The organism is Paenibacillus sp. J22R67 (assembly GCF_059692175.1).
This window is the reverse complement of sequence record NZ_JCAUAX010000006.1, coordinates 1-57671: the sequence shown is the minus strand read 5'-3', so window position 1 is coordinate 57671 and position 57671 is coordinate 1. Positions and strand designations below refer to the sequence as shown.

47 protein-coding genes (1 of these 47 running past the window's edge) are annotated in these 57671 nt (G+C 48.0%); 14 read left to right on the top strand and 33 right to left on the bottom strand.

Annotated elements, in window-relative coordinates; translation table 11 throughout:
* From AC58VC_RS22325 to AC58VC_RS22295, 7 genes are all read left to right on the top strand, one after another.
* Positions 1-373 carry the 3' portion of an ArsR/SmtB family transcription factor gene (locus tag AC58VC_RS22325; RefSeq protein ID WP_497371467.1) on the top strand. 533 nt of this gene lie to the left of the window's left edge, so the window shows 373 of its 906 coding nt (coding positions 534-906); its start codon lies off the left edge, out of view; it ends in the stop codon at positions 371-373.
* A gap of 125 nt (positions 374-498) precedes the next feature.
* Entirely contained in the window at positions 499-741 is a 243-nt protein-coding gene (locus tag AC58VC_RS22320) for a hypothetical protein (protein WP_497371465.1), read from the top strand.
* Positions 742-877: 136 nt separating this feature from the next.
* On the top strand, positions 878-2077 hold the full coding sequence (locus AC58VC_RS22315; protein WP_497371463.1) for an MFS transporter: 1200 nt from the start codon (positions 878-880) through the stop codon (positions 2075-2077).
* Positions 2078-2120: 43 nt separating this feature from the next.
* Positions 2121-2801, top strand: a complete 681-nt coding sequence (locus AC58VC_RS22310) for a TIGR00266 family protein (RefSeq protein ID WP_497371461.1) — start codon at positions 2121-2123, stop codon at positions 2799-2801.
* Positions 2802-2984: 183 nt separating this feature from the next.
* Positions 2985-3734, top strand: a complete 750-nt coding sequence (locus tag AC58VC_RS22305; RefSeq protein ID WP_497371459.1) for an IclR family transcriptional regulator — start codon at positions 2985-2987, stop codon at positions 3732-3734.
* Between the two features lie 16 nt (positions 3735-3750).
* Positions 3751-4524: an SDR family NAD(P)-dependent oxidoreductase gene (locus tag AC58VC_RS22300; RefSeq protein ID WP_497371457.1), complete on the top strand. Its 774-nt coding sequence runs from the start codon at positions 3751-3753 to the stop codon at positions 4522-4524.
* Positions 4525-4572: 48 nt separating this feature from the next.
* Entirely contained in the window at positions 4573-5472 is a 900-nt protein-coding gene (locus AC58VC_RS22295) for a fumarylacetoacetate hydrolase family protein (protein WP_497371455.1), read from the top strand.
* Positions 5473-5553: 81 nt separating this feature from the next.
* Here the strand turns inward: AC58VC_RS22295 and AC58VC_RS22290 are convergent, their stop codons facing one another.
* The 16 genes from AC58VC_RS22290 to coxB all read right to left on the bottom strand — a co-directional run bounded on the left by AC58VC_RS22290 (position 5554) and on the right by coxB (position 29897).
* Positions 5554-12534 carry a discoidin domain-containing protein gene (locus AC58VC_RS22290; protein WP_497371453.1) on the bottom strand — a complete coding sequence of 2327 codons (6981 nt, stop codon included), beginning with the start codon at positions 12532-12534 and terminating at the stop codon, positions 5554-5556.
* A gap of 158 nt (positions 12535-12692) precedes the next feature.
* On the bottom strand, positions 12693-14000 hold the full coding sequence (locus AC58VC_RS22285; RefSeq protein ID WP_497371451.1) for an ABC transporter substrate-binding protein: 1308 nt from the start codon (positions 13998-14000) through the stop codon (positions 12693-12695).
* Positions 14001-14116: 116 nt separating this feature from the next.
* Positions 14117-15757: a response regulator transcription factor gene (locus AC58VC_RS22280; protein WP_497371449.1), complete on the bottom strand. Its 1641-nt coding sequence runs from the start codon at positions 15755-15757 to the stop codon at positions 14117-14119.
* A gap of 38 nt (positions 15758-15795) precedes the next feature.
* A complete protein-coding gene (locus AC58VC_RS22275) occupies positions 15796-16047 on the bottom strand; it encodes a hypothetical protein (protein WP_497371447.1) in 252 nt (83 codons plus the stop codon).
* Positions 16048-16159: 112 nt separating this feature from the next.
* Entirely contained in the window at positions 16160-17947 is a 1788-nt protein-coding gene (locus tag AC58VC_RS22270) for a sensor histidine kinase (protein ID WP_497371445.1), read from the bottom strand.
* 257 nt (positions 17948-18204) lie between these two features.
* Positions 18205-20223 (bottom strand): beta-galactosidase, encoded by a 2019-nt coding sequence (locus AC58VC_RS22265; RefSeq protein WP_497371443.1) that lies wholly within the window; start codon positions 20221-20223, stop codon positions 18205-18207.
* Positions 20224-20259: 36 nt separating this feature from the next.
* Positions 20260-21141 (bottom strand): carbohydrate ABC transporter permease, encoded by an 882-nt coding sequence (locus AC58VC_RS22260; RefSeq protein WP_497371441.1) that lies wholly within the window; start codon positions 21139-21141, stop codon positions 20260-20262.
* Positions 21138-22022, bottom strand: a complete 885-nt coding sequence (locus tag AC58VC_RS22255; protein ID WP_497371439.1) for a carbohydrate ABC transporter permease — start codon at positions 22020-22022, stop codon at positions 21138-21140. The genes AC58VC_RS22260 and AC58VC_RS22255 overlap by 4 nt, the downstream gene beginning before the upstream one ends.
* Positions 22023-22235: 213 nt before the next feature.
* Entirely contained in the window at positions 22236-23519 is a 1284-nt protein-coding gene (locus AC58VC_RS22250) for an ABC transporter permease (RefSeq protein WP_497371437.1), read from the bottom strand.
* Positions 23512-24417: an ABC transporter ATP-binding protein gene (locus AC58VC_RS22245; RefSeq protein ID WP_497371435.1), complete on the bottom strand. Its 906-nt coding sequence runs from the start codon at positions 24415-24417 to the stop codon at positions 23512-23514. The genes AC58VC_RS22250 and AC58VC_RS22245 overlap by 8 nt, the downstream gene beginning before the upstream one ends.
* 208 nt (positions 24418-24625) lie before the next feature.
* Positions 24626-25081 carry a DUF420 domain-containing protein gene (locus AC58VC_RS22240; protein ID WP_497371433.1) on the bottom strand — a complete coding sequence of 152 codons (456 nt, stop codon included), beginning with the start codon at positions 25079-25081 and terminating at the stop codon, positions 24626-24628.
* An 18-nt stretch (positions 25082-25099) separates the two neighbouring features.
* Positions 25100-25957: a cytochrome c oxidase assembly protein gene (locus AC58VC_RS22235; protein ID WP_497371431.1), complete on the bottom strand. Its 858-nt coding sequence runs from the start codon at positions 25955-25957 to the stop codon at positions 25100-25102.
* Positions 25958-26051: 94 nt separating this feature from the next.
* A complete protein-coding gene (locus AC58VC_RS22230; protein WP_497371429.1) occupies positions 26052-26369 on the bottom strand; it encodes a cytochrome C oxidase subunit IV family protein in 318 nt (105 codons plus the stop codon).
* A 1-nt stretch (position 26370) separates the two neighbouring features.
* On the bottom strand, positions 26371-26985 hold the full coding sequence (locus tag AC58VC_RS22225) for a cytochrome (ubi)quinol oxidase subunit III (RefSeq protein ID WP_127453747.1): 615 nt from the start codon (positions 26983-26985) through the stop codon (positions 26371-26373).
* Positions 26982-28853: a cytochrome c oxidase subunit I gene (gene ctaD, locus AC58VC_RS22220; protein ID WP_497371427.1), complete on the bottom strand. Its 1872-nt coding sequence runs from the start codon at positions 28851-28853 to the stop codon at positions 26982-26984. The genes AC58VC_RS22225 and ctaD overlap by 4 nt, the downstream gene beginning before the upstream one ends.
* Before the next feature lie 27 nt (positions 28854-28880).
* Positions 28881-29897 (bottom strand): cytochrome c oxidase subunit II, encoded by a 1017-nt coding sequence (coxB, locus tag AC58VC_RS22215; protein WP_497371425.1) that lies wholly within the window; start codon positions 29895-29897, stop codon positions 28881-28883.
* A gap of 279 nt (positions 29898-30176) precedes the next feature.
* Between coxB and AC58VC_RS22210 the strand changes: the two genes are divergently transcribed.
* The 4 genes from AC58VC_RS22210 (at position 30177) to AC58VC_RS22195 (ending at position 34971) form a co-directional block, all read left to right on the top strand.
* On the top strand, positions 30177-30863 hold the full coding sequence (locus tag AC58VC_RS22210) for a hypothetical protein (protein ID WP_161407977.1): 687 nt from the start codon (positions 30177-30179) through the stop codon (positions 30861-30863).
* 168 nt (positions 30864-31031) lie between these two features.
* A complete protein-coding gene (locus tag AC58VC_RS22205; RefSeq protein WP_497371423.1) occupies positions 31032-32987 on the top strand; it encodes a DEAD/DEAH box helicase in 1956 nt (651 codons plus the stop codon).
* A gap of 160 nt (positions 32988-33147) precedes the next feature.
* A complete protein-coding gene (locus AC58VC_RS22200; RefSeq protein ID WP_497371421.1) occupies positions 33148-33735 on the top strand; it encodes a guanylate kinase in 588 nt (195 codons plus the stop codon).
* An 81-nt stretch (positions 33736-33816) separates the two neighbouring features.
* Positions 33817-34971 carry a conserved virulence factor C family protein gene (locus AC58VC_RS22195; protein WP_497371419.1) on the top strand — a complete coding sequence of 385 codons (1155 nt, stop codon included), beginning with the start codon at positions 33817-33819 and terminating at the stop codon, positions 34969-34971.
* A 307-nt stretch (positions 34972-35278) separates the two neighbouring features.
* On the opposite strand, the gene AC58VC_RS22190 is transcribed toward AC58VC_RS22195, so the two are convergent.
* Positions 35279-36526 carry a M48 family metallopeptidase gene (locus AC58VC_RS22190; protein WP_497371417.1) on the bottom strand — a complete coding sequence of 416 codons (1248 nt, stop codon included), beginning with the start codon at positions 36524-36526 and terminating at the stop codon, positions 35279-35281.
* Entirely contained in the window at positions 36523-37029 is a 507-nt protein-coding gene (locus AC58VC_RS22185; protein WP_497371415.1) for a hypothetical protein, read from the bottom strand. The genes AC58VC_RS22190 and AC58VC_RS22185 overlap by 4 nt, the downstream gene beginning before the upstream one ends.
* 291 nt (positions 37030-37320) lie before the next feature.
* On the opposite strand from AC58VC_RS22185, the gene AC58VC_RS22180 reads away from it, so the two are divergent.
* A complete protein-coding gene (locus AC58VC_RS22180; protein ID WP_497371413.1) occupies positions 37321-38076 on the top strand; it encodes a C39 family peptidase in 756 nt (251 codons plus the stop codon).
* An 80-nt stretch (positions 38077-38156) separates the two neighbouring features.
* Here AC58VC_RS22180 and infC read toward each other — a convergent pair whose 3' ends face one another.
* Positions 38157-38642 (bottom strand): translation initiation factor IF-3, encoded by a 486-nt coding sequence (gene infC / locus AC58VC_RS22175; protein ID WP_497371411.1) that lies wholly within the window; start codon positions 38640-38642, stop codon positions 38157-38159.
* Positions 38643-38727: 85 nt separating this feature from the next.
* Here infC and yxiS point away from each other — a divergent pair, with 85 nt between their 5' ends.
* A complete protein-coding gene (yxiS, locus tag AC58VC_RS22170; protein ID WP_161407985.1) occupies positions 38728-39036 on the top strand; it encodes a protein YxiS in 309 nt (102 codons plus the stop codon).
* A 14-nt stretch (positions 39037-39050) separates the two neighbouring features.
* Here yxiS and AC58VC_RS22165 read toward each other — a convergent pair whose 3' ends face one another.
* The 9 genes from AC58VC_RS22165 to AC58VC_RS22125 form a co-directional block, all read right to left on the bottom strand.
* Positions 39051-40073: an LLM class flavin-dependent oxidoreductase gene (locus AC58VC_RS22165; protein ID WP_497371409.1), complete on the bottom strand. Its 1023-nt coding sequence runs from the start codon at positions 40071-40073 to the stop codon at positions 39051-39053.
* 197 nt (positions 40074-40270) lie between these two features.
* Positions 40271-40975 (bottom strand): phosphatase PAP2 family protein, encoded by a 705-nt coding sequence (locus tag AC58VC_RS22160; protein ID WP_497371407.1) that lies wholly within the window; start codon positions 40973-40975, stop codon positions 40271-40273.
* A 42-nt stretch (positions 40976-41017) separates the two neighbouring features.
* Complete coding sequence (locus AC58VC_RS22155) at positions 41018-41683, bottom strand: TVP38/TMEM64 family protein (protein WP_497371405.1); 666 nt, start codon at positions 41681-41683, stop codon at positions 41018-41020.
* Between the two features lie 684 nt (positions 41684-42367).
* On the bottom strand, positions 42368-43531 hold the full coding sequence (locus tag AC58VC_RS22150) for a YecA/YgfB family protein (protein WP_497371403.1): 1164 nt from the start codon (positions 43529-43531) through the stop codon (positions 42368-42370).
* Between the two features lie 181 nt (positions 43532-43712).
* Positions 43713-44681, bottom strand: a complete 969-nt coding sequence (hutG, locus tag AC58VC_RS22145) for a formimidoylglutamase (RefSeq protein WP_497371401.1) — start codon at positions 44679-44681, stop codon at positions 43713-43715.
* Complete coding sequence (hutI, locus tag AC58VC_RS22140) at positions 44678-45982, bottom strand: imidazolonepropionase (RefSeq protein WP_497371400.1); 1305 nt, start codon at positions 45980-45982, stop codon at positions 44678-44680. Before hutI ends, hutG begins: the two co-directional genes overlap by 4 nt.
* A gap of 15 nt (positions 45983-45997) precedes the next feature.
* On the bottom strand, positions 45998-47671 hold the full coding sequence (hutU, locus tag AC58VC_RS22135; RefSeq protein WP_497371398.1) for a urocanate hydratase: 1674 nt from the start codon (positions 47669-47671) through the stop codon (positions 45998-46000).
* 19 nt (positions 47672-47690) lie between these two features.
* A complete protein-coding gene (gene hutH / locus AC58VC_RS22130; protein ID WP_497372124.1) occupies positions 47691-49262 on the bottom strand; it encodes a histidine ammonia-lyase in 1572 nt (523 codons plus the stop codon).
* A gap of 324 nt (positions 49263-49586) precedes the next feature.
* The gene (locus tag AC58VC_RS22125) at positions 49587-50438 is read right to left on the bottom strand and encodes a sugar phosphate isomerase/epimerase family protein (RefSeq protein ID WP_497371396.1); all 852 of its coding nucleotides are present in this window, start codon (positions 50436-50438) and stop codon (positions 49587-49589) included.
* A gap of 158 nt (positions 50439-50596) precedes the next feature.
* Between AC58VC_RS22125 and AC58VC_RS22120 the strand changes: the two genes are divergently transcribed.
* Positions 50597-51448, top strand: a complete 852-nt coding sequence (locus AC58VC_RS22120; protein ID WP_497371394.1) for a helix-turn-helix domain-containing protein — start codon at positions 50597-50599, stop codon at positions 51446-51448.
* Positions 51449-51754: 306 nt separating this feature from the next.
* On the opposite strand, the gene AC58VC_RS22115 is transcribed toward AC58VC_RS22120, so the two are convergent.
* The 5 genes from AC58VC_RS22115 to thiD form a co-directional block, all read right to left on the bottom strand.
* Positions 51755-52870 (bottom strand): aminopeptidase, encoded by a 1116-nt coding sequence (locus AC58VC_RS22115; protein ID WP_497371392.1) that lies wholly within the window; start codon positions 52868-52870, stop codon positions 51755-51757.
* A 21-nt stretch (positions 52871-52891) separates the two neighbouring features.
* On the bottom strand, positions 52892-53494 hold the full coding sequence (locus AC58VC_RS22110; RefSeq protein WP_497371390.1) for an ArsR/SmtB family transcription factor: 603 nt from the start codon (positions 53492-53494) through the stop codon (positions 52892-52894).
* Positions 53495-53782: 288 nt separating this feature from the next.
* Entirely contained in the window at positions 53783-55570 is a 1788-nt protein-coding gene (gene thiC / locus AC58VC_RS22105) for a phosphomethylpyrimidine synthase ThiC (RefSeq protein ID WP_497371388.1), read from the bottom strand.
* Between the two features lie 14 nt (positions 55571-55584).
* Entirely contained in the window at positions 55585-56238 is a 654-nt protein-coding gene (gene thiE / locus AC58VC_RS22100; RefSeq protein WP_497371386.1) for a thiamine phosphate synthase, read from the bottom strand.
* Positions 56235-57107, bottom strand: a complete 873-nt coding sequence (gene thiD / locus AC58VC_RS22095; RefSeq protein WP_497371384.1) for a bifunctional hydroxymethylpyrimidine kinase/phosphomethylpyrimidine kinase — start codon at positions 57105-57107, stop codon at positions 56235-56237. Before thiD ends, thiE begins: the two co-directional genes overlap by 4 nt.
* Positions 57108-57671 lie beyond the last annotated feature (564 nt).

Below are 57671 nucleotides of genomic sequence, written 5' to 3'. Positions count from 1 at the left end.
CTCGGAAGCGCCAGGTATTGCCGAGAATTGGCCTTCGGACATTCATTTCTATGTCAACGACACCCTGCTCGGCTATTGGACAAGTCCCGGCGATTCGGGACAGGGCCGCGGGCACTACACGCCCAGTTGGTGGCCGGACTCCATCAACCAATACGGTTGGTTGAAGGTGATCCGCATCACCGAACAGGGCACTTTCCTTGACGGGCAGCGGCTCTCGGGCGTCACCATCAAGGACATCCGCATGTCGCGCAACGAGTGGCTACTACGGATTGAAGTGCCGGAGCATGCGGCGCATGTCGGCGGGCTTACCTTATACGGTGAAGGCTTCGGTAACTACAACCGGGATATTATTTTCCGCACCTACAGGCGGTAGGTGATGGTAGGTGATGGTAGGTGATGGTAGATGATGGTAGATGCTAGTCAGGTAAACCTCATGGCATATATGCAGTTCTCTGGCAATACAGTAAGGTAAATGACTGCGAGGGAGTTGATCTTTCGATGCCAGAGCAACAAAATGCGCCAGTACTGAGTGTCAAGGATTGGATGATTACCATACTGCTGATGGCAATACCCATTGTGAATATCGTCTTGTTATTCGTGTGGGCTTTCCGTACAAACGAGAACCCGACGAAGTCGAACTATGCTAAAGCCAGCTTAATTTGGGCAGCTATCGGTCTCGTGCTCTATCTCATTTTCGTCGTCATCCTATTCGGGACGGTCATGTCCAGTTTAAATACATAGCATCCCCTGTCTTCCAGCTATCCCTTAGTAAGCGGTCTATCCGCTTAGGGGTGGCTTTTTTATTTCCCATCCTGCTATAAATGGCATCGAAGTGAAGTATGCTATACTGGAAAAAAAAAGATAAGGAGCCTCTCTGATGCCTGCACCCTTACATTGGAAAAAGTCACTATGGATATTATGGGGGGCTAACTTTTCCATCATGTGCGGAATGAACCTTATTCTTCCGTTTCTGCCCCTATACATTGGACAACTTGGGGTTCACGAGGTTGGCGATGTCGTGCGCTGGACAGGGTGGATCGTTGCCGCCCAGTTTATCACCTCTTTTCTTACGCAGCCTCTCTGGGGAGCCATCGCAGATCGCCGTGGCCGCAAAATCATGCTGCTGCGTGCCGGCTTCGGCATGGCTATTGTGACTGCCTTGATGGGGATTGTCACGGAGCCCTGGCAGCTGCTTGCGCTTCGGCTGTTGAACGGATTCTTCTCCGGCTTCATCTCCATGGCAGTCTCCTTGCAAGCTTCAGTGACACCCCCGGAGCACTCCGGGAAGTCGCTCGGCACCCTGCAAACAGGATCAATCGCTGGATCGCTGATCGGCCCTTTGATCGGAGGGTTGCTTGCTGGTATGATCGGTTATAGCCACATCTTCTTTGTTACGGGCGGTCTTATGCTCTGCGCCAGTCTCATCGTGATGATTTTCATTCAAGAGGAGCGCAAAGCCCCTGTTCAGAAAAAAGCACGCAAGCGTACAGAATGGCGCCTTTTTCGGCCTCTGCTGCCTGTCTTTGCCGCTTCACTCATTACGCAAGTCGGGATGATGAGCATCGAGCCCATTGTGACGGTCTATGCCAAGACGATTTACTTCGGCAATCATTTGGAGCTGTTTGCTGGTTTAATCGTGGCGATTACCGGTATCGCCAACTTGTTCGGCGCGCCATCCTTAGGCAGACTCGGCGACCGTATCGGCCAACGCAAAACACTTGTCATCGCCTTGTCGATGGCGGCACTCGCCTTCATTCCGCAGGCCTTCGCCACCAGCATTACGGTGCTGCTGGTCGGAAGATTCCTGCTGGGGCTATTCATCGGAGGCATGATTCCTTCCTTGAACGTACTGGTCTTGAAGCTCGCCCCCACTGAAATTCAAGGAACGGCCTACGGCTTTAACACGTCTTCGCTGTTTCTCGGCAATCTGATTGGCCCTTTGCTCGGCAGTCATTTTGCAGCAGCATATGGGTTTAAATCGGTCTTCTATATCACCATGGCTATCCTGCTGCTCTGTGCTTTGTTCGTTTACTTGAATCGCAGCCTGGAGACCTCGCGCCAGTCGAATTCGGCTTAACCTTTTGCTTATTCAAATTGAACTTATTCATGGAGGATGATTTATGAAACACGAGATTTTATATAAAGGCGCATTTCCAATGCTGCGCGTGGAGCTTGAAGCTGGAGAAAACATTAAGGCAGAATCAGGAGCTATGGTCTCGATGTCGCCTAACATTGAGCTCAAAGGGACCGTAGATGGCGGTATTATGAAAGGACTTGGCCGTATGCTGAGCGGCGAGAAGTTCTTCTTCCAGGAATTAACCCCAACGCGTGGCGGTGGCGAGGTTCTACTCGCCCCCGCGGTAATTGGTGATATTGAAGCTGTTGAGCTCGACGGATCGTACAAGCTCTATGTGCAAAAGGACGGCTTTCTTGCTGGAACATCCGGCATACAAGTGAATACGAAAATGCAAAACCTGATGAGCGGATTCATGTCCGGCGAAGGATTCTTCATCGTTGAAATTAGTGGTAGAGGCACGGTTTTCCTCTCCTCCTACGGGGCTATTCATGCCATTAACCTTGCACCTGGGCAAGAGGTTGTCATTGATAACGGGCATCTGGTCGCATGGCCGGATTATACACAATACACGATTGAGAAAGCGGCCAAAGGCTGGCTCTCCAGCTTCACAAGCGGTGAAGGTGTCGTATGCCGATTCCGCGGCGAAGGTGTCGTACTTATTCAAACGAGAAATCCGCAAAGCTTTGGCGGATGGATGAAGCAATTCATACCGGGCGCTAGATAGCGCGCTGGGTAGATTTAACTGTGAAAGTTCAAAGAGACTATCCCTCCGTCATTTATATGACTTGGGATAGTCTCTTTTTCTTTCCTTTTACCCTCTCGTTTTTCCCACTGCCCTATGCTATGATAGTTCTAACTGGTAAACTAAGTTTTGTATATTAAACCAAATGAGCTGGGAGGCCAACGATTGGACGATAAATACCGCGTTCCAGCCATTGAACGTGCTCATCTTATTCTCAAGGAAATCTCGCTGCAACCCGGTCAACTGAAACTCATCGATCTATCTCGCTCGCTTAGCATCAACAAAAGCTCGATGTACTCGCTGCTTTTAACGCTGGAGAACTTGGGCTGGATCGAGAAGGATACCGGCGAAACGTACCGCCTTGGACGCGAGCTTTCGCGCTTGGGCCATGCGGCTGTCCAGCATCGAGACTTGAACGAGTCCTTCCACAAGGAAGCCTCTCAAACCAAGCTGAAGCTGGGTGAATCGCTGCAATTAGCCCAATTAGATGGCAATGAAGTGCTCTATCTCGCCAAAGAGGAAGCGCTTACGCCAGTTCGGCTCGCCTCTGGGCCCGGCATGCGCCTGCCTGCACATGCCACTGCACTCGGCAAGGTCATGCTGGCTGATCTTAGCGATGAGGAACTTGATAGACTCTACCGCGCAGATCAAGAACCTTTTTCACAATTAACAGCGCATTCCATCGTCTCGTTCAAAGACCTCAAAAAAGACTTGGAACAAATCCGCAAAAAAGGCTTCGCGCTCGATTTGGAAGAAGCCGTTATTGGATTCAACTGCGCCGCCGCTCCAATCCGCAATTCGCATGGGAAGGTCATCGCCGCTGTCAGCTGCTCGATGATGTTGCCTCAGTGGCAGCAAAAGAAGCAGATCTGTATAGAAGAAGTTTGTAAGCTTGCTCATCAACTATCCGACTAGTAAAGGAGAATTGAACATGCGGTTACACAACAAAGTCATTCTCATCACAGGCGCAGCTTCAGGTATTGGCAAAAGTACGGCTCTCTTATTCGGGCGGGAAGGCGCCCAGGTCATCGTAAACGATCTCGACGAAGCCAAAGGGATCGAGACGGTGAATGAAATTATCGAGGGCGGTGGAGCAGCCCGCTTCATTCAAGCGGATGTTACGCACTCTGACTCCGTCAAAGCGATGGTTGAACAAATCATTCAGGCTTACGGCCGGATTGATGTGCTTTTCAACAACGCAGGCATTAGTGGTGTCGGCGCGCTTCATGAGCTGGAACCTGAAGCTTGGGACCGCATCGTGAGCATTAACGTGAAGGGCGTCTTCCTCCCTTCGAAGCATGTCCTCCCCTATATGATGGAACGCAAATCCGGCTCGATCATTAACATGTCATCCTGTATTGCCGAAATCGGGCTAGCCCGCCGTGCTTCTTATGCCGCAACGAAAGGCGCCGTCCTTGCGCTGACCAAATCCATGCAGGTGGACTATGCCTCTTACGGTATCCGGGTGAACGCCTTGCTGCCGGGAACGATCATGACTCCGTTTGTTGAAAATTACATTCACACCTCTTATGACGATCCAGAAGCTGCTATCGCCTCTCTAAAAACGAGACAGCTCAGCAACGAAATGGGCCGTCCCGAAGATGTAGCTGCTGCTGCCTTGTTTCTTGCTTCTGATGATTCCAAGTTCATGATGGGCTCACCGTTATACATTGACGGCGGGGTAACTTTTGGCAAGAATGCTTAGCCTGTTCCTTATAAACTCTTCATATCTCATTATTCAGGAGGTTTTCACATGAAACTGCTTACATTTAGCCAAAACAATGCTTACCAGCTAGGTATTCAAACCGATTCCGGTGTACTCGATGTCGCGCAAGCTATTCAGCAGCTATCACCGGCATTCGCTGTTCCGACCACGGTTACCGAAGCTATCCAAGGCGGGGCAGCAGCTACAGAAGCTCTGCACCAGCTCGTCCACCTCGCGCTTGAAAGCAAAGATCGCCAAACCTTGATACATAATGAGGAGACTTTGAACTATGGACCCTGCGTCACAGAACCCGGCAAAATTATTTGCGTCGGGCTTAACTACCGCAAGCATGCGGAAGAGACGAATGCGGCGATCCCGCAGTACCCGATCCTTTTCAACAAATTTAATAATACGCTGACAGGACATGGCCATGATATCGCCCTCCCCCGTGTCACCAAGGAAGTCGACTATGAGGCCGAGCTTGTTATCGTAATTGGCAAACAGGCTAAATACATCTCCAAAGAACAAGCTTTGGATCACGTCTACGGATACTGCTGTGTCAATGATCTCTCTGCACGCGACCTGCAAATGCGTACTGCGCAATGGCTGCTGGGTAAATCGTGCGACGATTTCAGCCCGCTTGGCCCTTATCTGGTTACTGCGGACGAAGTCGGCAACCCGAATGATTTGAAGATCAGCACCACGGTCAACGGCAAGGTGCGTCAAAACTCGAATACAGCGGATATGATTTTCCACTGTGACGAGGTCGTCAGCTATATTTCTCAGCATATGACCTTATATCCGGGGGATATTATTCTCACAGGAACGCCAGAAGGTGTTGTGCTTGGTGATCCGGTTGATAAGCGCGTCTACTTGAAGGATGGCGACGTTGTCACCATTTCTATCGAAAAACTTGGAAGCTTGACGAATCGTATGGTTAGCGAGTAAACATCTCAAGAGAAAAAGGGTTGAGGATATATATCCTCAACCCTTTTTCCTTTGTTCTAACTGTGTGCCGCTCGCACAGCATTAGTTAATCAATTTCAAATATTGCAAAGCGTGTTTGATAATTACGGCAGCCTCAGCGCGCGTGGCTACATCTTGCGGAGCAAAGGTTGTTTCTGTTTTCCCATGTACCAATCCTTTGTCAGCGGCTTCTGCTACCGCATTGCGAGCATAATCCGACAACTGGTCTTGATCTGCGAATTGAACAGTTGCATGTGCATCCGTTTTCGCTGCTCCCTGAACGAGCGCAACAGCTTTCATCATCATGACAACCATTTGCTCTCTCGCAATCAGTTGATCAGGGTTGAATATGCCTTCGCCTACACCTTGGACCAAGCCGTATTTAGCGGCTGTATTCACTTCTGACGCGTACCACTGGGTAGCAGCAACATCTGTAAAGACGGATGGCGTTGTCTCTGTCGGTAACCCCAGTCCTCTTACGAGAAGTGCTGCAAACTGAGCCCGAGTCACTTGCATCTCCGGTGTATACGTGCGATCCGTTGTTCCATTGATAATCATTTTGGAAGCCAGCATTTCAACATCTTTTTGAGCCCAGTGTCCCGTCATGTCGTCAAATGTTTTCTTGTTTTGAACGATAGTGTACATACTGTTCGTATTACGGATGATGGTCACGACTGTCTTCCCGTCTTTCACAGTGAATACAGATGGAACAAATTGCAGTTCACCAGTAATCGGATCATAAACGACAGCCGTTGCTGCCGAAGGATTCGTGATGACGCCATCTACATTCATTGCGCGTGTAACAAAGTTTCTGCCAAAGTAATGAATCTCTTCTTCTTTATCCTTCGATTTCAGAATGACTTTGTAGTCGACAATTTCGCTTACTCGGTCTAATCCTTTGTCTTGGATGGATTGTTCAAACTGCTTTTCTTGCTGTGTTTTCGCTTTATCCATGCGGATGATGAGCGTTGCGCCTTTATCTGTACCCGCTGCGCCAGCTTGCTCTAGAATAGAAAGCGGTAGTTCATACGTTCCTAAATGACTGTTTACGGTCAAAATAGTGCCCGGATTTTCTTTGAGACTGTTGTACAAAATATCCAGAGGCAACTCTACGGCATTCGATGCATGCTCGCCTGGAATGTCAATCGTAAGAACAGGATGATCCGTTGCCGCTGTGTCGTAAAGATCTGCTAATTTCTGAACCAGTCGTTCACGATCGATGACGGCGGTTACCGCTGTATCCCCACCCTCTGCAGGGACAATCTTAAGTTCCGAATCTTTTGGTACATAACGAGTTGGATCATCTTTTGTCGGTGTAGGATTGACAGAGCCACCGCCACCGCCAGGTCCTGGAATGATAATGGTCGTTTGACCGCTTAAGGTAATAACCATTTCCCCATGAACCTCGGAACCATCCGCTGCTGTTGCAACTACCTTAACGACTCCATCTTTCACAGCGGTCAGCACACCGGATACGTTAATTGTCGCTTTATCCGTTGCTGTTGCGCCGTCTGCTTCATACACTGCCCATGTTACTGACTTATTCGTAGCATTGGCAGGAAGTACCGCTGCTTGTAATTGAAGGCTTCCGTTCTTCGCGGTAATTGTTGAAGCGTTGTCTGTGCTTGTGATCGTGATGGTATTTACACTCACCTGTTGGATCTTAGAAGCCTCAAACGCTTGCAGCACAGCGTTCAAATCAGCAGTTGCTTGCTCGAACTCCAGCTTGGTTGCAGAACCACTGTCTATTACTTGCTGTGCTTGATTTATGGCTGCCAACAATACCAATTTCGAGCCTGCCGGATAATTGCCGACTGCTGTTCCTTCTACAGCCAAATCATATTTAACTTGGACATTTGCAATAAGTGCGATAAGTTCCGCTTTGTAAGCATTATCTGTTACGGTTACATTCGCAACCGCAGGAATTACAGTTCCATCTACAGCTCCGCTCACGCTAAAGCTGCCAGCTACCTTATACAGGGAAGGATCAATCGCATCCCATTGAACAGATTTTTCTCCAGTTGTGTCATCGTTATAGACAACAACCACATTTGAAGGCAGAACCGGTGCCACATAGGTAGCCGTAGCTACATTTACTGGCAGTACATCATTAATCACTTTAGCAATTTCATCCCACTTCGCATACAGCGTAATATCGTTTGCCGGGAGCGTATTCACGCCGAAATCCCATGCTGTCGTCAACGCTTCCTCTTGATACCAACCGGCAAAAGTAAACCCGTTCTTCACCGGAGCCTCAGGCGCTGCAATCTTCGAACCTTGTACAGCTCCGTACACGGAACGAACCTCACTGCCACCGTTGCTGTTGAAGCTCACGGTCGTACCTGTTTTGAAGACGGAGAAATTCCACTCGTAGGACCATCTTGCGCCAATCGTTCGGTTCTCGCTATTCAGATCGATCGGAAGCCATACATATCTGGAATCCTTCAGATCGTTAGGGAACCAGCGATCAGCCATAAAAATGAATTTATTCGGCACAAGATCGCCATTGCCATCCCGATAAGGCAGGACATACGTGCTTTGGCTTTCATGTGTCGTGTGTTTCCAGTCATCCACAAACGGATCGCCTTTATGTTCCCATGGGCCGAAAATGCCATTTGTCGATACATGATATTCCGCTTGGTTCGGTGCCCATCCAGTCAGTCCGGAAGTAATCATGTAATAGACACCATCCTGCTTGAACATCGTCGGCGCTTCTCTGTTCCACGAGAAGGCTCTCACATAATGGACACCTTCCACTGACTCGCCGTTCGCATTCGTGGCTGGACCCGTATAGTCATCATTCAGCATCGTGATGACAGTCGTGTGGTTCCCTTCGGATGCATAAATCAGATAAGCCTTGTCATGCGTCGCATCATTGCCGTCATCGTCTACATACAGCGTCTTGTCGCGCAGCATGCCTTCGCCTTCACCGCCACCCCATCCACTATTCGGCAATCGGAACGTGCCGAGATACTTGAATGGACCCGCTGGGGAATCGCTGATCGCAACGCCGCCTTCCGCTGTCCAATACTGACCGGCGATCGGCCCGTCTTGATGCCACCACATCACATATTTATCCGTTTTCTTGTTGTAGACGACCTTCGGACGTTCAACAACTTTATCCCAGTTAAATTCTTTAAACATCGCTTGCTTCTCTGCACTCGTTTTGTCCGCGTACAATGCATTAAGCTCAACTATGCGTTCAGGCGAATTATGTTTGCTTAATGAATTGGACGGCGATTTCATCGAACCTGTGTAATCGCCTTTTCGATCCGTGATATTGACAACTCGATTCGGATCGAATGGAACTCCACTGTTCTTGTAAGTCTCAGAATTCTCATCCAAGTACATTGGCAGATTACCGCCTGGCAATACATCTTCGCCAAGTTGCGGGTTGTTAAATACCGGCAATACAATCCCTTCATTTTTCCAATTGTACAGATCTTTAGAAGAATACGCGTGAACGCCTGTTACTGGTACATAACCAGAGCCAACATTATTTTCCGTTTTGTCTTCGCCATACCAGTAGTACGTTTTGTTTTTCTCGTTGTACAGAATTCCTCCGCCATGAGCCTGAATTGGAATACCGTCTCCATCCAGCCACACTTCACCGCTTTTAATAGAATCAGTTTTACCTATGGTCTGATATACATTGTATAAGTCCTGCAGAATTCCAGTGTAGTAAGGAATGCTTTCCTCCGTTAAGTCGCTGACTGTACCGATTGATGCAATTTTATTATCAATCGTCGCTGCTACTTTCGGGCTAATGCTGGACGCCGTGCGCAATTGCGTAATGGCGTTTTCCAAGCTTAACGTATCGAAGCCAATGGATTGTTTCTGGCTGACTGCTATCTCTGCGGCAGTTAGCGTATCACCGTCGCCGCCTGTAGAAATAGCCTGAATCGCTACATATCTGGCTTTATGCGATTTGAATGTTGCCGATTGCGCGCTGGAGCTGGATGTGTCCCAAACGCCATTCGCTGCAAAAGTGAAATTCTGATCCAAATAAGCTTGCGTCCCATCCGCCGGTTTATTTATTAAATCCGTGTCGCTATAGTAAACCTTAAATTGCCCAATTCTTCCGTTCGCCTTGTCCTGCCTTGGCGTAACCATCACTTTTCCAACGTCCGGTCTGTTCTGGCCCAGATCTACAATGATGTAATCACCAGATCTGTATGTTCTTCCATTCGATTCCCAATTGGATTCATAAAACGTTGAATTGTTGTTATCCAGCAGGAGACTGGAAGGAGTTGACGCATAGGCTTCCGGAGCGTAGAAGAGACTAATTCCATTAGCCTGCTGCTCATTGCTTTGGATTTGGACGATTTCGGCTGTGAGTTTGTTTGCCAGCTTCACCATCTCTTCTTCGGTTGCCGTACTGCTGTTCAGCAGTTCTGTACCTTGCGTGCGCAGTGTTTTCAAGTCATCCAAATAAGCAGGATCACTCGAAAAACCGTTGATGAACGTAGTCGCAGCAGCCATCGCATTGTTGAGTTTGGACGTATCCAGCGTAAATCCAGCCTTGTTGAAAAGATTGATTTCAGCCGCAGATGCGTACTGCTTACCTTCATCGCTTTTCGAAGCAAGCGCTGTGAATTTCACATAGGAAGCGCCGTGTGCGTGAAAGGTTGCTGACTTCTCCAGCCTGTCCGCATCCCATGTTCCTTCGGCAACTTTTGTGAAAGCGGTACCATCTGGACTCACGGATATTTCAAATTTAGTCACAACACCGTTCCAATCCGCATCCTGCCTAGGCACATAACTCAGTTTGTAAACACCGTCATACGCCTTGTTAAGATTGTAGGTTATGGACTGTGGAAGCGGTGCATAGGAACCGTCATAGGCCGTATGCCATTTCGTGCCCGTGTCGCCATCCAATGTCATCGCTTCTCCTTCACCGGAGGCGGAGCTGGTTGAAGATACCGTCATTTGGCTTTGCGGGATGATTCCGGACGAATTAGATTGCTGATCGTACTCAGCGGTAATTTTGCCTGCGATGTTTGTGATAGCTTCTTGTGTTACATACGCAGTATCCCGAACTGCCTTGCCCTCGTTAACTAACGATTGCAATGCCGTCAAGCTAGCGTCAGTAGCTATCAATGCCTCTGCGTTGGCAATTGTCTGATTCAGCGTATCCTTATCTACGGTAAAACCTGGCTTTCTCATAATGTTGATCTCGGCAGCCGATGCATACTGTGCTCCCGAGCCGTTCGTTTGGTCCACTTTTAGCCTTACATAGTGAGCGGTGGTTGACGAGAATGTTGCCGTTTTCTCGGTTTTGTCGTTATTCCATGTGCCTTGCGCAACAGGATTGAAAACGGTACCATCACTGCTCGTTTCAACGGTATACTTCGTAATAATGCCATTCCAGTCTGCATCCTGCCTTGGTAAATAGCTCAACTTGTAGACATCGTTATAAGATTCCCCAAGGTTATAAGTGAGGGTATGCGGACCTCCATCGTAAGGATCCCAAGACGAATGCCATTTGCTTGAAGCATTCCCATCTAGTGTATTCTCAGGTCCTTCGCCTGATTGAGCGCTGCTAGCCGTTGCACTCATCTGACTCTGAGGAATAACAGTATTACTCGTATAGGATGCTCCGTCAATCACAAACGTTGTAATTGATTTCGGGCTAACTGTCGTAGTTAATGTTTTATTCACGATCGGAACATTTGCATGCTGCTCTACATTTTCCGCAGCAGATGAAACATATGGCGTTGCAGTCCCAGTGACAGCATCAAACTGTGACATGTCTAATGAGATATCTTGGCTCGTCGTGTTTGCATTTTTATATACAACATAGATTTTATTATTGGAAGGATCATAAGCAGCTAACGTGTTGTCATTGTTATCAGCAAAGAATCTCGAACCTTGCGGGATAAATTTGCTGAATTGCGCCATCGCATAATATTTTTTCCCGTAGTACCAATCTTGTGTATCAAAATCTGCGTGAATGAGACCCCAGTTCTGGTCTTCTCTTTGCATGTTTTTCTCGCCCTCAATTGCCTGCCACAGTACCCAAGCCTTAGGTTCAAGCCAAGTAATATCCGTCATAATTCTTTCTGCCAATGCCAGTGCCGGCTCGAAATCATCATGATTATGGGCTATGCCGCCCGGACCAAGATCCACCTCGGACATCCATAGCGGCTTGCCGGCAGCTTTAGCGGCATCCCTGACAGCAGTACGGTTATTCCCGCTGTAGGTGTGGGTATTCATTTGTCCTACATTCGCTTTAGTTGCTGCATCATACGAGTTCCAGTCGGTCATGAACGTATCGACACTGGTTTCGTCCATTGCCGAAATCTTCACGCTTTGAAGCCCTTTTTCATCGAGCTTGGCACGCGCCGCATTAATCATTTTGGCTTGGGAACCTGTATCCCAGTGAGAACCTTCTTGTCCCCCGCCAAATCCCCAATAATTCGTATTCGGTTCATTAATCGGGGACAGTGTGTTGAATTTAATCCCCTCAGAATCGAAATGTTTGACAACTGTCGCTAAATAATCAGCAAAATTGTCATACTCTGTCGATTTCAAATTATCTTTCCAAGCATCCCAATTCCCAGTTGTACTTCCACTAACTGTCATGTAGTACGGAGCAGAATTGGAGAACGCTTCCAATTTATCGGCCCCTCTTGCTACGGCTGCTCCAAGCCACCAACGTTGATTCGCGTCCTGCGACCAATCGTACACGCCAGCGGATGGCGAGAATCCAGGCACTTCACCACCTTGACGCATTGTATCGTAAGCAGGATTTTCACCACCGCCAATGTTGTATCTGGCAATATTGAAATTCAATCCTTGCGGTGAATAGAGTGCATCAGCCAAAGCGTTTTTGGTTGCATCATTCCAACCACCAGTTATATGACCAAACCAAGCTAACGCTGTTCCCCATCCGTCCCACGCTTGTTGCATGTTGCTCGGATCTAAACTGATTGATGTTGTGGCGGCACTCGCCTTTTGAGGAGTCAACCCGTATAATGCAGGTGAAACCAATGAAAAAGCAAGGCAGGAAGCAAATATTTGTCGTCCAACTTTTGTAGTCATCAAAATAACCTCCTTCTAAGATGGCATAGCTACCTAAACCATATTTCGGAAACGCTTTCCAAAATATCTCAAGAAAGTGGAAGCCGATTTGCACCAACTTCCCAAAGATAGAGAGAGAAGATGCCTCCGCATCCCTCTCCCATTTTCATCCCTACTACTTACTTGCTAGCTCTTGCTTTCGCCCACTTGTCATTCAGATCGTTAGCAATCTTATCAAGCGACGTTCCGCCCATCATCTCTTGACCTAGCTTTTTCCAATCTAATTGGATGGAGTTTACATATTTATTGAAGTTTTCGCCGCCTGGACGGTAGTTGAACTCTTCAACTTTGTTTGTTTTGTAGAAGTCGTTCAAGAAAGGAACATCTGCTTTAATACCCTCCATGACGGAGTTGGCTTGCTTCTTGTTCACATAGAAGGTGTAGGCATCCGAGCTGAACATCCACTCTTGGAATTTCTTTGCTGCTTCTACGTTTTTGGATTTGTTGTTAATCCCGAAGAAGTTATCCGTGAACGTCATCACTTTCAGCGGCTCGCTTTCGGAATGACGAGTTGGTAGAGGGAATGCTGCGATATCGTCGATGTTTCCGACTTTAGATTTGTATTGCGGCAAGTACCACAGTCCCGCGGCAATAACAGCTGCCTTTTTCGCTTCAAATAATCCTGTTGCTTGGTCATTGCTTAATCCTAGTGGATCTGCGCCCATTACCTTGGCATCATACAAAGCTTGGATATCGCTGTAAGATTTGTAGAATGGTGTACCTTTGTCGAAAGGCTTGTCCATTCCAGCGATTTTGTCGTAGTAATTCTCGTCACCGGATGCTAGCAGCGGCATAAATTCATTAAACGGATAGTTCGGCCAGGAGTCCTTGCCGCCCATTGCATAAGGCTGGTATTTACCGCCCTTCTTAATCTCCGTTAATACGCTTACAAACTGCTCCCACGTAGTTGGAACGCTTAAACCTAATTCTTTAAATACACTCGGATGGTAATAAACAAGTTCAGGGAAAGAGATAACTGGCAAGGCTAGAACTTTGCCATCAACAGCAAATTGTTTCGCTTTTGTATTCTTAGCCGTAACACTCAAACCATCAAGCGGCAGTAGTTCCGCTTTGAAATCATTGATGAAGTTAGGCTTCAATTCGATAATATCCGGCAGCTCGTTAGCGGCTAATCTTACTTTCATCGCTTGCAGATAGTCGCCATCACTTTTGAAAGTTTCGACTTCCATCTTCACGTTCGGCATAACCGTTGAAAACTCTTTCACTTTTTTAGTCCAGCTATCCAGGAACTCGCTGTCGCTATCCCACATCGCAAGTTTCAATGTAACCGCATTCTCTTTCGTGCTGTTTGCTGCAGTAGGAGCAGCTGAAGAACTGTTGTCCGTAGTTGCTGTATTCGCGCCGCAACCTGCTAATCCAAACATCAAGGCAATTGAAAGTACAGATGTTACTAATTTTTTTTTCATATTCTTTCTTAACCCCCCTCAAGATTACGTAAGTTCTTATTTACAACCTTATCTTACAAAATTACAGAATACGCTTTCATTGATATATTTGGTGATTGACTTGATATATTTTGTGCTCATTCTTTTTTCCTTGAATAATTGTCCCGATATTTCTGAGGGCTCATTCCCCGATATTTCTTAAACACGCGGCTGAAATGTTCGGGGTTCTCATACCCCACCTTAACGGCAATTTCATACATTTTCATGTCCGTCTCTATCAGCCTGGTCGCCTCATTGATCCGAAGTTTCGTCACATATTCAATAAAATGCTCGCCTGTTTCTTTCACAAACTGTTTGCTCAAATGGCTTTCCGTCACCTGTGCCCATTCACTAACCTGCCCCAGTGTAATTGCCGTACAGTAGTTTTTCTCTACATAGCGTTTGACTCTTTCCACCAAGCGCTGTGGGTTTTCTTCACGTATTTTATCAGGATGAAGTAGACCCGCCATACGGAAGACAAGCTTCTCAATCCACTCATGCAGGTCTTCACGGAAAGTGAACTGTTCAACAATTTCATAGGGCCTGCGCCGTGTTTCTATCACATGCGTCCAGTTCATGCCTTTGGCATGCAGCAATGCACCTATGTTCCAAATCAATTCCTCATAAATCGGCAGAGAGCTCTCCAGGGTCACATTCGGCACGTCACTCAACTGACTTAATCCTGTATGCAATTGCTGCTGCCACAAGTTATCCCCCTTCTCCATAAGGTACATCATCACTGTATAATCCCACGGTAAAAGTTGGGGCCTTTCGGTTATGCTGACTGTTTCAGGATAATACACCCGCCCAGGCCCTTCTGAGAATCGCAAACTTGCCAAATTGCTTGCTTGACTGTATCTTAGATGCCAGCTTTTCCAGTCTGTGCAAGAGTCAGCTACCCCGATAGATAGCGACACATTCAGAAAGTTTTTGACCGTATTGCGCAAAGAATCCAGGAGCTCCATCACGCGACCTCGTAGATTTAAGTAACTGGTCGATGACTCAAAACAAAGCAAGAACGCATACTCATCCTCTTGAACTTGCAACAATTCATAAGGGTGCTTAACGATTTCCATCCCTTGTTTAATGATCTTAACTAAATGATCCTGATTTTCTGAACCGGCATGCAGTGTCAAATTCCCAGCGGCGGATTGTATATCCGGCAAGACGGAGATGATAACATGCTGAAAATTCACAAATTGCAACATCCACCTTTGAAAGGAGTCGTCCTGCGTTAAGTTATGACTGTAGATGTAATCTTTATCGCATAACAGACCTCGGAGCCAGGTTTCTCGCTGTTTCAAATCGGATTCGCTATTGCTTTTATTCAAATTTGCCGTAGAAATCGTCTTCTCCTTGATCTGACTAATCGCTTTTTCTATCACAGGAATGATATGTTCGGGATCGAGATCCGCCTTCATAATGTAATCGACAGCCCCAAGGAGAAAAGCTTTACGCACATAATCAAAATCTGAATACGCACTGAGCACTATACTCAGCGGTGGATTAGTTAAATTTGCTTCCTGTAATTTAGATAGCAGGGTAAGTGCGTCCATAATCGGCATACTCATATCGACAATCATCAAATCAACGTCCTGATGCACCGATATGCGCTGCCATGCTTCATAGCCATCCGCAGCCTCAGCCACCACCTCGCAGTCCAAATCACCCCACGGGATAATCGCACCCATGGCTAGTCTTACAAGCGGCTCGTCATCGACGATCATGACTCTAAACATTCTTTTCCCCCATTCTGAATAAAGCCAATAATGCCGCCTTAATCCTGAACAATGACTTGATCGTACTTTTGTTCTATGATACCTGGGACTTCGTATAGTAAATAAGATCGACCGTTCACTTCTCCGCGAAACGAGCTGGGGAAGGACATGTATTCTTCTTTGGACAGAATAGGAAGGACAGAAATATCAACGGATAGCCCGAATTTTTCCTTCAACAATAAGGCTGAAAGAAAGTTTTTTTCAATGAGGATGACACGATCATATTTGGTATCATATAAGCAGAATTTCATAGGAAAGACACGCCCCCCTTTATCCGTTTCTCTCTACATCCGGATAGTAGCAATTATTTGCAGCTTACACTTATCGGCTCTATGCAGATTTGTCATCGGTCAATGCTGCCTCTTATTGATCCGGATCATTCGATAAGAGTGGCAGAACCACAACGACTTCTGTTCCAACACCTAATTCACTGTTAATTTTCAAGCCGTATGGTTCGCCGTAATTTAATCGAATCCGATCATTAACATTAGCAATGCCGATTCCGCACAATGACTCCACCTTTTTCTCATGCAGCAAGGCTTCCATCGTCCGCTGTTCCATCCCTTTTCCGTTATCCGTGATCGTGATAATGAGTTGATCATTATTTTTCCTACTCGTAATTTTGACGATTCCCATCGCTTCTTTGCCGTAAAATCCGTGAATAATTGCATTTTCCAAAATAGGCTGCAGTAACAGCTTGAGTATATAGCTGTCTGTCACACAATCATCGATGTCATATTCGACCTTAAATCGGTCACCATAACGGACTTTCATAATATGTATATACTTTTCCAAGCTTTGCATTTCATCAAAAACTTGGATGTAAGAGCCCCCGCGATGAAAGGTTGCAGCTAACAATTTAATAAGAGAATCCGTCATTTCCACCAAATTGGTTGCCTTGGACAACATCGCCATAATCTTAATAGCATTAAGAGTGTTCACTAGAAAATGTGGATTAATTTGAGATTGAAGCGCATCGATTTCCGCGCGTGTTTTCAGCTTTTCTTGTTCTTGCCTTTCGATGATGAGCTCCTGTATACGTACTGTCATATTCTGAAAGGTTTTTCCCAACGAATAAATTTCCAATGGACCAGAAAGCTCCAGATCCACATGAAAGGATCCGCTCTTCATTTTGTTCATTTGATAAATGAGTGATTTGATTGGGCCAACGATACTGCGGACAAGGAAAAACGAGACAATCAAAAATAGAATTAGTCCTGCCGCAGAAACATTCATCACTAATTGATAGATTTCTCTGACTTGGGCAGTCATCTGCTCATAAGGGGTAATGTAGATGATTTTCCACTCAGTCCGCTCCATGGTTAGAAAAGTTACAAACATCTTCTCGTCGTAAACCATCGTTTCAAAGTTGCCGCTTTTCTTGTTTCGCGCTTGTTCAATTGTTTGTTTTTCAATGTTTTTATTTTTATCTTTGCTTGTATCCAACATGATATTTCCATTGCCGTCCAGGATGATAAAACTACCGTCTTGGTTGGATGTAGATTCAGCCAGATTCTCAAATGTTTTTGCTTGTATCACAAAATAGATCATTTCAACATCGCTAAATGATCTTTCGTATTGGGGAGCTATTGCTGCGGATAAAATATATTTGTCATTCGATTCAATCAATACATTCTCTTCAGATCCGAATAACAAAACTCGCCCTTGATTTTGAAGCGCTTTCTGATAAAGGGCTGTACTCTTTAGATAATTTTCGTTTATCCGCGTGTTAATATTATGAAAATGGGTGCCCTCAAAGAAATAGGCGCCTCCGTCGCGATAAACGAACATCGCTGATACAACGTCGGGCATATCGTGCAAATAATTTTTCAATTGATTTTCTAACTGAATGGAAGAGTTGAATAGGTCTTTGGATTGTGTACTGCGATGGTAAGAAGTTGCAAGGGAAATCATATTATTATCCGAGGCAATTGCGGCAACCGTCCTGATATATCTGCTTTTTTCCTGATCAATAGAGTAGGATACTTGTTCCAATGTTTGCATAGTGCGCGAAGTGATGTTAGATAGCAAAATATCTGTATAAGCTCTTAATGATAGAAACGCAACTAAGACAATAGGCATCACGATCACAAAAAAGAACATTACGTACAGAATTGATGTGATTGGCCATCTCTTTTTAAAAATACGCATTGGCCGTCCCCCCGTTCTCTCAAGTAACCACTATGCTGTGAGATTACACATTCCGACCAAATGACGGGATAACTGGACACCAGGTATTTTGTGTAAAAGTTGATGCGCTTACATTAATAGTTAATCTCAATTGTGCCAGGATTCGACATGTTCTACCGTCATCATAAAATTTATTACGGAATACGTCAACCCTATATCAAATCCAATTAATTACAACGAAAGATAGGGAAGAAAATGCTTTCTTCCCTATAAGTTTACTAGGAACAAACTTCTAAAATAGCTACTCCGTAAGGTTCAAGTACTAACGTCCGCTCATAGACTCGATGAGACAATAGATCCTTATAGGATCCAGCATTCAATAAAACCGCTGTCTCATAAGCATTATGATTCAGAACAAAGGTATACGTTTTATCATCTTTTTGTCTGTTTCTAATCTCTACACCTTCAGGAGCTTGATGCGTCGTCGCCAAATTTAATCGCTCACAGATTGATTTGCTTAGCTCTTCCAAAAATCTCTGTTCAGGGTCAGTTGCTACATAATAAGCTTCCCCTTGCCCGAATGTATTTCGGGTGATTGCCGGCATGCCTGCGTAAAAATCGCGTCCATAGACACCAAGCGCCTCTGCTCCCTCAAGGTGCAGCAAATCGCACAAAAGCCCACATTCATATTCACCCTGGAGCTCTCCAAAAGCTGAATGCATCACAATTTTATTCGTCATTTCCGGTTGAAGCGAATCAATTTCCTCTACCCATATTCCGAGCAAATCTCGCAATTCACCTGGGTAACCGCCTAATGTTACAAGATCGTTCTCATTCACTATCCCGCTGAAAAACGAGGTAACAAATGTTCCGCCCTGCTTCACAAACGATTTCAGTCGATCGCTAACGCCAGGCTTCAACATGTACATGACTGGTGCGATAATTAGTTCGTATTTGGAAAAATCACTAAGCGGGCTAATGACATCTACACTTACGTTTAGATCATAAAAAGCTTTGTAGTACTTCTGCGCCTGCTTGAGATAATCCAGATCCACGCTCGGACCACTGGTCATTTCCACGGCATTCCAAGTATCAATATCGAACAACAGCGCTACTTTGGACTCCGTTACGGAATCTAGAAGGGTATCCCCCAACACCTGCAGCTCCATCCCTAGTTGTGTACACTCTTTAAATACTCTTGTATGCTCATGTCCTGCGTGAGCAATCAAAGCGCCATGATACTTCTCGCACGCACCAACGGAACGGCGCAATTGGAAGAACATAACCGTATCTGCCCCATGGGCTATCGCTTGATAGCTCCAAAGCCGCATAACACCAGGCCGTTTGAGACTATTGTAAGGCTGCCAGTTCTGCTGACTTGGCGTCTGCTCCATTAGCATGAAAGGTTGTCCGTCTTTTAGCCCTCTCATGTAATCATGCCTCATCGCGACGTTGCTCATGGGTTCATTCATTTGGGGATAGCTGTCCCATGAAACTACATCCATATGATCGGCCCATTTCTTTAGGTCCAGACCGTTAAATAGTCCCCAAATATTCGACGTGATTTTAATATCGGGAGTGATCTCTTTAATCTTGTCGTACTCGCCTTGATAACATTCCAAGATAGCGTCCGACATAAATCTCTTATAGTCTAAAGCGATCCCTTGGAAACATTTATTGTTCCCGTTCAAATTCGTAGGAGGTACAATCTCTTCCCATTCATATACCGTATGAGACCAGAAGCTCATATTCCACACGCGATTTACAACCTCTAGTGTACCGTATCTCTTCTGCAGCCAAGTACGGAAAGAGGACGCGCACGTATCGCAGTAGCAATGAGGCGCATATTCGTTACCAATGTGCCACACAAGCAAAGACGGGTGGTGTCCGTAACGTTCTGCCATCTTGATCGCTAAACGCTGAGAAAACATCCGGTAAACCGGGCTGTTTGGGCAGAAGTTGACGCGAGAGCCGTGCGTGCGCTTCCTGCCGTCAATATCGACGGGAAGCACTTCAGGATACAGGCGAGACATCCAGGCAGGCTGTGCCGCAGTTGATGTCGCTAAGCACAGGAAAATGCCTTCCGCAGCGACTGTAGCAATGATTTTATCGAGCCATTCAAAATCGTACGTATCTTCCGAAGGCTGCAGCTTCGCCCAGCTAAAAACGGGCAGTGTAACGATATTAATGCCGGCCAATTTAAACATTCGCATGTCTTCTTGCCAAACTTCCTCTGGCCATTGGTCAGGGTTATAATCGCCGCCATAATAGATGTATGGCAGTTTGTCATTAATCATTGCCTTTTACCCCCAAAGTTCACTAGTTGAACAGCTCTACTCTTTCATCGCTCCGTCCATTAATCCGGCAAAAATAAATTTCCGCAGCACCAAATAAATCAAAATGGTTGGTAACATAACCAAAATAATCGCGGCAGACAACTCATTCCAATAGGTCGCGCGCTCGCCTACAAACGTCATCAACGCGGTTGATAACGTACTTAGCTTCTTCGAAGGCATATACAGGTAAGGAATGTACATATCGTTCATGATATCAACGGCTTTGATGATCGCCAGTGTAGCCGTTGCTGGAAGCAAAAGTGGGAATAGAATCGAGCGGAAAATCCGGAAATATGACGCTCCATCAAGCAGTGCGCTTTCGTCTAACTGCTTCGAAATTTTCTCAATGAATTGCAGATAAATGAAAATTTGCATCAAATCTGTTCCGGCATAAATAATCAGCGGCGCAAAGATCGTGTTGTAAAGGCCTAACGACTTAATGGTCTGAAAACGCGCCACTTCCGTGGTATAGGCTGGTACGACCGATGCGATGATAAATAGCAGAAAGATTGTTTTCTTGAAGCGGAAATTAAACCGATTGAGTACAAAGGCTGTCATAGCTCCGAGAATAGCATTAATGACTACGCTAGAGACCGTAACACTAAGTGAGTTAATTAACCCTACAAGCATATTCGCTTTCTCGAAGGCGACGGCAAAATTATGAAACGACCAGCTCTTAGGCAGTGCAAACGGCGATGTAGCCGCGAGCTCCGGAGACGTCTTAAATGCTGCGAAAACAACCACAAGCAATGGGACAAAAATAATAATCGTGATAAGCGATAAAATGACGTAATATAGCGATTTGCCAAGAAAGGAATACACCGATGCCCTTTCCATTCTACGAGGTTTGGTTGCAAGCTCTGCTTGAGGCATGCTCATGATGATTTTTCCCCTTTCTCACGAATCAATAAGTTCTGAATGAAGCTAAATGCAATGATCATAACCATCAAAATGATGGCCAAAGCAGAAGCTAAGCCGTAACTATTGAATTTAAATGCCGTATTGATGGTGAAAATCGTAAACGTACTACTGGAGGTACCGGGACCGCCTTGCGTGACAAGGAAAGGAATATCAAAGACTTGTAGGGCTCCCCGAATATTTAAGAATAATATAATTTCAATGACGCGGCGAATACCTGGTAAAACGATATAACGAATCTGCTGCATTTTGTTAGCACCATCAATTGTGGCGGCTTCATACAAATCGCTTGGTATAGACTGCACACCTGCTAGGAATAAAATGATATGAAATCCTGCAAATCTCCATAAGGAGATTGCCACAAGCGAATAGTTAACTATTTTCACATCACTAAGCCAATTATGAATCCAACCCTCTAAACCCAAGGCCATCAACAACTCATTGATCGGACCATTCACTGGATTGTACAAATATCCGAAAATATAAGCGACAGCTACACCATTGATGATGTAAGGGAGTAAAACGATAGAACGGAAAAACTCACTAGCTCGCATCTTGGCGTTCAACATAACCGCCAATAAAATCTCAAAGGGAATCAGCAGCGCATGGATGATAAAATAAAGCCAGTTATTCGAGAGCGATTGCCACACTTGCGACATTTTGAGCGCTTTCAAATAATTGTCAAACCCTACAAAGTGCAAATCTCTGCTGATCCCATTCCAGTCGGTCAAACTGTATTGAAACAGCTTCACCGTAGGATAGATTAGAAATAACAGCATTAATCCCATCGGCAACGCAAGAAAAGAAAAAATGAGCACTCTTTTTTGCATCATGTTATTCATGTACTTCCCTCATTCCTTAATCAATGATGTTTGCAATGACAGCGGTGCAGGTGCATACCCCCAAAATCATCTTTTTGTAAGCCTAATTCTAGAGAGATTGGACACGCTTTCACATGATAATTTTTGTGCTTTCAATTGATAAATTTTGTTGAGTGAACAAATAAACCCCGATAAATCAACAATTTGATTTATCGGGGTTTATTATATTCATTCTTACACCTTATACGCCCGCATCGCTTTGCGAAGCTCCCGCCATGTAGGCCTCTTACCATACATGAGCACGCCCGTGCGGTAAATTTTAGCTGCTAACCATGCCATTGCGCCGATAGAGATCAATTGAATGACGATCGACAGCCATATTTCCCACAAGGCTGGTGAGCTCATCCCAATCCGCAGGAACATGATTAGCGGTGAAAAAAACGGCACGAATGACATCGTAACAACGAATCCCGCATTCGGATTATTTAATCCGAAGATTGCGATCATAAACGCGGCTACGACCAGCATCGTCACTGGCATAATCGCCTGCCCCACATCTTCTGTTCGGCTTACCAGCGAGCCAACTGCCGCGAAAACAGTCGCGTAAATGAAAAATCCCAATAAATAGAAGATCAAGAAATAAACAATGAGTGAAACCTGCAGATCTTCCCAATTCAGATGAAGCTGTGAGACGAGCTGGCTGCTGCTGGATAAGCTTAAATTTACAACACCTACAGCGATGGACAAGGCTATCTGTGTTAAAGCCAATAAGCAGATACCAACGATTTTACCAAACATCTGCTTAAGCGGTGACACACTTGTGATGAGCAGTTCCATCACCCGCGAACTCTTCTCTGCGGTAATTTCCATGGCTACCATGTTGCCGAAGCCAATGACGCCCATGTACAGCATGAACAGCATGACATATACGAGGGCGTAGGACATGACCATTTGCGACTCCGTTTTGCCTGCTCCTACATTGTTCATTAAAAGCTGCACCGTTTCCAAGGAGACGGGGGCTTGCATGTTGGCTTTTTGCTCAGAGGCGATCCCTGCTCCTTGCAGGACCACGTCAGTTTTGACCAGCTGAAGGGCAGTCTGAAGCTTGTTTTTGAGCGAGAACTCCATCGTTCCTTCCGATTTATAAACCGTTTTGGGGAAGCCGGCTACAGTTGTATCTGTAAACTCGAGATAACCTTTTATTGTTTTATCTGCTATTTGCTTCTTAGCGAGTGCCTCATTAGCGGCAGCACTTCCTGCGTCCTGTAGAGGTACAATGACGATGTCCGGATTCTGCTGCGTATTATAAAAAGCGGCCAGCTTCCCTGCAACCTCCCCTTGTTTCCCTGCGAAAACGCCGATTCTCGTCGCTTCATGCGAAGCTAGTTTTTCCATTATCGTTGGTAAATGAATGAGAACCGATAGAAGGACAATTAGAATCAGACTCATCACACGAAAAGATTTGGAGCGGAAACGGGTTAAATAGGTAAACTTTATAACGGTCCAAGTCCTATTCATGCACTTTTCCCACCTTTTGAATAAAGATTTCGTTCAGCGTAGGCTCCATGATTTGAAACCTGTGTATAGTAGACTGTTCTATCGCATGGTGCAAAATCCGCTGCGCATCAGCAGTAGAATCTATCCGAATTTGATAGCCGTTCAGTTGTCTCTCTACAGAAGTAACGCCCTGGAGTTGTTCCAAGCCCTTAATAGGCTGCTCAGTTTGCAGAGTGATTCTCTCTTTTGGAAAGGTAGATTTAATCTCCTTCAAGCTCCCTTGAAGAATCGTATTTGAACGATGCAATATACAAATATGTTCACACAGCTCCTCCACATGATCCATGCGATGGCTCGAAAAGAGTATCGTTTTCCCCTCGTCACGGAGGCTTTTCACTGTCTTTTTCAACAGTTCCACATTCACGGGGTCAAGTCCGCTAAAGGCCTCATCCAGGATCAAAATATCTGGATTATGAATTACGGCAGCAATGAATTGTATTTTCTGCTGATTCCCTTTGGACAACTCTTCGACCTTCTTGTTGTAGTACTCAGGGACTTCGAACCGGTCAAGCCAAGTTTTCAGCCCTGTCTCTGCCTGCTTACGGGATAAGCCGCGCAGCTCCGCTAAATATATGATTTGTTCGCTTACTTTGATTTTGGGATATAAGCCGCGCTCTTCGGGCAAGTAGCCCATAAGCCTCTTCAACTCTTCGCGATAACCCTGCCCCTTCCACAAAATATGTCCTTGATCGGGATATATCAGTCCTAGAACCATTCGCATCGTTGTCGTTTTCCCAGCACCGTTAGCACCTAGCAATCCATAAATTTCTCCCTCCTGCACACGAAGATTGATAGCGTTTACAGCTGTTTTCTCACCGTACTGCTTTGAAACGTTTTCTACCGTAAGCGGGTATGCCATGGATTGGACCTGCCTTTCTGATTGAGATAAGAAATTAATATTCTTATTTCTATTAGTTTACATGAGATTGGAAAATAAAAGAAATGTTGCGGTTGGGTGGTACTGGGAAGTAAAAGAGCATCCCACTTTATCAAAAAAAGAAGCTAACTCAACTGCTCAACGCAGTGAATTAGCTTCTTCTCTTTATTCCTATTACGAATCAATTCTTTTACAATCCAAAAATCGCATCAATAACCGGCTTTGTCGTTCCACCCGGATACATCAAGTAAAGCAAAACATAAACCAAAACACCCGTTGGCGCAGTTAAAAGCCATACAATTGCAGCCACGCGGCCAATTTTCTTATGCTTGAGAAATTTGTTTTTGTAGGCAAACCAAAGTGTTATTAACCCAAGAACACCGCCAAGCGTAGCCAAAGCAATGTGGAAAAACAAGAATAAGTGATACGGCAGCTTCAAGCTCTCAGGTCCACCGAATGAAGTATTACCCTCAAACAACGTACGCGACATATATATAATAAAAAACGCTAGTGCGAAGATGGCTCCAAGAACCATCAATTTTTGATGGGTTTCCCGGTTTCCTTTTACAATATGATACCAGCCGAAACCGACAAAAATGGCACTAATCACGATAAACATCGTAGAAATCGTTGGTAGAATGTGCATCTCCCTAAATCCTTTCCCCTAAGCGCGATTCCAATTACCGCCCTGATTATTCAGACCCTCTTGTGCCTCTATAAGATCCATATCGTCATCTTCTTTCCGTTCTCTACGATACCAACGGAAGAAAATATACGCAAGTGTTGCTCCATAGACAACTTCCTGGACTATCTTCATCAGAACGCCACCCAATTGCTGATCATCAAGAGGTGATAAGTGGGCGAAGGGTACGGTTACATTCGCGTACATGTCATAAATAATCGTATCCGCGAAAATAATGAGCGCACAGGCTGGTGTCAGCAGAATGCCATTCCCAAAGATGTAAGCCATCTTCTTCAAATCATTCAAGCGATTCATCTCAGGCAGTGGACAAAAAACAGGGAACCACATCATAAAAGCTGTGAATAACAGCACGGTATGGTAACCGAAAAGCGATAGATCATTTATCATCAAGTAATCCATAACCAAAGGCATATGATAGATGGAGAAGAGCATGTTAAATAGAAATAGTGCAATCAACGGTCGTGTGAAAAATGAGAATATACCGCGAATAACAGTAATTTTCATGATCGAACGCATCATCCACGCTGGTGTACCCAGCCAAATACAGATAGGTACAATTAAATACAAGATTGTTTGCTGCAGCATATGCATACTGAACAAGTAGTGATGCCCAATATAATTAATCGGACTCCCTTGGCCAATATAGAAGAGAGCAAGCCCAACATAGAAAGAGACCTGCTGTGAAACCGAAACTGGCTCAATATTTGCTGAATTCCCTTTCCCCTTAGCGACAAAGTGACGATATGTATATCCGACAACGACGATCACCAACAGTAATACCGGATTCCACAACTCAAAAAATCCACCAATTTGGCTCATAGCTGATCTCTTTCTCCTTTCAACTTCATGCTAGACCTTCATTCTAAAAAAAGAGGAGGCACTTTGCCTAGACAAAGTTGCCTCTTCCAGTGGTTTACCACCACATCCAATATACAGCTGTAATAACACCAGTAAGAGCTACGAAAGCTCCTCCCCCAAGAAAAATTAGCGGGAATAAGTGTCCTCTTTCTTTGGCATGCATCCAGAAGAACAACTGGATAATAGCTTGCACAAGCGCCAAAGCAACGATGAAGATCAGAATAAACGAACGATCCAGGTCTCCGTAGAGCACAACGGCAAATGCAAGCATTGTCAGCAAGATCGAGATAATGTAAGACAAGTAGTGGTTGAGTGGAGATTCGTGCTTAACTCGTTTGCTAGGTGCGTGTGTATCGTGAGAATTGCTGCTCATCTTAATGACCCACCTTCCCCATCAGATAAACGACTGTGAAGATAAATACCCAGACTAAGTCAATAAAGTGCCAGTACAACGCTGCTACGTAGAACTTAGGTGCTGTGACAACGGTAAGACCTTTTTTGAGTCCTTGTAGAATCAACAGTGTAATCCAGCAAATACCGAAGGCAACGTGTGCTCCGTGGAACCCAACCAACGTATAGAACGAAGTTGAGAAGGCACTTGTTGTAAATTTATGACCCTCGTGAACATATTCAACGAACTCATAAATCTCAAGACCCAAGAACGAAAGACCAAACAATACCGTGATAAGAAGCCAGAATAACAATTGGCCCAGCTTCTGTTTGTGCATCGCGATGATCGCGAACACGCTTGTTAAACTACTTGTCAAGAGGATGAAAGTTGACCAACCCACTGTTTTGAGTTTGAAAATTTCATCAGCTGTCGGACCGTCTGGAACAGAGTTCCGAAGTGCAATGTAAGTTGCGAATAAACAACCAAACAATACAACTTCGGCGCCAAGGAATAACCAGAATCCAAGAACCTTATTTTTCCCTTCGAGGGTAGCCGTTTCCGGATTAGCAGGCAGTGCGCCCGTGTGATGAGTACTCATGCCTTTACCCCCTTGTCATCTTCAAGTTCTTCCGGTTCAATATGCCAACCATGATCGTCGTATACGGAGCGCAAGAACATAGCAATTAATGTAACAACCATACCCGCAGCTGCTACATAGTAGTTTTTGTACATAAAACCAAAACCAGCAATGAACAAACCAACGGACATAACTAGCGGCAAGATGGACGCTGACGGCATATGAATCGAACCAACTGGTTCTGCCGGAGTCATTTGTTTATTACCTGCCATTTTTTCTTTCCAAAGTGCATCATACCCGCGAACAAGCGGAGTTTGTTTAAAGTTATATTCAGGTGCAGGTGAAGGAATCGACCACTCCAATGTACGACCATCCCAAGGATCGGATAGAGCCGTAACTGGTTTCCTTGCTGTTGCAATGATATTGATTAGGAACACGAGTGTACCGATACCCATGAAGAAGGCGCCCACTGTCGAAACCAAGTTACCTACTTCAAGATCATACCCAGGCTGGTACGTAAATACACGACGCGGCATCCCCATTAGACCCAAGAAATGTTGCGGGAAGAATGTTAAATGGAAACCGATGAAGAACAACCAGAAATGTAATTTCCCCAGTCCTTCGCTCAACGTGCGACCAAACATTTTCGGCCACCAGTAGTAAAGACCCGCGAACAACCCAAGGATTAGACCACCAACGATAACATAGTGAAAGTGAGCAACTACGAAATACGTATCGTGGTACTGGAAGTCTGCTGCAGGAATCGCAAGCATAACCCCTGTTGTTCCACCCATAACGAATGTCGGGATGAAAGCTGTTGCAAAAATATTAGCTGTCGTGAAACGAATTTGCCCGCCCCAAAGGGTGAACAACCAGTTAAAGATCTTAACACCCGTAGGTACGGCAATCGCCATCGTTGCAATCGAGAAGATCGAGTTAGCAACTGGACCCAAACCTGTTGTAAACATATGGTGAACCCAAACCATGAAGCCTAAGAAACCAATTAATACAGTTGCGAAGACCATGGAGCTGTATCCGAAAAGACGTTTTTTGGAGAACGTCGATACGATCTCAGAAATAATACCAAACGCAGGAAGAATCAGGATGTAAACTTCGGGGTGCCCGAAAATCCAGAATAGATGCTCCCATAGTACATTGTTACCGCCTCTGGCAGCATCGAAGAATGCTCCGCCAAAGACACGGTCGAACATAAGTTCAACTAGTGCTACTGTAATTGCAGGGAAAGCAAGTACGATCAAAGCCGAAGTGATGAAAGCTGACCATGTGAACATTGGCATACGCATATACGTAAGACCAGGTGCACGCATGTTAATAATTGTAACGAGGAAGTTAATCCCCCCGATAAGTGTACCAATACCGGCAATTTGCAAGCCTAGTACATAGAAATCTGTACCTTGTATGTTACCCTCGAGCGTCTGCCCCCAACCGCTGTCGGTAATCGAGGACAATGGCGCATACCCCGTCCAACCAGCATCCGGTGCACCACCCAAGAACCAACTTGTGTTCATCAAGACGCCGCCCGCGAAGAACAGCCAGAAACCAAGTGAGTTCACGAATGGGAACGCAACGTCCCTTGCACCAATCTGTAGAGGAACGATGGCATTCATGAATGCGAAGATGATCGGCATCGCCGCAAAGAAAATCATCGTTGTTCCGTGCATCGTCGTTAATTGGTTAAATGAATCACCGACAAAAATATGTTGATCGGGATAAGCGAGCTGAATCCGAATCAGAATGGCTTCAAGTCCTCCTACGAGGAAGAAAAGCCCGCCCGCAAGTAAGTACAGGATACCGATTTTCTTATGATCGACTGTTGTAAGCCAATCCATGAGACCGGTATGTTTTTTTACTGGATGAGAGTGAGCCAACGTATTAACCTCCTTTACCTGAGAAGTTTATTTCAAAGTCTGTAAGTACTGAACGATATCATTAATTTGTGCGTCATCAAGCTTGCCGCCTGCCGCTTGACCGAACGCTGGCATTTTGTTGCCCGGTTTCTGATCTTGCGGATTATGTATCCACAGCGCCATTTTCTCAGGAGTATGTTCCAGAATACCAGCAAGTGTATCGCGATCAGCGAAACCTTTGAGGTTCGGAGCAACACCAGGACCATTAGCAGTAACTGCGTGACAAGTCATACAATTTTCTTTGAAAAGTTCTTCACCCTTCTGAGCTGTTGCCGGCACAGTTGCAGGTGCTTTCATTTTCGCTACCCATGCATCGAAATCCGTTTGACTCTTCGACTCAACCGTGAAGTTCATCAATGCGTGAGAAGCTCCGCAAAGCTCTGTACATCTACCTTGGAATGTAGAGATTTCATCAGCTTGCAGGTAAAGCGTATTCGTGATTCCAGGGTTCGTATCCACTTTACCGCCTAGGGATGGTACCCAGAATGCGTGAGAAACGTCCGCGGAAACAAGTTCAAAAGCAATAATTTTATCCTTAGGCACAACAAGCTCTTGAGCTGTTGCGATGCCCAAATCTGGATATTCAAACTGCCACCAGAATTGATGCGCAGTGACTTTGACGTGAACGGCGGCTTTGTCCTTAGTGTAGTTCGTTGAATGCTTGAATGTGTAAGATACTGTTGGCACCGCAAGTACTAACAGTAAGAGAATCGGAACAACGGTCCAGATAATCTCAAGCACGTGGCTTCCTTCCACTTGTTTCGGAATGCTGTTGTCGTTCTTGCGCTTCCTAAAGCGAATTAACACATACACATAAATCGCAAATACGACAATTACGACAAAAACCATGATAAAGAGACTTAATTTCATCAAAAACAATTGCTCTGATGCAACAGGACCTTTTGGCTGCAAAGCAGACAGAGTTGGGTCTCCACACCCGGTTAGCAAGAACGTCATTACCGCTAAAAGGGGTAGCAGACGCCATAACTTTTTCAATCGACTCATTGTATCAACCCCACTTTTAAAACATTATTTTTACCACGATGGCCATGCCCATGTCAATTCACTTTATTAACTATAAATTCGTGAAAAGTTTTTGTCAATCGCTGGAGGAGAGTTCACAAATTGTTCTTAAACCGCTCTGTAGCGATATATTTTCCCTTCATGGTTATTTCCATACACCCACCTCTTTATGCACAAAAGCGTATATTTCTGAACACGAATAAAAGGAGAGAAACATCCCATCCTATAGACATTACACTCTAGATTGGGAGGTCATTATTAATGCTCAGTAAGTTAGGTTTTCCGATTTCTGGATTGCTATTCCTCATGCTGACTTTATCAGGCTGCACGGAGGGCGGACGGGAATATGGCAAGAGTCCCGACCATACCAACTTCGGTTCTCCAGTCGATAAATCGACAGATTCCGAGAGAGCCTACCAAACCCAACAGCTCTATGGTCCAGTTTCGCACAATAATACTAGTCTCGCATACAATCAGTTTCTTTCTAATCAACTCAATGCTATGAATGGTGTAAATACAGCCATCGTCATGACGACGGACAAAAACGCCTACGTTGCCCTCATGATTGATAGCAGTGCTACAGGTACCAAAGGAACAACGAAGGAGACCAACAACCAAGGAACAAACAAAGGCTTTTACAATGATAATGCTCCTCACGATGACTATTTGCCTTCCAATGATTTAAACAACGGGTATAACAGTTACGAGACGGCCGTCCACCATGACCTGCTATCTCATCGCTTTAAACAAGCTATGGCGGAGAAAATCCGTTTGCTCCAACCAAGTGTGATGGATGTCTATATTTCAGCGAATCGGGATTTCCTCAATAAAATGAACAATTATGCCCAGGAAAGCTGGAAAGGCCATTCGCTTATGCCGCTTCTGACCGATTTCAACCAGACAGTAGAGCGCGTTTTTGGGACTGCACAAGTATTGCCGGATAAATAAAATCAATTTCTTCTATATAAAGTAGATATTTATTGCTTGTAGGCCGGCTCCTGTTTCCATTTGTCTGGCATTCCTGTACAATGGGGGAATCGTCTTAACAAGGAGAGACTTTGGACTACCACCAAAGATCCCTATAAATAGTAGGAAAAAGGGAGCTGGCCAATTACCATGTCAAGTGGATTTGCCTCATTAGGAATTAGAGAAGGACTCGTTGGAGTCTTACAAGCATCAGGCGTTATCGAACCGACCCCCATTCAAAGGGAAGCTATACCTGTTTTACTAAAAGGCACGGATGTTATTGCACAAGCACAAACAGGTACAGGTAAAACCCTGGCCTTTGTTCTTCCAATATTAGAAACAATCGATGTGGAAAGCGCAGATGTTCAAGCATTGATTCTGACGCCAACACGCGAGCTGGCAATTCAAATTACGAATGAGCTGAAAGACCTTGTCCCTGTGACGGGAGCAAAGGTACTTGCAGCCTACGGCGGGCAGGATGTAGAAAAGCAGCTTAGAAAGCTTCAAGGGAACATACATATAGTAGTAGGAACACCGGGAAGATTGCTCGATCACCTTCGCCGCGGTTCTATCAATTTCTATAAATTGAAAATACTCGTATTGGATGAGGCCGATCAAATGCTGCATATGGGTTTCCTTCATGAAGTGAAGGACATCATTGCGCAAACGTCTCCTTATCGTCAGACCCTTCTTTTCTCCGCTACAATGCCTGAACAAGTCATGAACCTGTCCAAAGCTTATATGAAAGAAGCAAAAGAAATTAAAATTCAAAGCAAACAGGTTACGTTGACTGAAATTGAGCAAGTTCTCGTTCCGACGACTGACCGTCAGAAGCAGGATGCTTTGATTGCAGCTATTAAGCAATATAAGCCTTACCTCGCGATGATTTTCTGCCGAACTAAGGCAAGGGCTATTGCATTAAATGAAGCTTTACAGGAACTTGGGCTTATGTCTGACGAACTACACGGAGATTTATCACAAGCCAAACGTGAGCAAGTTATGAAACGATTCCGGGATGGTCGTATTGAGTTATTGGTCGCCACTGATATTGCTGCGCGCGGGTTAGATGTCGAAGGTGTCACGCATGTCTTCAATTATGATGTGCCGCAAGACGCAGAAAGCTACATCCACCGAATCGGACGTACGGGCCGTGCTGGGGATACTGGTGTTGCTGTGACTTTCGCTACAGAGCGGGATATGCTGACAATCGAACTCATCGAAAAAGGTATCAAGATGTCCTTAAGAGGATCTTCCGAGCCTAAGGTTCGTCGCGTTCGTTCAAGCTCTGAGGATAACTTCGAGCAAGAAGGCCGAGGATCAGGCCGTCGAAACGGCGGAGCTGCTCGCAGTGGCCGCAGCGGCAGGACATCAGAACCGCGCGGTCAACAGAGCCGCGGAAGATCTGGTGCTCGTGAAGACAAAACCGGCATGCAATACGGTACTGGACGTTCCACATCCAGAGGCGGCGATAAATTTGGTGCGCGCAGCAGCGATGCGCCAAGAGGACAACGCCCTGCGAAGGTAAATTCGGAGCGTAACCCGAACACTTGGGGTCGCGCAGAGAGAAGAGAGCCGGACGCAGGACCAGGCCGCGGAGACAACATGAGCGCTGCGAAAGCGCGAGTCACCAGTTCATGGGGACGCGGCGAATCCGCCGAACGCGCTCCACGCACGGCAGGTCGCGGTGATGGCACAGACCACAAGCGCTCTGCTCCTCACGGCGATAAATCCTATTCGCCGTACAACAAATACGCCGGCACTGGCCGCGACGATGCAGCAAGCGCATCACGCGCGATTCGCAGCGGCGGCAAAAGCCGCAGTGACAGCGCCGAGCGCGGTGCTGGACGCAGCGACAGCTTCGGAGCAGCGCGTGGCGGAGCAGCTCCACGCAGTGACCGTCCTGGCGCAGCACGCGGCGGAGCTGCTTCACGCAGTGACCGTCCTGGCGCAGCACGCGGCTACCAAGGTGGCGGCGAACGCGGCGCTCAAACGCGCGGACGCAGCGACGGTTCTGGATCTCGTACTGGAGCGCCTCGCGCCAGCGACAGAAGCGGTTCACCGCGCAGCAGTGCGCCACGTGGTGGCGGACGCGGCGGGAAACGCTAGTCAAAAAAGCGTTTCCAACGCTAGACCTTTACCGAACAACCCGAACCATGTAAAATATAAGTACGGCTGAAAGTGATCCTACTTAGACAAAAATCGTTTCATACCGTTGCACGCACGTAGGATTTACCCCCCACTTTTCACAAATAAGGAGGTATGTTCCATGTACGCATTAAAGGACAAGGAAATGATTTTTGTATTCACCGGTCCACACGGAGCCGGTCGTAAGACGGTTGCTGAAATGTCTGGTTCTACACTAGGCATGAAGCAGGTTATCTCTTACACCACCAGACCTCCGAGGGCAACTGAGGAAGACGGTCAAGATTATCACTTTATCTCCCCTGCTGAGTTCGTACAGGCGCAAGCAAATGGTGAATTCATTGAGGTTAGTACCGTCAATGATCATTTATATGGGATTAAAAGTGCCGATATTGAGCGGATGTTCGAACATAGTGGGAGCATTTATTTAATCTTGAACCGTTTCGGTGCGGAAACGCTCAAAAAGCATTACGGTGATCACGTCGTACTCGTTTTCATCTACGCTCAGCGCAGTATTCTCGAAGAGCGGATGAGAGAAAGCGGAGACTCGGATGAGATCATTCAGAAGTATCTCTCTTATTACGAAGACGAGCTCGCTTACCGCGATCAATGCGATCATGTTTTCGAGAATGTGGATTTAGCCCATACGGTGTTTGATCTCACCAAAACGCTGGACAAATACTTAAACCGCAACCTCGTTGATTTAGATTAATATGAAATGCCTATAAACAGGCCTGGACGTTCATACGTCCGGGTCTTTTCATGTAACATCCGACTGGAAGGAGTGTCATTAATGAAAATTATATCTATAGAACCTACACCAAGCCCAAACTCCATGAAGCTCAATATGGATGAATCGCTTCCGGCTGGTGTGCGCAAGACCTATACAAAGAAAAATAGTACGGATGCCCCAGACAACGTTCAGCAATTACTCGCTGTGCAGGGCGTGATCAGCGTCTTCCATGCAGCAGATTTCATTGCGCTGGACCGTACCTCCAAAGGGGACTGGCAGCTCATCTTAGCCAAAGCCCGCGAGATTTTCGGTGAAGCCCAAGGCCAAGGCTCCACCAGCGGCAGCGACTTGCCGCTGGAACAACCGCAGGCTGAAGCAGCCTTCGGAGAGGCACAAGTCCTCGTGCAGATGTTCCGCGGCATCCCGCTCCAGGTACGGGTGCGCGCCGGCAATGAAGAAGCGCGCGTGGCGATGCCCGAGCGCTTCACACAGGCCGCGGTCCGCGCAGGTACGGCATCGCCGAACCTGATCAAGGAGCGCAAGCTCGAGGAGCTCGGCGTGCGCTACGGCGAGCTCAAGGACATCGCGGGCGAAGTCGTCCAGGAGCTGGACGCTTCTTACGACGACGCCCGCGTCGAAAGCCTGGTCTCCAGCGCGATGCTGGAGACCGATGTCCCTGCTTCTTCGGAAGCCACCGAAGAAGGCCAGACTGGCGCAACGCTGGAACAGCTGCGCCATAGTGACTGGAAGCTGCGCTACGCCGCGCTTCAAAAGATCCAGCCGTCGCTAGAGACGCTGCCGCTTCTCGTCCATGCTCTGCAGGACGAGAACACGTCGATTCGGCGACTGGCAACGGTCTACCTCGGGGATATCAAAGAACCCGAGGTACTGCCCTTCCTGTATCGTGCCCTCGAGGACGATACCCCATCTGTTCGTCGGACGGCTGGCGATACGCTGTCTGACCTGGGCGACCCAGCCGCCATGCCCGCGATGGCCAAGGCGCTGAAGGACCGCAATAAGCTGGTCCGTTGGCGCGCCGCGCGCTTCTTGTACGAGGTTGGCGACAACTCCGTGCTGAAGGATTTGCAAGAAGCGGCGGACGACCCCGAGTTCGAAGTGCGCATGCAGGTGAAAATCGCGCTGGAGCGCATCGAAGGCGGGCATGCGGCTGAAGGCTCCGTTTGGCAGCAAATGACGCGCAGAAACGAGCAATAGTTGTCAGCTAACAGACTGAGATAACTCTACTTGCTACTTTGGGTATAAGAACCAGAATCTAACGGACTCACGAGCCGCTATTGGCCATGAAAACACCTAAAACAGCTACAAAATCCATAGATAACGCCCCATCTGTCCGATAACACTTCAAATTCAGCCGAAATTGGCAAAATAACGGCTTCTGAGTCCGTAACGGAACATTAGCTACATGGGGGGCTGGCGGGAAGTGGCTTTTGGTGGGATTCAAGGCCTCACGTAAACTATAAAGGCTAGTGAAGAAGCGATTGCCCGCTCCCTCACTAGCCTTTTATTTATCAAACTGCTTAAAATACATAATCCGATCCATGATGTCCGGATGCGAGCCACGAAACCATTGAACCAGCTTCGGCTGTGTGACAGGGCTTAAGTTCTCATTGGCAATTTGCTGAAAAGCGCGAATGGCGGCGTTGCCGTCTCCTGTCATTTTCATCGCATACACATCTGCTCGATGCTCGATCACGCGGGAGAAGGCATTTTGAGCAGGCGCGGAAACAAAGCTCATGAACGTAATTAGCAGCAGCAGAATAGGCAGCGCCGCTAAATCATTTTCTCCCCGAATGCCCCATCTGGAGCCCCAACGCTTAAGAAAGAAGCGATAAGCGTGGAACGCAAGCCATAAACCAATAAAACTAAGCACGATCCCATAGGCAATGCCGATATAGATATGTTTTTCTACATAATGCCCCATTTCATGCGCCATTACTGTCAAAATCTCATCAGGCTGCAGCTTTTTCAGCGTCGTATCCCAGAGAACGATTCGGGCGTTACCGCCAATTCCATTGACATAAGCGTTAATCGCGTTGGTCCTCTCGGACATATTGACCTCATAGACCTGCTTGGCTGGAATGTGCGATTGCGCCGCCAATTGAAGAATTTGCGCCTTAAGCTCTTGATCCTGAAGCGGCTTGAAATCGTTATACAGGGGATCAAGCACAACGGGTTGAATGAACGTGACGAACAGAATCAATGGAACAGACAACAGCCAGAACCAGAACCACCACCGGTTAGGGCTCCATTTTAGCACCAGTCTGAATATCCAAACCATGACAATCGTTCCTACAGCATTAAGCAAAAAATCTTTCCCATGGTCGCCCCAAAAGATCGCCAGCGTCTCCGTGGATACCCCGTAGGCTTGGTCGATTTTGAACAGAAAATAATCCACTGGCACGAACAGCACGTCCATCAGCAGAATAAATAGAAGCACAAAAACGACCATTTGCAGGAAGGAGGCCTTGGACAGCTTTTCAGCAAAGCTTCGAATATGAACGGCCACACCAAGAAGCAGCAGAATCAAGCCGATTTGCAGCGGAGAACTGAGGAAATAAGCTAAGGATCGGATGCGCGATAATGATTCAGCTTTATCTATTTCTTGCACGGTCATGAACGTGTGCGGGTCTGCGCTTGTGCCAACTAGGTCATGAGGTATCGGAAATAAATTTCCTTTTAATAAATACACAATCATGATGATCGCATAGACGCCAAAAGCTGCGCCGAGTCCTGCATAGAAACGCTTCATTTCATCCCTCCGCCGCCAACTTCATATAAATTAATTAACAACCAATCCGATGTAAAATCTCTGGACAACAGCCATACTTGCGTGAACATTCCGTTTGGCGGGACAAGTTTATGCTTGAAACTAAGTACATCAGACATCCCGAACAGCAGCGATACATTGCGTATTAGCAGCATACAAGGATAATCATGCGAATAATCCTGAAACTTCAGTTCCTTACTAAGGATCCGATCATTAATGACCTTAATGAAATTATCCAGTACTTCAGTGCCAGGTTTCGTGAGCTCGGATCGTGACATCATGAGTCTGGCTTCCTCCATATCGTAGAACAAATGAGTCACCTCGAGCCCAATTCGCTCGTTATTGATATCCTCTAGAAGCGCGTCCGGCTTCTCCTGTTGGCGAACCATTTGCAGCGACAGCGGGTTATTTATATTATATAGTTCAAGAAAAATATCGATAGCGGCTTGCTCTAGCGCCTTTTTCTCCTCTTCATGCTTATTCATAAACTTCCCTCTTATCCATGAAACGGGTATTTTTCACCATTTTACCCTATTGTATGAGTTTCTGCCTCACACGGTCATCCCTAGTCCTTATTTCATGCCATAAAATATTCGCAAGAACCTGTCCGCTTTCCTAGACTATGCCGATTAGCTATCCTTATATGTCACACAGTCTTCGTATTGCATTTCCAGTTTCTTCATGATGTAATGAGAAGATCGTGTTAGATCGTGCTAGATCGGAAGTGATTTCATATTAAAAAGTTTACATGCTGCCTGTTCGTTTTATGCTCTGTGATGTGCCTGGCACTGCCCAAGCCTACCGCGCCTGCTTTTGAAAAAGCTCTCCAAGCGACCGCTCCAAGACCGCCTGTCATCGTGCTCAGTGAGCCACTTCTGAATGCTCTTGTGCCGCTGCCATCTGCTGATGCTGATGCTGATGCTCCTGCTCCTGCTCCAGTGGAGCACCATTATCAGGTGCCTAATACCCCTGCCTTATCACAACTGCCAGAACTGCCCAATGGGTGTGAAGCCGTGGCGGCCACCATGCTGCTGAACTGGGCCGGGCTTCCTGTCACCAAAGAGGAAGTAGCTGACGCACTCCCTAGAGGCGAGATGCCTACAGAAAATGATGATGGGGCTTTTGTTGGCGGCAATCCAGAGGATGAGTTCGTCGGCAACCCTTATGAGGCGGGATATGGCATCTACCATAAGCCGGTGTATACCACAATGAACCAGCTTATGCCGGGGCGTTTCAAAGATATCACAGGTGCTTCCTTTGATGACTTGCTCCACACAATAGAAGTAGGCAAGCCAACAATGATATGGGCGACTGAACACATGGATACCCCTTATCTGGATCTGGAATGGCAAGATGAAGAGGATCGACTCGTAGAGTGGTATCAACCCGAACATGCCTTGCTGCTAACAGGTTGGGATGACGATTACGCCTATATGAACGACCCTATGACTGGACAGCAGGAAGCCTATGTTTTAAGCGATGTCAAACAGGTTTGGGAGCTGATGGGCTCGCAGGCCATTACCTTGAATTAAGCTGCTAACCCATTTTCCTGTGATCGAAAAAAACATGAACGTCCCTCCCAGATCAACGCGAAGGCACGTTCATGCTTTTGTTATAAAGGATTAAGCTGTACGGAAGCTTGCTTCCCGCTTAGCTGAATGCCCGTTTGTTTGCGTCCATATGCGCTTAAATCTTTGATCAAATCTTCAAGCAAAGCTTTGGCCTGAGCGCCTTCTTTGCCCGAAATCTTCACGACCAGCTGCACGGCATCTCCGCCTTGCAGCATCCGCATCGCCTGCTGGCGCTTCGTATCCAGATCATGATCCTCGATGTGCGGCGTTAATCGCAGCTCTTTGATCTTTGGGGCTTGCTCCCGCTTACGGACTTGCTGTTTCTCCTGCATCGCTTCCTGCTTAGCCTGGCCCGCTCCGATCAATTTGCACGGCGGCGGACTGCTCATGAGCGAAGTACAAACTAAGTCTACCTTCAGCTCCTTCGCCAGGAGCAGTGCTTCCTTCGTAGACATCACGCCTAGATCTTCACCCTGCATACCCGTGACATGCACTTCGGATGCTTTGATCTTCTCATTCTTAATCATTGTGATTGCACCTGATCTTTCGCTATAATGAACCCATCCGCCCTAAAAAGCTGAATAGGTAGTTGAAGGAGATGTTTACCCTAGTATGAATAACAAACAATTAGAAGAACAGATGATCGAAAACTATAAACGCGAGGAACATATGATGATTCTCGTCTTTGCCCAGTGGTGTATCAATCATGATTTGGACCCGGCAGCACTCTATCGTGCTGCTTATCCAGATCAGGAGGATAATGCCTCTCTGCAGCAAGCCCTCGATCTAACGGTTTCCAAAGAGGAAGCCGGCGAGGTCGCTGATAGCACCGTGTTAGGCGTGCTGTCCCTCTTTGGCAACGAAGACCTTGCTTTCATCGTGACGGAAGAAATCGATAAAAGAAATAAAAGAAGCCGTTAACCCCATGAAAGAAATCAGACTTTGAGTGCAGCGAGATCGAACGCTTCGGCCAGCAGTTCAATCGTCCGCTGCCTCGTCTCAGGCAGGTAACCACCCGCAACGACCATGACTTCATCCACTTGGTAGCTGCTCGCCAAGTTCAGCATCTGTTCCCGGACTTGCCCGGGATCGCCGATAATCATCCGGGACCGATTATCCCTTACTCGGGTTTGATCCCAATCCGAGTAAACATACTCAGCCGCTTCTTCAGGCGATTTCACTCCGGTGAACTCGCCTTTTTCCATTTGCAGAATGCGCAAATCGATGGAAGCGGCAAGTTCTTCTGCCTCTGCCTGCGTTTCAGCGCAGAGCACATAAATGCAGACCGTCGCCTGCGGCACGACATTCAGCGCGGAGGGCTTGAACGAGCTGCGGTAGCTGCGCACCGCTTGCTGTCCGCCTGCTCCGTTGATGAAGTGCGCGAAGCAGAACGCTGCTCCTGCTTGCGAGGCGTACACCCCGCTCTGCCCGGTGGAGCCGAGCAGCCACACCTGGGGCACTCCAGCCACCATAGGGGTGGCGCGGATGCCCTCGAACACATGACCGGGTTCCACCGAATCGGTGAGGAACCCGAGCAGATCCGTGACTTGCGCGGGGAACCGCTCAAGACCTTCGAACAGATCGGCGCTGACTCCTCTCAGCGCTTTGGCCGTATGCGGCGTGCCGCCAGGTGCACGCCCGATGCCGAGGTCGATGCGCCCCGGATAAAGCGCTTCGAGCATACGGAAGTTCTCAGCGACCTTGTAGGAACTGTAATGCGGCAGCAGCACGCCGCCTGAGCCGAGCCTTATGCGGTTTGTGCGTGCCGCCAGTGTGGACAGCAGCACCTCCGGGGACGAGCCGGCGAGACCCTGCGAGTTATGATGCTCCGACACCCAGAATCTCGTGTAGCCTAGACGATCAGCCAACTGCGCCAGCCGGATTGTTTGCTGCAGCGCGTCGCTATGCGTAAAACCGGAAGAAACCGGTGATTGATCAAGAATACTTAGTTTCAGCATAGTCATCCCTTCTTTCTGAGTCATCTGCCGATGGATTAATTATACAACGTCCTGGAAGCAAAAGAAAAAGGACGAACCCCTGGAAGGCGTTGTCCCCGATGTGAACTATGTCTTTAGTGCTCCTCTTACTTACTAAAAGTGTATGACTTTGGCAGCACTTTATGCCTTTCTTTTTTGTAAACAGGCCTCGCCTTCGTCTAAGCAGGCATGTTGTAGTCTGGCCGATTTGGCCGCCCCAACCTTTGCTGAGCACGGGTTCTGCGATCTGTGATACGGTTTATCGCCATGATGCATGCGGTCAGACTGGTGCCGCCTGCTGCGAATCCAGCTAGCACATCGCTGGGATAATGTACGCCTAAATAAATTCGGCTTAATCCAATACAAAGAATCAGTGCAACTGTCAGAACTGGTACCAGCCACGCTGCCTTCCATCCTCTGCGCACATTGATCCACACCAAATAACCTATTAATCCGTAAAATAAAATAGACACCATCGCATGCCCGCTAGGGAAGCTGAACCCTGTTTCCTCAATTAACCATGGTCCTGCAGGGCGTTCGCGTTCAATTAAACCTTTGATCACAATGTTAAGCCCCCACGTAGCCAGAACACCTATGAACAGCACAAGTGTCTCCCATCTCTGTTTAAGCTTAAACAACAAGATTGCAGCAACCACTAGGAAGACGATACTTTCTGCTTTTGCTTTTCCAAGTGTAGTAATCAATTTCACAGCAGGTGTTAGCCCGTCACTTCGAAGTGACTGAACGGCGCTGGCAATCCCTTCATCAAATGCTTGTAACCAACTGGACGATATGCTCTGCCATAAAATGATAAACCCAATTAGCAGCACACACGCCGCCCCGAAGCCCCAGAATAAGTCTTTGTATAATGTTTTCCTCTGCATATCTGATTTCTCCTCTGATGATAATCTAGATTCCCATGTTCGTTAGGCTTGGTTTCGATTGCGTACAGTCTGTCTTCTTTTCAAAAGCAACGGAATTAATGCAAATAGGACATACATCCCAACCGCTGCATAAAATTTACCAGATCCAATATCTTGCAGCGATGCGCCAAACACGTTATAGACCACTGCTCCTGGAATTATACCAATGAGCGTTCCCCATGTGTAGTCCCAAAAGCGGATTTTGGAAAGTCCTGCCCCGTAACTGACACCGTCAAACGGAAAAAAGGGCATCAAGCGCATGTACAACACAACCATAAACCCTTTCTCTTCGGCCTTCTGATCAAAAGATTGCAACTTCTTATTACGCAATATCCGTTGAAAGCCGTTTCTGCCCCATTTTCGCGTTATATAAAAAGAAAGCATCGCACCAGCACCCGCTCCAATGATATCGTAAACGGTCCCCCAAAAGGCGCCAAACACATAGCCCCCATACAGCGTCAACGGCGTTGCCGGAAACAGTATCAAGGGACGCAGCGTGTAAACAATGATGTACAAAAGCCCGCCAAGCGGACCTGAATTCCGCAGCCATTCCGTCATTCGGCTTAAGTCTAAGCGAGCCCATACACCGGTCCATTGCAGAACGAGCAAGCCCGCTGCAGCAACCAGAAACCATCCCACTAATAACCAAAGCGACTTTGAACGCGCCATGGGCTGCCTCCTTTCGGGCACTCTTTTATCTGATTTCCATCTTACAAAACCGACGAGGCAATATCAACAATTTGACGTTTCTGTTCAATGAGGGAGGCGTTGTTGCGACAACTAACGGGTAGTCTAAAGAGCTCTGAGCGAGATTGTGAGAGGATAACTGAACTACAGGGAGCTACTTGAGCGAAATGGGAGCATTTCAGTAACTAGCTAGAGAAACTAGAGCTCCCCTAAGTAGGTGGACTACTTGTAATTAACGCCAATTACTCCTGCTATTTTCCGCAATTCATGCAGATTTACCCAATTAACTGGAATTTATAATGCTAATTTCTCTAATATACCAAATTGGGGACGGCTACCGACGATTTAGATGGAGTTTCTACCGCTAATTCATTCCCTTCCACAGTACAGTGGAGAATAGCGGTAGTTTTTCCCTCTATTTCAGATATTGCGGAGTAATAGCTCGTTCCGTCTGTTGGAACGCATTGAGGAAATTAGCTACTCTATGAATGTTTTTCAGCGTTAAAGTGGCAGTGGTGCGTGTAGCGGATGTTCGATATTGGTCAAACAGAGGATCATAGTTGCCCACTGGATCTCCCTAACACAAAAAAACCGCCAAGACATATTGTCTTGACGGTTGACGGTTTAGCGGCTATTGAGCCAGGTTAAGGTTACTAATCGAAATGATTAACCCGCACAGCACTTCTTAAACTTCTTACCGCTTCCGCATGTGCAAGGGTCGTTCCTGCCTACCTTCGCGCGCGTTTTCATGTCAATGACATCCGCCTGGGCATAAGGTTTCTGGAGCACTGCCAGAGGTTTGGCAGGGGCTAGCTCACTTGGTGAATAGCCCTTGAGAAACCATTGTCTTGTCGTATTATTCAGAGCTGAAATGTGATTCATAAAGCTCTTTGTCAGCTCTAGGTCATTGATTTCAAGATCCTGTTGGATCGATTGAAGCAGAAAGCCCGGAGTTGCTCCATTACGGATATGATCTACACAATCTTCTACGATAAAGTCTGCCTCTTCATACGAAATCGTATAGTTTTTGCGAATGAAGTCTACAAACGCTTTGTGTGCCGGAGTACGATCTACAAATTCTTGCTCCCCAGCAGCTAGAAGCTGCTCTTTGGTGAATGGATACAGGGAGACACTCAATCGAGACTCCTGCTCCTGCTGCACTTGTTTCGGATTGTTCAACAGGACGTTATGATAGCCCCTGGAGTCCGGCATAATTTGCATATAGAACAGAATCGAATCCTCTACAACTGCTAAGTATTCATTCGGGTACAATTTTGTCCCCATATAGCTTTCAACGAGTCCAAACAGCTCTTCCTTGCTGAGATGGCCATAGTAATACAAAAGGCCGTTCGTGAGCTTAATCCATTCCGCATTTCTTTGAAACTTCTCGCGGAAGTATTTGTAATCCAGCTTCTGAAAGCTTTCACGCACTTCCTGAGGCATGGCTATGGCAGGTATCCCATTGTGCATGCCAGCGAAAAGCAGTCCCCGCTCCGTGAAATAAGAAATCTGATCAACATCAATCATCGTACTTGGGGCAACACCGCCGCGCCCAGCAATTTGTTTCATAATTTGATAGCGTTTGTCATCGAATTTATGAAATAGATTGGGCAGCGTGTTTGGAATATGCTCCACCAATGCAATAGCTAAATCCTGTTTTTTTAATGTGCTTACACCTTTAATCTCCAAATTAGTCCGAATTTCCGTAAGATCGCCTTTCGTTAATCGAACAAGACAGTCAGCGAGTGAAAGCGGAATTGTAAGCTCGGGTCCAAACTCCTCCCCTACATAAGCCTCATTCTGATTTTTGGCGCTCTTGCGCTTGTCCATTTTCTTCATCCTTTCCGAAAAGAAAAACAACTTCAACTTTTAATGACATCCTATCATTGTACAATTTATCAGGCGTTTGGGATAGCGTTTCCCACTAGTTTCCATAAAGGTTTACGAATTAGCCATAAAAAAGACACCCGCCAACCTATTGGCAAGTGCCTCACAAAACCTTATAAAGTAGTTAAACCGGCCGCAAGGCCACTCCCGCCAGGAAGCTGAGCATGAACTGCACCGCAAGGCGCGAAGTCACATTCCGCACGTCAACAGTTGGATCGATGCAGACAAAATCCAACCCCTGCACCTTCGGAAGCGCTCCTAAGCGATGAAGGGCATCCATGGCGTCCCACGGGTGCATCCCGCCAGTGCCGATCGCCGGACAGCCCGGCGCATAGGCCTGGTCGATCACATCTACATCAAAACTCACGTACAGTACATCCGTATCTTTCCCAGCAAGCTGAATCGCCTCACCAAGTACGGCGTCAATCCCCATGCGTCTTACATCCCGTGAGGTATACACGTGCACGCCTTTGCTTATCACATAGTCATGATACGGCTTAGAGTTCATAAACCCCCGGATTCCGATTTGCACGATGTTAGGTCCGTGAACCACACCCGACTCCAGGATGCCGCGAAACGGCGTACCGTTGGTCACCCCGCCATCCTCGAAGTTGCGCACATCATGGTGCGCATCAAAGTGGATGATGCCTACCTTCTGGCCTGGATATCGGCCAGCAAAGGCTTTGATCGACGGATAGCTCGTCGAATGATCGCCGCCGACAATAATCGGGATCAGATTAGGCTGCTCCGTGTACAGAGACCGAAGACTCTCCTCAATACGGCGATGGCATTCCGCGATGTCGGTCACATGCATCTGGATATCGCCGAGGTCACGGACAGCCAAATCCTGCAAATCGACCCCATATTCCATCGAATAGGTCGTAAATGACTTGAATGCCGCGCGAACCGCGGCAGGAGTCGTCGAAGCGCCTGAATGCGAGATCGACGACTTGGATAAAGGGACGCCAACGATCCCTGCGAGAAGCTCCTCGTGACCGTTCCATGGACGAATCCACCCAGCTACTTTGGTTTCCATATGATCACGGAACGCAGCTTGATCGGGTGATTTCAAAAAAGGAATTTCGTGGCTCATACGACTTCCACCTCTCCTTCAGTCGCCCTCACAAGCATGCGGTTCCATACGACCATTTCCCCATTTTTCATCACGCCGTAGGTGTGATTAATCCCAAAATGATACGGCAGATACGCGATATTAGGCGCATCGAAAATCGTTAGATCCGCGCGTTTGCCCACCTCAATCGATCCGATATCGTCCCCGCGCCCCAGCGCATTCGCCGCGTTGATCGTGCAGGCGGTCAGAATTTCCTCTGGGGTCATTTTCAAGTTAAGCGACGCCAGCATCATGATGAGCTGAATCGACTCTGTCGGACAGGAACCCGGGTTATAATCCGTGGACAGAGCCACCGGCAGGTCGTACTTGTCTATCATGTCACGCGCGCGCGCATGCGTGGCTAGGCCGAGATTGAACGATGTGCCCGGAAGCAGCACCGGAATAACGCCGCTCGCGGCAAGCGCTGCAAGTCCTTTATCCGTTGCAGTCAGCAGATGCTCAGCGGATATCGCCCCTACCTCTCCCGCCAACTCGGCACCACCGAGCGGCACGATTTCATCCGCGTGGATCTTCGAGCGCAGTCCTAGACGCTGTGCTTCCATTAAGATACGGCGCGACTCCTCAACAGAGAAAACGCCCGCCTCACAAAACACGTCGCAAAACTCCGCAAGGCCCTCCTCGGCCACTTTGGGCAGCATAACGTTCACTAGATAATCAACGAAGGCCTCGCTGCGACCTTTAAATTCCTCCGGCACCGCATGCGCTCCCATAAATGTCGATACGACATCAACAGCATGTGTCGCATTCAAGCGCTTGGCAACACGCAACTGCTTTAATTCCGCTTCTAAGGATAAACCGTAGCCACTCTTTGCTTCAACGGTTGTAACACCATTCAGAAGCATTTCATCGAGACTGCGACGCGCCTTCTCATACAGCTCCTGCTCACTTGCCGCACGTGTGGATTTCACGGTATGAAGGATGCCTCCCCCCTGCGCTAAAATGTCCAAATACGGGACTCCAGACCGTTTTAACACCAGCTCATGCTCACGGGAGCCCCCATGCACCAGATGCGTATGCGGATCAATAAGACCCGGTGTGACTAGCCGTCCGCCGACGTCCATCGTCACCGCAATTTCACTCCCTGCAAGCTGCTCCTGAATCTCATTCGCGGGTCCGAACCAAACAATTCTCCCCTGCTTGATGGCGATCACTGCATCTTTGATCTCGCCTACCTCTTTCATGTACTGTCCGCAGCGTGGCCTATTTCCCTGCGGGGTCACCAAACTACTAATACCGGTGAGGAGCAAATCAACTCGTTCCATCCTCGCTCCTCCTTCCTAACCCTGCTCGCGCATCGGGATGCGGATGCCGTGTTTCTCCGCCGTTTCGACCGCTTCGTCATAACCGGCATCCACATGGCGGATAACGCCCATGCCAGGGTCAGAGGTCAGTACGCTGCGCAGTCTCTCTGCCGCTGCCTCTGTACCATCCGCCACCACGACCATGCCTGCGTGAAGCGAATAACCCATGCCTACGCCGCCGCCATGGTGGATAGAAACCCAAGAGGCGCCTGCTGACGTGTTGATTAATGCATTCAATATCGCCCAGTCGCCAACAGCATCAGAGCCGTCCTTCATCGCTTCCGTTTCACGATTCGGCGACGCGACGGAACCGCAGTCCAGATGATCGCGGCCAATTACAATTGGCGCCTTCAGCTCTCCGCTCCGGACCATCTCGTTAAGCGCGAGGCCGAATTTCTCGCGCTCGCCATAACCCAGCCAGCAAATCCTCGCCGGCAGCCCTTGGAAGGCGACGCGTTCACCCGCCATTTTAATCCAACGATGCAAGTGGGCGTTATCCGGGAAGAGGCGCAGCACAAGCTCGTCGGTTTTGCGAATGTCCTCTGGATCGCCGGAAAGTGCTACCCAGCGGAAAGGCCCTTTGCCTTCACAGAACAGCGGCCTGATATACGCAGGAACGAAGCCCGGGAAATCAAAAGCAGTAGCTACGCCTTGATCGAACGCAACCTGACGAATGTTGTTGCCATAATCGAATACAATGGAACCCATCTTTTGCAGATCGAGCATCGCTTGCACATGCACGGCGATGCTGTTTTTGGAAAGCTGCACGTACGTTTCAGGGTCGCGCTGCCGGATCTCGGCTGCTTCCTCAAGCGTCATGCCAGCCGGGATATAACCGATTAGCGGATCATGAGCCGAAGTCTGATCCGTTACAAAATGCGGCTTAATCCCGCGACGCACAAATTCCGGATACACCTCTGATGCGTTGCCCAGAAGTCCTATAGCGAGCGGCTTCCCAGCTTCCATCGCTTTCTCGGCGAGGAGAAGCGCTTCATCCAACGTTTCTGCGAGCACATCGCAATAGCGGGTCTGAATGCGGCGCTCGATCCGGGTACGATCGACCTCAACGGCGATGACGACTCCCTCATTCATCGTGACGGCTAATGGCTGTGCCCCGCCCATGCCGCCAAGACCCGCTGTCAAGGTCAATGTGCCTTGCAAAGTCCCCCCAGTATGCTGTCTGGCCGCTTCAGCGAATGTTTCGAAGGTGCCTTGCAGAATGCCCTGCGTGCCGATGTAAATCCAGCTGCCCGCCGTCATTTGCCCGTACATCATCAATCCCTTCGCTTCCAGCTCGCGGAAATGCTCCCAATTCGCCCATTTGGGCACGAGCACCGAATTAGACAGCAGCACGCGGGGTGCTCGTTCATGGGTTTTGAAAACACCTACTGGCTTGCCCGATTGGATGAGCAAGGTTTCATCGTTGTCCAAAAGCTGGAGCTCACGCACAATAGCGTCAAACGCCGGCCAATTTCGTGCTGCTTTGCCGATACCACCATATACCACAAGATCCTCCGGGCGCTCTGCGACCTCAGGGTCCAGATTGTTCATCAGCATACGCATCGCCGCTTCCTGCACCCAGCCTTTGCAGGATAAATCTGTGCCCCGAGGGGCGCGGATTACTCTTTTCATGTGGTTAGTATTCGTCATATCAGCATCTCCTTTGATTTTAAAATAACGAACCGGTAACTGCCTCAACTGCTTGCAGCCATTCGCCTTCTAGTAGCGCAGAAGCTACTTCCTCAATCTCACGAGAAGTGGAGCGATCCTCTATAACGGGCGGAACGACCGCTCGCAGTTTGTCATACAACACACGAGTCGCGGGGGCAAGCCCTTCCGCCCCAAGGAATTCAGCGGCTTCAGCTGCGCAGATGAGTTCGATCGCCAGCACCTTCGACACATTGTCAATCACCTGAGCCGCATGGCGCGCTGCCGTTGTCCCCATCGACACATGGTCCTCCTGATTCGCCGAAGACGGGATGGAATCCACGCTGGAAGGGTGTGCAAGCACTTTATTCTCCGAAACGAGCGACGCACTGACATACTGTGTAATCATCATACCGGAGCCAACTCCGGGGTTATGACTGAGAAAAGCAGGCAGTCCGCCGGATAACGCCGGATTCACCAGCCGCTCTGTGCGGCGCTCCGATATGTTCGCAAGCTCACTCATTCCGATTTTCAGAAAATCCATCGCAAAAGCAATCGGCTGCCCATGGAAATTGCCTCCCGAGATAACAAGCCCCTTATCCACGAATAATAATGGATTATCTGTCGCTGAATTAATCTCTATGGCGATCTTATCTCCCGCATAACCAAGAACTTGGCGCGTCGCACCATGAACCTGCGGCAAGCAGCGCAAAGAATAGGCATCCTGCACGCGGATCTCACCCTGGCGCGTCGTCAGCTTGCTGCCTTGCAGCAGCGTACGCAGGTTGCCTGCTACCCCGATCTGCTCCGGATAAGGGCGTACACGCTGTACTTCATCGGCAAAAGCATCCGGGATACCGCGCAAGCACTCCACAGTCATCGCTGCGATGACGTCGGCGATCCGTGCGAGACGCTCCGCTTTGACGAAGGCTAGCGTGCCGATCGAGGCCATAATTTGCGTGCCGTTGATTAAGGCAAGCCCTTCTTTCGCCTGAAGCGTAATCGGCTTCAGGCCTGCTTTGTCCAGCGCTAACGCGCCCGGCAGGCGCTGCCCTTGGTAGATGGCCTCGCCCTCGCCCATCAGCACGAGCGCCAGATGAGACAGCGGCGCCAAGTCTCCACTAGCGCCTAGCGAGCCCTGCTCCGGCACAATGGGATGCACGCCGCAATTGATGCAATCAACCAGCAGCTGCAGCGTTTCCAGCCGGATGCCGGAGTGTCCTTTGGCCAGCGCGTTTGCGCGCAGCAGCATCAACGCCCGCACGGTCGGTTCCGGCAGCGGCCTGCCCACTGCGCACGCATGGCTGCGGATCAGATTGAGCTGCAGCTGCACCGCGTCTTGCGGGGAAATGCGCACATCGCTGAATTTCCCGAAGCCCGTCGTGACGCCATAAACCACTTGGCCTGTCGCGACTAGCTCCTCCACCATAGCGCGGCACTTCACCACGCGCTTCATAGCTTCATCCTCCAGTGCCACAGGCGTTCCCTCGTAAGCAACGGCGGCCACTAAGGCCGGCGTTAACTGTTCACCATCTAATTTCACAGGAGTCTTACCTCCTCCGTCATCTTGTTGCTGCTTTTCTTTATATACCATCGCCATGTCTAATCAGATCCTTTCTCGCTTTAACAAAAGAAAGGGACCGTACGGAAGATGTTCTCTTCCATACGGTCCCTTTTTTAAAAAAGAGGGTTCTATGCGATTGTCCGGTATCCTGCTCCAGCCGATCCATCATCGCGCTCACTCACTTTTTGAATTATTTTGTTGTTATGCCTTTTGTTTTATTGTACCTTCCCTTATTGTCACACGGGGGTTTGCAGACTGTCAATATGGCTCATTACCCAAATGCTGGCATCCATGCAAAAAAAGCCCCACGCACCTTAGCCGAAGCCTTAGCGAGTGGGGCTTTGTCTTAATAACTTATGCCAACCATTCTTTCACTTTGGAAGAGAAATTGCTTAGCATCTCTTGCGAGCCGTATTGACTGCTGAAATCTTCGATTCCGAGGTAGCCGTCGTAGCCAACTGCTTTCAGATCAGCAAGCAGCTGTTTCCAATTCACGATACCTGCGTCAATCGGTGCCCACTCGCTTTTCCAAAGCTTAATGCCGTCTTGTGTTTCACCTGTCGGTATCCATTGCGCATTTTTCACATGTACGTGAGCAAGGTATGGCCCTAACAGCTCAAGACCCATGCGGTAGTTCTCGTAGCCTTCATGCACCATGTTGCCTGCATCATGCAGCACGCCGATGTGGTCTGGATTAAACTGCGAAACTAGGCGATGAGACAACCCTGCGCTCGGAGTAATCGTATTATGGTGGATTTCAGCCAGAGCTTTGATGCCATATTGCTGGGAAAACTCTTGCACATGGTGCAAATAGTCCGTAGCTTTTGCAAACAAATCGTTATAGTTTACGCTTTTATCATAATTAGGAACTCCACAACGGATGAATGACGCTCCTACTTTTTTCGCGGCTTTAAACACATTCTCAGTCTCATCAACATTACAGTTATTTAAATATGGAGTAACGCTTAAATTTACTAGGTTATTGTTAACGGCAATGAGTCTGAAACGCTCCAGCTCTTCATCAGAAGCACTTGGGTCAATGGAGCAAAGGTTATTACGCCAGAAAGACGGCTTCTCGTTCGCCACTTCCGCAGGAGTATCTTTAAAACGCCATTCAATCCCTTCAATACCGGCTGCGTTGGCCGCTTTTGCCAGTTCCTCAGGTGTTAAGTCAGGTGTTGCAACAGTAAAAATAGACAATTTCATATTGAATCCTCCTTAGAGTATCGATCATCGTTGTAGAAGTAAAATAGCTTGTTTGTTTAACTCTTCTTTATTTTGCAGTATAATAAAAACGTATTCATTGCATTAATTGGGCAAAAGTTTGCTAATATTGACTCCAGTTTAATAGAGGAGAGCCTCTCATGCAGGATCTATACCAAAATCTTCATCAGATGATCAATTTCCGGCATACCGTGACGAATGAACCGCGTCCAATGGATTTTCATCAGCATCAAGATCAATATGAAATCTATTTTTTCCTAACCGGGGATGTACACTATTTTATCGAAAAGCAAATCTATCATTTGCAGTATGGCGATCTATTGATTATGCACAGCAACGAGCTTCACAGGCCTAATTTCCAATCCAAAAAACAGCGGTATGAGAACTGCGTCATCCACTTTAATCCTACGCTGCTCGCAAACATAAATTCTTCGCAGTTTGATTTGCTGCACTGCTTCAATAACCGCAAGTTCGGTGAACAAAATCGGATGCGTCTGAATCCCCAGCAAATAGACGACTTCTTGAAGATATTCGAGCGTATGGAGATGTACACGCGCCCTCAGGCGTTGCCTGGATCGGACATTTTGTTTGTGGCTGCTTTTACCGAGCTGCTGGTGTTTATTAACAGGATCTTCCTCAATCAAGGCAAACAGGATGATCAGGTCATGATTCCTGACAAGCTGTCTTCCCTTTTTACGTATATTGATGAAAATCTGGATCAGGATCTGTCGCTCGAAGTGCTTGAGCATGTTGTGTTTATGAATCGCTCCTATCTTTGCCGTTTATTCAAGAAACATACGGGCAGCACCATTCATGAGCATATTCTATTTAAGCGCATTAACAAAGCGAAGCAGCTGCTCCGCGAAGGTTCTACCGTTACGGATACATGCCAGTTGGCCGGATTTAATGACTACTCTAACTTCATCCGCACCTTCAAAAAAGCGGTCGGCCTTCCTCCGCGTCAGTATCAGGCGCAGCAGCGGCGGGGTTGATCGTGTACGCAGCATCAGCATGTGGCCCCAGTCGTGGACTGGGGCTGCTTGTTTCTCACCTTGGGATGAGAAACATCGTTACCTTCTTCGCACACATCTGTATCATGCACTACTGCCACTTTAACGCTGATAAATACTCTTAGAGTAGCTAGTTCTCCTCATCATGCCTACGTTAACGTTGTTTAACAACGTTAACCCAGTCACACATCCCACCAAGCTACCTAAACGCCGCCACAAGAACAAAAACAAAAAAGCCCCCACATCCCCCACACAGCGTGCAGGATCAAGAGGGCTTCATCACTCAAATTACTTCAAATTCTCCGGGTTCAGCTGCAATAGCTCAGGCAGAACGAAAATGCCATCCTTACGAATCAGCACATCATCAAACCAAATCTCGCCGCCGCCATATTCCGGACGTTGGATGTTCACGATATCCCAGTGCAGCGAGGACTTGTTGCCGTTGTAAGCATCGTCGTAGCAGTTGCCTGGCGTGAAGTGGAAGCTGCCATCGATTTTCTCATCGAACAACGTATCCTTCATTGGATGTTGGATATAAGGATTCACGCCGATCGCGAACTCCCCAATATAACGTGCGCCTTCGTCCATATCGAAAATCTCATTAATGCGATCCGTATCGTTCGCCGTCGCTTTAATGATTTTACCATTTTCAAATTCAAGCACGATGTTTTCGAAAATAAAGCCGTCATGCGGAGTAGGCGTATTGTAGGAAATAATGCCGTTCACCGAATCACGAACCGGTGCGGAGTAAACTTCGCCATCCGGAATGTTCAATTCGCCGTCGCACTTCACGCCGCCGATTCCTTTGATTGAGAACGTCAAATCCGTTCCAGGACCAACCAGACGCACTTTATCCGTGCGATCCATGAGCTCTTTCAACGCGTCCATCGCTTTGGACATTTTGCCGTAGTCCATCGTACAAACATTGAAGTAGAACTCTTCGAAAGCATCTGTGCTCATGCTAGCCAGCTGTGCCATAGAAGAAGTCGGGTAACGAAGAACGACCCATCTTGTATCCTTTATACGAACATCGAAATGAACTTGTTGATAGTAGATGGAATTATAAAGCTTCATCCGGTCGGCTGGGATATCCGATAGCTCATAAATGTTAGCTCCGCCGCGCACGCCAATGTAGCCTTGCATTTTCTTCATTTGGAAAGCATCCACATCCGCCCAAGTTTGCATCTGAGCTTCTGTTCCTTCCATAACGAGCTGGCGAATTACCGCATGATCTCGTACGTTTACGTAAGGATGAGCGCCGGCTGCGTGAACTTTTTTCACAAGCTCTTTGACAAGCGCGTTATCGATGCCATAAGCTTCGATCAAAATATTTTCTCCAGGCTGCGCTTTAACCGAGTAATTCACAAGCACATCAGCTAGTTTCGTTATTCTTGGATCTAACATGTTTATCTCTCCTCTACTTCTCTACTTCTTTACTTCATCCACGGGGTCAAAAGACGGCTCATTCGTCTGGAAGCCGACTGTCGTTAAATAAAACCATTCCCCGTTCTCTTCCTGCTGAGAATCCAGTTCAAAAATAAGGGCGCGAAACTTCCGAAGCCATTCCGCATATTTTTCCTTGCTCATTTTGACTTCGACCTGCGTCATAATGATTGGCCAATGCGCACGGTCAGCAGATGGAATCTGAAACGCCTCTTCCGGGGCATTAATCGCTCTGCGTCTGGCACGTGCGAGTACGCTCAACGTTCTCTCACGGTAGTAGTTCTCTACCTCGGAAACATAGGGGAGCAGCGCTTCACTAGGCACAAAGCCACGCGCGACGGCTCGGTAAAATTTTTGTACGATACCATTTTTGAGCTCCGTACGTACGACCGAAATCAAGCCATGCTTTTCCAACTCATTCAAATGATAGTGTACTTTAGCACGCGCCATTCCTAGTAGTTTAGCCAATTGTTGGCCGGTATACGCTTTCTCAATGAGATAAAGCAGCACCTTGGCGCGCAGTGGATCACTAATCGTTTTTAGTTGTTCTAACTCTTCAATAATATAAACCGGTTGCAGCTTCATCCTGGATTCGACCTCCCTCTTATGTACCAATTTTGCCGTGTAAACAAGCGTCTGTTGGTCAACTCTTAATCTCTTACGAGATTAATTAAACGACGGTCAAATCTTTTTAACCGTATCATAATGCGAAAAGGAAATCATGTCAATTGCCGTTTCTGCATGGCTCATGGACAACCCCCTCACTTAAATGTTTCAACGCGTTAACGAATTACCGAAGTTAAGCTTTATTCTCTATGGTAGCAAAAAGGGACGTTTCTGTCACCAAGAAAGGTGGAAACGTCCCATAATTATTTAGCTATAGATCTGGCTTCCTGCTTCACGGAACTCTTTGGACTTCTCCTGCATCCCGCTGCTTAGTGCGACTGCTTCATCCAACCCCTGTGCATGCGCGTATTGCCTGATATCCTGCGTAATTCTCATGGAACAAAACTTCGGTCCACACATGGAACAAAAGTGTGCCGTTTTCGCGCCTTCAGCCGGCAGCGTCTCATCGTGATACTCGACCGCTCGCTCCGGATCGAGCGAGAGATTGAACTGATCGCGCCAGCGGAACTCAAAGCGCGCCTTCGACAGCGCGTTGTCGCGAATTTGCGCGCCAGGGTGCCCTTTGGCAAGATCGGCGGCATGCGCAGCGATCTTGTACGTGACAACACCAACACGGACGTCCTCTTTGTTCGGGAGGCCAAGATGCTCCTTCGGCGTCACATAACACAACATCGCCGTGCCGAACGAACCGATCATCGCCGCTCCTATGGCAGAGGTGATGTGGTCGTAGCCCGGCGCAATATCCGTCGTCAGCGGCCCTAGCGTGTAGAATGGCGCCTCATCGCAGATTTCCAGCTGACGGTCCATGTTTTCCTTGATCAAGTGCATCGGCACATGACCAGGCCCTTCAACCATCACTTGGACGTCATGGCGCCAAGCGATTTTGGTCAGTTCGCCGAGCGTATCCAATTCGGCGAATTGCGCCTCGTCGTTCGCATCCGCGATCGAACCGGGACGCAGCCCATCGCCGAGGGAGAAGGCGACGTCGTAGGCTTTCATAATTTCGCATATCTCTTCAAAATGCGTATACAGGAAGTTCTCTTGGTGATGTGCCAAGCACCATGCCGCCATAATCGATCCTCCGCGAGACACGATACCTGTCACACGCTGAGCCGTCATTGGGATGTACCGCAGCAGTACACCAGCATGAATCGTGAAATAGCTGACCCCTTGCTCCGCCTGCTCAATCAATGTATCCCGATATACTTCCCAGGAGAGGTCCTCGGCTTTGCCGTTTACTTTTTCAAGCGCTTGGTATAAAGGCACCGTACCTACTGGAACCGGTGAATTGCGGATAATCCATTCGCGTGTTGTATGTATGTTTTTGCCTGTCGATAAATCCATGATCGTATCTGCGCCCCAGCGGGTGGCCCACGTCATTTTCTCCACCTCTTCCTCAATGGAAGAAGCGACAGCGGAATTACCAATGTTCGCATTGATTTTTACCAGAAAGTTTCGTCCGATGATCATAGGCTCGCTTTCCGGGTGATTAATATTAGAAGGAATAATGGCGCGGCCTAGCGCGACCTCTTTGCGCACAAACTCGCTATCTAGATTCTCGCGAATCGCAATGTACTCCATCTCAGGCGTTACGATGCCTTTGCGGGCGTAGTGCATCTGTGTCACGTTGGCGCCTTTTATAGCACGGAGCGGTCTCCTGTGCAGGCCTGGGAATACTTCCGCCGCCCCTCGTGCATCCGGTGAGGAGAGTCCGTTATCTTCCGGCTTTACTTCACGTCCATCATAGGCTTCTACGTCCCCGCGTTCCTCAATCCATGACAAGCGATTAGCCGGCAGCCCTTGGCGAATATTGGTATTTATTTCCATATCCGTATAAATACCGCTTGTATCATAAACATGTACAGGCTCATTCCCTACTTCGTCGCCGTGAATATTCGTGGAAGTCCCGAGCGAAATTTCCCTCACAGGTACTTGGATATCCGGTCTGGACCCTTGTACATACACCTTTTTACTGCCAGGAAATGCAGAAACTTGAACGTCTTTCACGGGGTTGCTGTTATTGCTTGTTATCACATCATGACCTCCTTCTAAATGGTTTTTGTTAAAATGCGGGCCAGTTCCGACGCTGCCTCCTTCGGGGAGCGCGCGCCAGCGATCGCGCTCACAACGGCTACGCCATCCGCTCCAGCGCGGATGACGGATGAGGCATTCGTGGCATCGATGCCCCCGATGCCAACCAAAGGCAGCCGGATGCCGCCATCGCGCATCCGGGCAATCATGGCAGGCCCCTGGACCTCACGCGCATCGAGCTTCGTGCGTGTGGCGTATTGGGGGCCTACACCCAGGTAGTCGGCGCCTTCGGCCAGCGCCGACTGCGCCTCCGTTAGATCGTGGGCTGACACGCCCACGATCATAGGCTTCAGCCGCTGCCGCACGGCGGCGGCTGGAGCGTCCTCTTGGCCGATGTGAATACCATCGGCCTCCAGCTCTAGAGCAAGCCTTTCATCATCGTTGACGATGAAAGGGATCTGGTGCTGCGCGCACAAGCGGCGCAGCCGGGTGCCCAACTCGAGCAGCGCCGGCCCTTGCAGGGCGCCGGCGCCTTTCTCGCGGAGCTGAAACATCGTGATGCCGCCGGCAATCGCCGCCTCCAGCACCGCATAAGGGTCAGCCCCTCCGCAGTTCGGGCTGCCCATCACCAAATACAATCGCAGCGCTTTGCGCAGTTCTTCGCTATTCATCGCGTCCCTCCAGCATAAACATCATGGCTCACAATGATGGTATTGGAGGCAGTAGTGGTGCTGTCTAGCCTTTGCGCGCGTTGATACGCCCAATGGTTCGTAGGCCCATGACCGCTTCCAATGTTCAGTGGTTCAGCAATAGCGGCTTGGATGAAATTTTTGGCCAAATGTAGAGATTCAGAAGCTGGCAGACCCTGCGCTAGCCCAGAAGTGACGGCCGCAGCAAACGTGCAGCCCGTACCATGCGTATGCGGTGTATGTAGACGCCGGGAAGAAAACTCAGTGAATGACTTCCCATCATAAAGCAGGTCCGTAGCGTACACCGTATCCGCTTCATGACCACCTTTGATCATCACATACTGACAGCCGTATGCATGAATTCTTCTTGCTGCTTGCTGACGCGACTCGCTATCCGTGATGGATATTCCACTAAGTGCCTCCGCTTCCGGAATGTTCGGTGTGACCACATCAGCCAGTGGCAGCAGGTGCTCAATCATGGCGTCTATCGCTTCTTGCTGAAGCAAAGAGGCGCCTCCTTTGGCAATCATGACGGGATCAACGACAATACGCTCCCATTTGTAGCTTTTTATCGCCGATGCTACGATTTGGATAATTTCAGAGGAGAACAGCATCCCGGTTTTGAGCGCATCTGGACGCAAATCAGCGCCAATAGACGCTAGCTGCTGCTCCACTGCTGCTCCGCTCATCGGGTACACACCTTGAACGCCAAGCGTATTCTGCGCTGTTACGGCAGTAATCACCGACATGCCATAGACGCCCAGCTCTTGGAACGTCTTAAGATCAGCCTGGATTCCTGCTCCCCCTCCGCTATCGGAGCCCGCGATCGTCAACGCTTTATAAATGGCCATTTGGCTCCCTCCTTCGAATAGTTAAAAACTTAGGTCCATTAGCGCCGTGCGGCTGAAACGGCCTTTTCCGACCGCTCGTTGACGGCAGCGCCGGGTTTCCAACCCGAGGCGGCCTTTTCGCCTCTCTCGAGCGTGCTTATTCGCCCGTTACTCACCGCCGTGCGGTTGAGACGGCCTTTTCCGACCGCTCGTTGACGGCAGCGCCGGGTTTCCAACCCGAGGCGGCCTTTCGTCTCTCTCGAGCGTGCTTATTCGCCCGTTACTCACCGCCGTGCTGATGAGACGGCCTTTTCCGACCGCTCGTTGGCGGCAGCGCCGGGTTTCCAACCCGAGGCGGCCTTTTCGCCTCTCTCGAGCGTGCTTATTCGCCCGTTACTCACCGCCTTGCGGTTGAGGCGGCCTTTTCGCCTCTCTGGAGTGTGCTTATTTGCCCGTTACTCCCCGCCGTGCGGCTGAGACGGCCTTTTCCGACCGCTCGTTGACGGCAGCGCCGGGTTTCCAACCCGAGGCGGCCTTTTCGCCTCTCTCGAGCGTGCTTATTCGCCCGTTACTCACCGCCGTGCG

What these genes read in the sequence shown, in the direction of transcription:
- AC58VC_RS22320 (WP_497371465.1), top strand. Translation starts at nt 499, where the DNA reads ATGCCAGAGCAACAAAATGCGCCAGTACTGAGTGTCAAGGATTGGATG.
- AC58VC_RS22315 (WP_497371463.1), top strand. Translation starts at nt 878, where the DNA reads ATGCCTGCACCCTTACATTGGAAAAAGTCACTATGGATATTATGGGGG.
- AC58VC_RS22310 (WP_497371461.1), top strand. Translation starts at nt 2,121, where the DNA reads ATGAAACACGAGATTTTATATAAAGGCGCATTTCCAATGCTGCGCGTG.
- AC58VC_RS22300 (WP_497371457.1), top strand. Translation starts at nt 3,751, where the DNA reads ATGCGGTTACACAACAAAGTCATTCTCATCACAGGCGCAGCTTCAGGT.
- AC58VC_RS22295 (WP_497371455.1), top strand. Translation starts at nt 4,573, where the DNA reads ATGAAACTGCTTACATTTAGCCAAAACAATGCTTACCAGCTAGGTATT.
- AC58VC_RS22290 (WP_497371453.1), bottom strand. Translation starts at nt 12,534, where the DNA reads ATGACTACAAAAGTTGGACGACAAATATTTGCTTCCTGCCTTGCTTTT.
- AC58VC_RS22285 (WP_497371451.1), bottom strand. Translation starts at nt 14,000, where the DNA reads ATGAAAAAAAAATTAGTAACATCTGTACTTTCAATTGCCTTGATGTTT.
- AC58VC_RS22280 (WP_497371449.1), bottom strand. Translation starts at nt 15,757, where the DNA reads ATGTTTAGAGTCATGATCGTCGATGACGAGCCGCTTGTAAGACTAGCC.
- AC58VC_RS22275 (WP_497371447.1), bottom strand. Translation starts at nt 16,047, where the DNA reads ATGAAATTCTGCTTATATGATACCAAATATGATCGTGTCATCCTCATT.
- AC58VC_RS22270 (WP_497371445.1), bottom strand. Translation starts at nt 17,947, where the DNA reads ATGCGTATTTTTAAAAAGAGATGGCCAATCACATCAATTCTGTACGTA.
- AC58VC_RS22265 (WP_497371443.1), bottom strand. Translation starts at nt 20,223, where the DNA reads ATGATTAATGACAAACTGCCATACATCTATTATGGCGGCGATTATAAC.
- AC58VC_RS22260 (WP_497371441.1), bottom strand. Translation starts at nt 21,141, where the DNA reads ATGAGCATGCCTCAAGCAGAGCTTGCAACCAAACCTCGTAGAATGGAA.
- AC58VC_RS22255 (WP_497371439.1), bottom strand. Translation starts at nt 22,022, where the DNA reads ATGAATAACATGATGCAAAAAAGAGTGCTCATTTTTTCTTTTCTTGCG.
- AC58VC_RS22250 (WP_497371437.1), bottom strand. Translation starts at nt 23,519, where the DNA reads ATGAATAGGACTTGGACCGTTATAAAGTTTACCTATTTAACCCGTTTC.
- AC58VC_RS22245 (WP_497371435.1), bottom strand. Translation starts at nt 24,417, where the DNA reads ATGGCATACCCGCTTACGGTAGAAAACGTTTCAAAGCAGTACGGTGAG.
- AC58VC_RS22240 (WP_497371433.1), bottom strand. Translation starts at nt 25,081, where the DNA reads ATGCACATTCTACCAACGATTTCTACGATGTTTATCGTGATTAGTGCC.
- AC58VC_RS22235 (WP_497371431.1), bottom strand. Translation starts at nt 25,957, where the DNA reads ATGAGCCAAATTGGTGGATTTTTTGAGTTGTGGAATCCGGTATTACTG.
- AC58VC_RS22230 (WP_497371429.1), bottom strand. Translation starts at nt 26,369, where the DNA reads ATGAGCAGCAATTCTCACGATACACACGCACCTAGCAAACGAGTTAAG.
- AC58VC_RS22225 (WP_127453747.1), bottom strand. Translation starts at nt 26,985, where the DNA reads ATGAGTACTCATCACACGGGCGCACTGCCTGCTAATCCGGAAACGGCT.
- coxB (WP_497371425.1), bottom strand. Translation starts at nt 29,897, where the DNA reads ATGAGTCGATTGAAAAAGTTATGGCGTCTGCTACCCCTTTTAGCGGTA.
- AC58VC_RS22210 (WP_161407977.1), top strand. Translation starts at nt 30,177, where the DNA reads ATGCTCAGTAAGTTAGGTTTTCCGATTTCTGGATTGCTATTCCTCATG.
- AC58VC_RS22205 (WP_497371423.1), top strand. Translation starts at nt 31,032, where the DNA reads ATGTCAAGTGGATTTGCCTCATTAGGAATTAGAGAAGGACTCGTTGGA.
- AC58VC_RS22200 (WP_497371421.1), top strand. Translation starts at nt 33,148, where the DNA reads ATGTACGCATTAAAGGACAAGGAAATGATTTTTGTATTCACCGGTCCA.
- AC58VC_RS22195 (WP_497371419.1), top strand. Translation starts at nt 33,817, where the DNA reads ATGAAAATTATATCTATAGAACCTACACCAAGCCCAAACTCCATGAAG.
- AC58VC_RS22190 (WP_497371417.1), bottom strand. Translation starts at nt 36,526, where the DNA reads ATGAAGCGTTTCTATGCAGGACTCGGCGCAGCTTTTGGCGTCTATGCG.
- AC58VC_RS22185 (WP_497371415.1), bottom strand. Translation starts at nt 37,029, where the DNA reads ATGAATAAGCATGAAGAGGAGAAAAAGGCGCTAGAGCAAGCCGCTATC.
- AC58VC_RS22180 (WP_497371413.1), top strand. Translation starts at nt 37,321, where the DNA reads ATGTGCCTGGCACTGCCCAAGCCTACCGCGCCTGCTTTTGAAAAAGCT.
- infC (WP_497371411.1), bottom strand. Translation starts at nt 38,642, where the DNA reads ATGATTAAGAATGAGAAGATCAAAGCATCCGAAGTGCATGTCACGGGT.
- yxiS (WP_161407985.1), top strand. Translation starts at nt 38,728, where the DNA reads ATGAATAACAAACAATTAGAAGAACAGATGATCGAAAACTATAAACGC.
- AC58VC_RS22165 (WP_497371409.1), bottom strand. Translation starts at nt 40,073, where the DNA reads ATGCTGAAACTAAGTATTCTTGATCAATCACCGGTTTCTTCCGGTTTT.
- AC58VC_RS22160 (WP_497371407.1), bottom strand. Translation starts at nt 40,975, where the DNA reads ATGCAGAGGAAAACATTATACAAAGACTTATTCTGGGGCTTCGGGGCG.
- AC58VC_RS22155 (WP_497371405.1), bottom strand. Translation starts at nt 41,683, where the DNA reads ATGGCGCGTTCAAAGTCGCTTTGGTTATTAGTGGGATGGTTTCTGGTT.
- AC58VC_RS22150 (WP_497371403.1), bottom strand. Translation starts at nt 43,531, where the DNA reads ATGGACAAGCGCAAGAGCGCCAAAAATCAGAATGAGGCTTATGTAGGG.
- hutG (WP_497371401.1), bottom strand. Translation starts at nt 44,681, where the DNA reads ATGAGCCACGAAATTCCTTTTTTGAAATCACCCGATCAAGCTGCGTTC.
- hutI (WP_497371400.1), bottom strand. Translation starts at nt 45,982, where the DNA reads ATGGAACGAGTTGATTTGCTCCTCACCGGTATTAGTAGTTTGGTGACC.
- hutU (WP_497371398.1), bottom strand. Translation starts at nt 47,671, where the DNA reads ATGACGAATACTAACCACATGAAAAGAGTAATCCGCGCCCCTCGGGGC.
- hutH (WP_497372124.1), bottom strand. Translation starts at nt 49,262, where the DNA reads ATGGTATATAAAGAAAAGCAGCAACAAGATGACGGAGGAGGTAAGACT.
- AC58VC_RS22125 (WP_497371396.1), bottom strand. Translation starts at nt 50,438, where the DNA reads ATGAAATTGTCTATTTTTACTGTTGCAACACCTGACTTAACACCTGAG.
- AC58VC_RS22120 (WP_497371394.1), top strand. Translation starts at nt 50,597, where the DNA reads ATGCAGGATCTATACCAAAATCTTCATCAGATGATCAATTTCCGGCAT.
- AC58VC_RS22115 (WP_497371392.1), bottom strand. Translation starts at nt 52,870, where the DNA reads ATGTTAGATCCAAGAATAACGAAACTAGCTGATGTGCTTGTGAATTAC.
- AC58VC_RS22110 (WP_497371390.1), bottom strand. Translation starts at nt 53,494, where the DNA reads ATGAAGCTGCAACCGGTTTATATTATTGAAGAGTTAGAACAACTAAAA.
- thiE (WP_497371386.1), bottom strand. Translation starts at nt 56,238, where the DNA reads ATGAATAGCGAAGAACTGCGCAAAGCGCTGCGATTGTATTTGGTGATG.
- thiD (WP_497371384.1), bottom strand. Translation starts at nt 57,107, where the DNA reads ATGGCCATTTATAAAGCGTTGACGATCGCGGGCTCCGATAGCGGAGGG.